Origin of the sequence: Planococcus koreensis, assembly GCF_004761975.1 — a bacterium.
Lineage (GTDB): Bacteria > Bacillota > Bacilli > Bacillales_A > Planococcaceae > Planococcus > Planococcus koreensis.
Window position 1 is genome coordinate 57,672 of sequence record NZ_RQII01000042.1, and the last position, 54,602, is coordinate 112,273.

The window sequence follows — 54,602 nt, forward strand, 5'->3', positions numbered from 1 at the left end:
GGATTGCATCGTCTAAGGAATTATTTTTGATCTTTTTCGTCTGTTTCGGTTTCTTGTTTTTTACCTTGAGAGAAACGAACTTCTTCCATCGACTCCTGGGCTTGTTCTCTGAATTCATGTTCGAGCACATTGTCTTTCAATTCATCTTTGTTCTTGTCTCTAGCCATGTAATCCCTCCTCTTTGGTGTTAGTCTTTTTATTCCCTAATCACTGCTGATAAAACTGGAAAATCTTTTTTAATTTTATCGAGTTTCGCAATCTTGCTTTTCCATCCAACAAAACGCATAGCACCAGGTAAAAGGTATATACTGAAGAAGAGGTGAAGACATCATGGCCAAACTGAAACCGACTCTGGTCCCAGACACTTTCTGGAATGCGATTGTGGACAATGATGTTTGTTTTGACGACCAATTTTTCTATGGCGTCCAAACAACAGGCATCTTTTGCCGCCCTTCATGCAAATCACGCCTCCCTAAAAGAGAAAATGTCCGCATTTTTAAAAATGCTTATGTTGCGCTCGATGAAAATTTCCGTCCCTGCAAACGCTGCCGGCCGGATGGCTTGAATCTTCCTGCTGAAGAATGGATCAATCAAGTAGCCGGGTGGATTGACGTCCATTTCACCGAGACGGTCGCTTTGGAAACTTTAGCGGAAACGTTCCACGGCAGCCCGTATCATTTGCAGCGGCTGTTTACACAGTTCAAGGGCCAATCGCCTTTGGCTTACGCCCAGCAGAAACGGCTTGAGAAAGCACTTCAGCTTTTGCAGGCCAGCGATTTGCCGATTGCAGAAATCGCTGGCTCTGCTGGATTCGGCAGCACCGCTTACTTCATTACCTTTTTCAAGAACAGTACGGGGCTGACACCTGCCCGGTACCGAAAATCATTTCACTTAACAGGAAGGGGCATGCCCAATGGACAAGCTGATTGAATGGTCAGTGCTTGAAAACCGCCACTGGACACTTTATATCGCCAAAACTCTCTACGGGCTTTGCTACGTCGGGTCGCCAGGTGAATCTTTTGAACATTTCAGCGCCTATTTAAAAAAACGCTTCGCCGGCAGCCGCTTAGAAGAGAACAGACAAGCATTGGAACCCTACCGCAAGCAATTGCTCGACTGCCTAAGCGGCGCCGAATCTTCCTTCACCTTGCCAATTGATGCCAAAGGCACACCTTTTCAGCGCGACGTCTGGCAGGCATTGCAGCAAATCCCGTTCGGACGGACCGTTCCATATTCCGAAATCGCCGCGCTCGTGGGCAGACCAACTGCCATACGGGCTGTCGGTACAGCAATCGGCGCGAATCCCGTGCTCATTGCCGTACCATGCCACCGGGTCATCGGCAAAAACGGCGCCATTTCAGGATACCGCGGAGGTTTAGAACTAAAACGATTTTTGCTTGAACTTGAAGCCGGAAAAAACCCCTCAAATCCTTTGATTTGAGGGGTTTCCATTGGAGGCAAACCAGATCATTTCTTCTCAGCGAGCATGCCATTCAAGATAAAGTCGGTATGCATACATGCAAGCTCTGCAACCGATAGCGTACCTGAAGGATTGAACCATTGATAGCTCCAATTGGTGACACCGAGTATTGCGAAAGTCGCGATTCTTGGCTCCAGCCCTGCGCGGAATTCACCGCTTTGAACCCCGTCTTTGACTACCGTCTCGATCTTGTCGCGGAACTCGGCGCGTTTGTGCCTGATTACAGCTGCATTCTCTGGAGTCAAATGCCGGATTTCACGGTAATAGACTTTCCCTATTTCACCTTGCTCCTCGATATCCCGGATAAGCAATTCCACAATCTTCACCAATTTGTCTTTCGCATTTTGCCCGCTTTCCAGAATCTGATTCTGCCTTGTCAGCAAATCGTCGATATAAGATGCCTGGATATGCATCAACAGTTCTTCTTTGCTTTTAAAATGATAATAGAATGACCCCTTTGTCACTCCGACCCTATCTACAATGTCCTGGATAGACGTTGCACTGAACCCTTTTTCCACAAAGAGGCCGATACTTGCCTGAATCAGTTCCGCTTTCATCACACCACGCCGCCTTTCTCCGAATCCTGCCGAATTTCATCCCATTACCTATCGTGGTACCCTATTAGGCAATAAAAAAACCGCCTGCAATCAGGCGATTTCAGTTTGAAATATAAATGACTGGATGCTTAGCGAAAAATTTTTTGCGCACTGCGGCGGACTCGACCCATTCTTCAATTTCTCTGCGATTATCATCTATGAAAACTTCCACCGCTTCCTGATCCCAGGCCTCGTCGCCTGATGGGAAATCCACAAACTCTTCGGACAGGATCTCTATCATTTCTTCTCTTTCGATGGCGAAAGAAAAATCGTCGATCCGGAATGCGTATGAACTGGAATTTGGCACAAGAAGCGCCAGGTAGACTGCATTGTACAAAAAGTTTTTCTCCATGGCCTTATTGTCATCAAACCAATACGCCAAGATGTCACCTTGCGACAGCGAACCTTTTTTAGTGCCATATGTAATCCGGACCTTCTCACCTTCCAAATTCAATTCCTTTAGCGTTTCAGCACCCGGCAATTCCTGAACAATGCCCAAGACCCTTGAGTTATCCCCTACATAAGTTGCGCTTAATTCCGCCAACTCATTCTCATTCACCGTTTCAATTGTGGTAATTTCAGTTCCAGCTTCAGCTGAACACGCTGTCAGCATGAATAACGCAAGTATCGCTGCCCCTTTCGCCCATTGCATTTCCCGCCCCCCCCTGTCGCCCACTCTCTTACTTTAACTATACGTGCGACTTCCAGAAAAGTTCCAAAAAAACTCAGCGAATTCGGCAAAATGAAAATTCCTTAACGATTTTTTTGCATAATAGCAACTGTGCAACGGGAAACGCAAATCAATTTTTCTTCTTCGTCTACGATTTTAATGTCCCATACCATTGTACTCCGCCCTTTATGGAGCGGGGTCCCTATTGCTGTTACGATTCCAGAAGCTTTCCCCCGAATGTGGTTGGCGTTTATTTCCAGCCCTACAGCAATTTCACTTTCTTGATCGATTAAATTCCACGTACCGACACTTGCTACTGATTCCGCCAGTACGACAGATGCGCCGCCATGAAGCAGGCCGAATGGTTGATGCGTTGACGCATTTACCGGCATTGTGGCAATGACGCGTTCTGCAGAAGTCTCTGTGAATTCTATTCCCAGTGTGCCGATGATCGTCTGTTCATAAGGTTTCAATTCCATCCTTAACACCCTTCCTTTTTTTGGTTATTTTTAAAATACCATACCGTTGATCCTTTTTGCAGAAATGATTACGGCCAATTAAAAATCCATTTTTTAATAATATGATAAAAATAAGGACTTTTTAATCATTTTTTATTTCTTTATGCATATTTAATCAGTCCACCTAGATGACCATTTTGAAGATTTCTGATTTATTTTCTACTATATTTAAAAATTAAACTCAAAGACAGCTAAATTTGTATTTTTTTTACTCTAAACCCCTATTATCTATTTGTAACACAATTGTAATATTAAATCATATTGCCTATTCTTTCTTATAAATATACAATTAACTAAACTATCAGACACTCGTATATTTTACTATTTTCTGAAACTAAGATGATGGAATGGGGAGAATTAATGAAGAAAATCGCTTTTTCAGTGCTTGCTACAGGTTCTTTAGCCTTATTTTTAGGTGTTACAGATGCAGATGCCAGCTCTTACACAATTAAACCTGGAGACAGCCTTTGGAAAATCGCATCTTCCAACAAGGTATCCGTAGCGGATTTGAAAAAATGGAACGGCTTAAGTTCTGATGCCATCTACGCTAATCAAGTGTTGAAATTAGCGCCTGCAACAACGGCTACTGTTTCAAAAAGCCCGGCCACAGCCCAGAAGCCCCAAACAGCATCGAGTTCCGAATACATAGTGAAATCCGGGGACACACTTTCCCGAATCGCAACTCTACATAAAACGAAAGTCAGCGACATCCAGAAATTAAATGGCCTTACTACACATTTGATTTTCCCGGGACAAAAACTGAAAGTAGCTGGCGCAGCTGCAACGTCTGCTAAACCTGCAGCTCCGGCTCTTGCAATTGCACCAGCTCCAGTTGCTTCTTCATCAACTTATAAAGTTGTTAAAGGTGATACGTTGTCAGGCATTGCAAGCCGCCATAAAGTTTCAGTCGCACAGCTGAAGAGCTGGAACAGCCTTTCTTCAAACACAATCCGGATCGGCCAAGTGCTTAAACTCCAAACGGCTGCTGCTGCAGTCAAGCCGACACCATCTGCACCTGCAGTTTCTGCACCTGTAGCGGCTCCGTCTGCATCAGCCGGAACATACACAGTCGTTAAAGGCGACACATTGACAGGCATTGCGATTCGCCACGGTATTTCCGTAACACAGATCATGAACTGGAACAGCTTGACTTCGAGCACCATCCGTGTCGGCCAAAAGCTGAAAGTCCAAAATACAGTAGTCGCTACCCAACCAACACCAAAACCGGTTTCAAACCCTGCACCGGCTCCTTCAGGCACTGCTGGGAACCTGATTTCAATCGCGACTTCCCAATTAGGCACGCCTTATGTATGGGGCGGCGCCGCAGTTGGCGGTTTTGATTGCAGCGGCTATATCTATTACGTATTCAACCAAGCGGGCATTAAAATTCCGCGCACCAACACCACTGGCTACGATGCACGGTCATATGACGTCAGCAACCCACAAGTCGGTGATTTGGTATTCTTTGCAAATACGTATAAGCCGGGAATTTCGCATATGGGCATATACCTTGGCAATAACAACTTTATCCACGCTGGCGGGGACCGCGTCCAAATCACCAGCCTGAGCGATTCCTATTGGGGCAAAAAATTCGACGGCTTCAAACGTTTCTATTAAACTGCATTAAAAATCCGGTACTGCTTCGCTGAAGCAGTACCGGATTTTTTCGGTTTATCGAGAAGGCATTCCCGCTATAATGTGGATCAGGTACTTTCAATTACGACAGCAATGCCTTGGCCGCCGCCAATGCACAAGCTCGCTACCGCGTATTTCGCTCCGCGGCGCTTGAGTTCGTAGGCAGCCGACAGCAGGATGCGGGTACCGCTTGTGCCCACCGGATGCCCGAGTGCCACCGCGCCTCCGTTGACATTGACTTTATCACGGGAAAGTCCAAGCTCTTTTTCGACCGCCAAATATTGGGCGGCAAAGGCTTCGTTGATTTCGAACAAATCGATGTCCTCAAGAGACAAGGCGGCACGTTCAAGCGCTTGCTTGATGGCTGGAACCGGACCGATGCCCATGATCGTCGGATCGACTCCCGCTACCCCCCACGAAACGATGCGCGCAATCGGCTCCAAACCGTGGCGGTCGACAGCTGCTTGTCCGGCAATAACGACTGAAGCTGCTCCATCGTTGATGCCTGAGGCATTGCCGGCTGTCACGGTGCCGTCTTTTTTAAATGCCGGACGCAGCTTCCCAAGCACCTCTGTGCTCGCTTCCGGCTTGATGTGTTCATCTTTATCAACCACAACAGTTCCTTTGCGGGTCTTCACTTCGACTCCGACGATTTCTTTTGCAAATACACCATTCTCCGTTGCACGTGCAGCCCGCTGGTGTGATTCAACGGCGAAAGCATCTTGTTCTTCGCGGGAAATCGAGTATTGCTCTGCCAATTTTTCGGCCGTCATTCCCATGCCTGCGCCGGTATATTGGTCTGTCAGCGTGGCCGTCAGCATATCTTCGAATTGCATATTGCCCATTTTCGGACCATTAAATCGCTGGTTGAAGTTCGCATAAGGCGACATCGACATATTTTCTGCGCCTCCGGCCAGGACCATATCAGCCTCGCCGAGCAGAATATTTTGAGCCGCTGTTACGACAGCTTGTGCACCTGAACCGCATAGGCGGTTGAGCGTCAATGCCGGAACTTCTTTCGGAACCCCTGCTTTTAAGCCGATATGGCGCGCCAAGTAAGCGGCGTTGACGCTTGAATGGATGACATTGCCATATACGACGTGGTCGATATCTTCCGCTCTTACATTCGAGCGCTTCAACGCTTCCACTGCTGTCGCGGTTCCCAGTTCCGTGGCGCCGACATTGGCGAATGATCCGCCAAACCCTCCGAATGCTGTTCGCGCCCCATTTACCAAATATACATTTTCCATTTTTTCATTTCCCCTTCCGAATACACTTATTTTGCTTGTTCCGCCGGTTTGCGCAGCGTATGTTTCAGTACTTTTCCTGAAGCGTTTCTTGGCAATTCATCCATGAATTCCACTTCCAGCGGCACTTTGTATTTCGCCAACTGGGTGCCGCAATAGGCTTTGACTTCTTCTTCGCTGATGACCTGTCCCGCCTTTACGACGGCATACGCTTTCGGCACTTCGCCATAAACTTCATGCGGCACGCCGACAACCGCCGCCTCCAGCAGCTGCGGAATCTGGTAAAGCACTTCTTCCACTTCCACGGGATACACGTTCTCCCCGCCGCGGATGATCATGTCTTTCTTGCGGTCCACTATATACAATAAACCCTCTTCATCGAATTTCCCTAAATCCCCGCTGTAAAGCCAGCCATTTTTTATGGCTTGGCGCGTCGCTTCTTCGTTGCGCAGATAGCCTTTCATCACTTGCGGGCCTTTCACCGTTATTTCACCCACTTGCCCCGCTGGCAGTGATTCTCCGAACTCGTCCACCACCCGTATTTCTGTCAGTGGCAGCGCTTCACCCACCGAACCGATTTTTTCCAATGCCAAATGATCTTTCAGCGATGAAGCGGCGGGCGCATTTTCTGTTTGTCCGTAGCAATTCTGTACAGCCACTTTCGGAAACGCCTCTTTCAGCTGCTTCACCAGCTCATAAGGCATCGGTGCTGCGCCATAACAGAACAAGCGCAGCGAAGACAAGTCTCTGCTTTTAATATCCGGACGGTTCAAAAGAATGCTGTACATCGCCGGCACCCCGAAGAACATGGTCGGCTGCTCCGACTCCAATGTCTGCAAAGTTTGATCCGGCGAAAATGCTTCTTCGATGACGAGCGAGCCGCCTTTTGCCGTAACCGGTGCTGCGAACACGTGGCTTGCCGCGCAGTGGAACAAAGGCGTTGAAATCAGCATGCGGTCATTAACGGTGACGGACAGCGCCTCCGCCCAGATGTCTGCTGTTGCGCCAAGATTGGCATTGGTCAGCATGACGCCTTTCGGTTTCCCGGTAGTGCCCGATGTGTACATGACCACCGCTGTATCATCGCCAGCCAGTTTGACAGGTTTGAATTCCGGCTGCCCTTCCGCCATTAAACGTTCGAACGCTCCGTCTGTACCGATTTTCAGCACATCTTGAAATTTGTGTTCTGTCTTTTTGATCACTTCTTCTATTTTCTCTTCGTAGATCAGCGCTTTTGCCTGCGAGTTCGAAAAGATATACTCCACTTCGGGTGCAGCCAGTTTTGTGTTGATCGGCATGGCGGTAAACCCTCCCAGCTGAATGCCGAAATAGCATACCAGGAACAAATCGGAATTCAGCGCATACAAAGCGATGATGTCATCTTTTCCGTAGCCTTTTTGCTGGAAATAAGCGGCCACGCTCTTGGCTTTCCTGTAAAACTCACGATACGTCATTTCTCTGCCTTGAAAAGAGGTATAGACTTTATCCGGCTGCGTTTTTGCGTATTCAGCAATGCTTTCTGTCATAAACATGCGCGACATCCCCTTTGGAATCGAATGGCCGCCTGGCTTTTTGATGGCGGGTAAACCGGCTGTAAGTGCTTACAAAATACAGTTTTCAGAAAACTCTTTCTATCCTTTATCTTATCGGCTTTTATTTTGGATTGCAATGGATTGATTGTCTTCGAGTTTAAAATTCAAACCTCAGTTTAAAATATTGTTTTAATCTTTCGCATACCCCTTCTTTATTTATAATGATTATCATTAAGAATTGATTTTAATGTGGAAACTGTTATCATTGGTAAGGTAGTGTTTTATACAAATACAGAGAACGAGGTGTTCGATTCATGAGTCAAGACAAACAAGGTCTAACCACTAACTGGGGAGCCCCAGTCGGAGACAACCAAAACTCGCAGACGGCCGGACAACGCGGGCCTGTCCTATTGCAAGATGTCCATCTTCTTGAAAAATTAGCCCATTTTAACCGCGAGCGTGTTCCTGAGCGTGTCGTCCATGCTAAAGGTGCAGGCGCCCACGGTTATTTTGAAGTGACAAATGACGTAACGAAATATACGAAAGCCGCTTTCTTGTCGGAAGTCGGCAAAAAGACGGACATGTTCGCACGCTTTTCCACAGTTGCCGGCGAAACCGGTTCTGCTGACACAGTGCGCGATCCGCGTGGATTCTCATTGAAGTTCTATACGGAGGAAGGAAACTACGATCTAGTCGGAAACAACACGCCGATTTTCTTCATTCGCGATGCCATTAAATTCCCGGATTTCATCCACACGCAAAAACGCCATCCACAAACCCATCTTAAAAACCCGGACGCAGTGTGGGACTTCTGGTCGCTATCACCGGAATCGCTGCACCAAGTCACGTATTTGATGGGCGACCGCGGCATTCCTGCGACGCTCCGCCATATGCACGGATTCGGCAGCCACACGTTCAAATGGACAAACGCTGAAGGCGAATCGGTATGGGTGAAATACCATATGCTGACGGAACAAGGTATTCAAAACATCACGCAAGACGTAGCAGACAAAATTGCCGGCGAAAATCCGGACTATCATACGGAAGACTTGTTCAACGCAATCGATCAAGGCGACTTCCCGGCTTGGAAGATGTATGTTCAAATCATGCCATTGGAAGAAGCGGATACATACCGCTTCGATCCGTTCGATGTCACGAAAACGTGGTCGCATAAAGATTATCCGTTGATCGAAGTCGGCCGCATGGTCTTGGACCGCAACCCGGAAAACTATTTTGCGGAAGTGGAACAGGCGACATTCTCACCTGGTACATTGGTTCCCGGAATCGATGTCTCGCCTGATAAAATGCTGCAAGGCCGTTTGTTCGCTTACCACGATGCGCACCGCTACCGTGTAGGCGCAAACCACCAGATGCTGCCGATCAACGCACCGAAAAACCAAGTCAATAATTATCAGCGCGATGGCCAGATGAACTTCGGCAAAAATGGCGGAGCTTCTGTCTATTACGAGCCGAACAGCTTTAGCGGCCCCCAGGAAACAGCTGCTGCTAAACCTGCTCCGCTTGCTGTTGAAGGATTCACGGATTCCGTTGCTTACCTGCAAGACGATTTCTATACACAACCTGGCGATCTTTACCGCCTGCAAAGCCCGGAAGAACAAGACCGGTTGGTTGCGACGTTCGTCGGCAATCTAAGCGCAGTCACGTTAGAGGAAATCAAAATCCGCCAAATTAGCCACCTTTACAAAGCGGATGCTGAATTCGGCAAACGCGTCGCTGAGGGATTGGGCCTCGAAGTCCCGGCTTTTTCTGAAACGCTATAATCAATTAGCTGAACCATTCTCAATTAGCTGCCGCTTCTCTCAGAAGCGGCAGTTTTTCTATGCAAAAAGGAAGCGGCTCTTTATAGGCCACTTCCTTTTTCAATCATGCTGTTTTAATTCAGTTGCAATAGCTTGCGCCACTTCTTTGCCGTTTTGAATGCATGCGCCGATGCCGACCCCATAATAAGAGGAGCCCGCCAAATGAACATTCGGCACCACAGCGGCCATCTTCATTTCCAATGCATCGACCGCTGCTTTATGCGCCATATGGTAATTGGGCATAAGCCCTTTCCAGTCGGTCACTTCGACCGTTGTCGGCTGCGCTTCGATCTGCAAGCTTTTTCGAATATCGGACAAGGCCACTTTCACCAATTCCTCTTCAGACAAGGCTGTCAAACCCTCGTAAGCCGGATTCGAACTCTTATAAAAGAGCCTCACAAGCAATTGGCCGCGTGAAGTATGACTCCATTTCCGGCTGGTCCACGTGCAGGCATTGCATAAAACATCGCTGCCTTCCGATACGATAAAACCGGTGCCGTCTTTCGGCAAGTTTTCATCCGCAATATCAAATCCCAGGTAGACGCTGATCAGCGAGGAATTCGTCAATTTCTGGAATTCCTCATCCAGCTCCTCGAGGCCCAACACTTGCTGCGCCACTTGATGCGGTGTTGCGAAGACGACAAAATTGGCCCCAATGACGTGTCCACCCGCCAGCTCGATGACGTAGCCGTCGCCTTGTTTGACAATAGTAGAGACCGGATCCTCTTTCACGATTGTCGTAGTATGAAGCGTTTCTTCAAGCCGGTCGATCAACACGGCCATTCCTTTATCAAATGAAATGAATTTCTTGTTTGCCGCCCCTTGGAAATGGGCTTTATTGGCCTCGAAGCCCTTGATGATGCTGCCGTAATCATTTTTGTAATCCACCAGATAAGGCAAAGTCGTGGCCAGCGTCAAATCGTCCAGGCTGCCGGAATAAACGCCAGACAACACAGGCCCGATCTGCTTCTCCACCAGTTCCTCGCCTAGAAACGCCTTTAGAAATTCCCCGAGTGAACTATTGCGTGTGAACGTTTCGTTTGTGCTTTCAAAGTCTTTCAGCGCTTCCAGCTTCCCTTGTTCCGACACAAGCGTCGAGCTGAACAACGCTTCTTTGTCCATCGGAATCCCGAAGACACTGTCTGCTGGAATTGCGTGTAATTTGTTATTGGCGTATAGGTATGAAATGCCGGTGCCATTGTAAACGACTCTTTCCTGCAGCCCCAATTCTCCTACAAGCTCCAGAACGCTTGCATGGCGGGCGACGATTGAATCCGCTCCGGTTTCCATGATGAACTCGCCATTGTCCACTGTGCGGATTTTCCCGCCCAGCTGCGCCTCCCCTTCAATCAGCACAAGATCCAATTCAAGGTTCTGGTCTTGCTTCAGCTTTTCCAAATAATGCGCGGCTGATAATCCTGTAATGCCGCCTCCGATGATTGCCACTGTCGCCATATCCAATCCACTCCCTGCTATGGTTACTATTCTATCAACAAATCTCTTTTGCCGCAGAACATAATTTGTCTTTTTTGACACGCTTTTATTGCGTTTCCTCCTGCACACTGGTTTGATTAAGATAGAAACATTTAAGTCGACAGAGGAGGACGCGCGCATGATGAACCCTATAGATCAAAACATTATCGGACGCCGGTCAATAAAGAAATTCAAGCCGGATCCGATTGATACCGAAGAAATCATTGATTTGCTGAATGTCGCCAGATGGGCCCCGAACCATACGCTCAATGAACCTTGGCGTTTTCAATTATACACTGGAGCGGGCAAAGAGAAATTCGTTCAGGCTTTCTTGGATGCCATGACCCAAAAGGATGGCACCATTCCGCAGACAGCACTCAACAAAGCACAGTATTTCCGCTCGATTCCGGTGCACGTCGTGGCCATCATGCCAGTAGATCCCCGGCAGCGCCGCTGGGATGAAGATTTCGGCGCAATTTCTTCATTGCTGCAAAATTTTCAGCTTGCGGCGTGGGAACGCGGGATCGGCATGATTTGGCGCTCGAACGACTGGATCTACAATCCGGTCTTCCGCAACGCAATCGGGATTGCGCCAGCTGAAAAAATAGTCGCCACGATGATGATCGGCTACCCGCAGCACGTGCCGGAACAAGGCCAACGCACCGACATCCGCAACAAACTGACGATTATAGACAAATAAAAGAAGGCGTTCAGACGCCTTCTCAGATTAGAGACTAAAGAGGTTTTGGAATGCATTTTCCGATGCCTCTTTTTCCATATAAAAAAGGCTGTAGCCGCCTCGCATCGATTGAGTTTGTCTACAGCCTGAAAGAGCTCTACGAGTCCTTTTTGCGTTGAATTCACTTTTCCATAACCGCAAAATAATTATCTTCATTGTCCGCAAAGTTGAACACTTTGCCTGAAGGCATATCTACAATTCCCCCGACTGTAATGTTCTTCTCTGTAAACTCTTTGAACAGCTTTTCTACATCTTCCGTGAAAAACATCAAAGAAGGCGTACCTAAGTTTAATCCCTGCGACATTTTTTCGACTGTTTCTTTGTCATGCAGAACGATGCTCGTTTCAGCACCCTCAGATGGAGCAATTTCAATCCATCTCATTCCTTGGCTTTTCTCATCGGCGACTACCGCAAACCCTAATTTTTTTGACCAAAAATCCACCGCTTCATCTTGATTGTTGACGTATAACATAACCTGGCCAACTTTACTGATCATTTTTTCAGCTCCTTATTAAGATGATGGAATCGCATTTATTCTATCTTAATTTATATTTCAGAACATTTAAATAGTCTTTGGCTTTTTTTGTTTTTTGACACCTCCTTACTTATCATAAAAAACAAAAAGACCGTCAGCAATGGCTGATGGTCTTTGGTTCATTCCAAACTCTTCATTGCCCCGACTGCTCCGGAAAATTCACCATTCTCCAGAAATAGCGGAATCGAGCCCCTTAAAATCGTGTAGCTTTCCACCACTTGTTTGAGCAGCGCATTTTCAATAAATGAAGAACCGATATAAATAATAGTTGAACTGCTGCATTGGCGCGCTGCCTGGACACTGACCGTGCTGACGGTTTCTCCGACAAGTCCAATGACAGTTGCCAGCAATTCTTCAACAGACAATTCACTGGATATCGAAAAAAGGTCCTGGCCGAAATTGCTCGCTGTCAATTCGCCTGATATCGGCGGCTCTTTGCCTTCGTAAATATGCTTCACTTTTAAATCGATGCGCTCTCTGGACCCATTGCTTGCCAGTCTCACAATTTCATCGAAATCAGTCAAGCCTGTCAGCAAATGGCTCAGACCGATCAATGTACCGCCGCCGATGCCTGTCCCGCCCAGCCGTTCCTGGGTATTGTTCTGAATGCAATGGATAGAAGTCCCGGTGCCTACATTGGTCACCAAATAAGCGTCATCACTGCGCCCCATCTTTTCAAGAAGATACTGCACCCCTAAATGCGTCGCTTCGAATTCAACCATTTCGGCCGTTTCTTTTGTTAAGAAAGAACGGAGAACACCGGATTTTCCGCCAGTTACGCAAATAGCCGCTTGGTCCAGCCCATTTATCCAATCAGCTACCTGTTCCATTTCCGCAATCGGGTATTTTGCAAAGTGAATTTCCCCCGCTTCTGCGTAAGCCACTTTGATCAACGTCCCGCCTGCATCAATTCCAACTATCATTATTGCACCTGCTCCTTCTGGAAATTCCAGCTAATATGAGTTATATCTCAAGAAATTTTACCACAATAATGGTATTCGCGAAATTTTTTTGCCGGAAAACGATGGAAGACGCGCGTTCGAAAGAAAGTGGGCACTTATACACAACAAAACCGCCTGTCCATTGAAGGACAAGCGGCGTCTTTAGATGGGAATGATTATAGCTGTCTGAAGCCGCCTGTGTTTGCGCGGACATTGACTTCGGAGAATTTCTTCTCGTTGGCTTCTTTCGACAACAATGTGCCGACGACTCCACCCAGGAATCCAAGCGGGATGGAAACGATGGCGGGATTGGTCAGCGGGAAGAGCGGTGTGCCAGTAATAATGGCAACCCCAGCTTCCGGGTTCATGACGCTCGGGCCGATTGACACCAGAACAAGCGCAGATACCAGTCCAGTAAGAATCGCTGAAATCGCTCCAGTCGTATTGAATTTCTTCCAGAAAATCGTGTAAACGATAACCGGTAAATTGGCGCTGGCTGCGATACAGAATGCCAGCGACACAAGGAATGCCACGTTCAGGCTTTGGGCAAAAATTGCCAGAATGATGGAGAATACGGATACTCCGACCGACGCGTAGCGAGCTGCAAGCATCTGCTGCCGTTCTGTTGCTTGGCCTTTTTTGATGATCTGGCCGTAAATATCATGGGCGAATGCTGATGCCCCGGTCAGCACCAGGCCTGCCACAACGGCAAGGATTGTGGCAAAGGCTACTGCCGAAATGAACGACATTAGGATATCGCCGCCTAAAGCTTGTGCAAGAAGCGGTGCCGCCATATTGCCGGCAGGGTTGGTACTGATGATCGTTTCAGAGCCGACAAATGCCGCAGCGCCAAAACCAAGGAAAATGGTCATAACATAGAAAATGCCGACTATCCACGTTGCCCACATAACAGAGCTTCGTGCCGTTTTTGCATCACGCACTGTGAAGAAGCGCATGAGGATGTGAGGCAGTCCAGCTGTACCAAGGACAAGTGCCAGCATGAGCGAAATGGTATCCAACGGAATTTTGTATTTCACACCGGGATTAAGGAACGCTTCTCCATGCGGTGTCGCCGTTTTCACTTGTGCGAACATTTCCAGGATGCTGAAGTCGAAACGCTGCAAAACCAGGAACGACAAGATGACAGTACCGATCATCAGCAGCACCGCTTTAATGATCTGCACCCAGCTTGTCGCGGTCATGCCGCCAAACAGGACGTAGATCGTCATCATAAAGCCGACCAGCAAGACAGCCCATAAATAATCGATGCCGAATAATAATTGGATCAACGCACCGGCACCGACGAGCTGGGCAATCATATAGAAGATGACAATCGTGATAGAGCTGAGCGCCGCAGCACCACGCACTTTCTTCGCGTTAAAACGCGCGTTGATCATGTCCGCCAGTGTGTATTTCCCCAAATTGCGCAGGGGTTCCGCTACGACGAACAAAACCACGAGGTAGGCCACTAAATAACCGATCGAAAACAGGAATCCATCAAAGCCGAATAATGCAATCGATCCGGCGATTCCTAAGAATGACGCCGCAGACAGATAATCCCCGGCAATTGCCAGACCGTTTTGCCAACCGGTCAATCCGCCTCCAGCGGTGTAGAAATCACTCGCTGAATTGGTGCGTTTCGCTGCATAATACGTTATGACGAGAGTCATCGCAACGATGACTAAAAAAATGATAATGACAGTTGCGTTCATCGGTTTTCCTCCTCGTCATAATTGAATTCTTTTAATGTATCATGCGCCATTTCATCAAATTTCGATGCGCGTTTCATGTAAACGGTTACGAGAATCCACGTCATTGCGAAAAGGCCGAAGGCGAATACCCACACCCATGAAATATCGCCGATGAAAGGCGCGCTTAGCCAGTCGGTATAGGAAATGACGAGGTTGAATAATAGATACAAGCCTAAAAATAAGACTGTGGTCGAAATCAAAAACGCCTTTTTCTTCTTCATCAATTCCCGGAAACTGGCCGATGCTTCGATTGCTTCAAAATCCGGGATATGGCCCGCTTCTCGTTTATTCGTTGCTATTTTCGCCTTGTCCTGGCCCGTTGCAGGAACCGAAACATTATTTCCCGTTGCCGTTTTCGCCATACTCAACACCCCTTTTTATTTATATTTTCTGAACATACAAACTATTAAAGCACTTAACTTTTACCAAGTCAATGCGTTAAATGGTATAGATGGCATTAAATACCATTCCAATTAATGGAATATAATATGCAAAAAAGCCCGGCTGTTGTGGCCAGCAACCGGGCTCTGATTCATGCTTTTGCTTCTCCTCAATTTCCACGCTGGTTTTCTTGGCCGAACGAGGAATTGAACAGCTTGAACAATTGTTCAAATTTGCTCAGGATATCCAGTGCCAGCAGACCGTTTCCTTCCGCTGTCTTCGGATAGCCGAGCGGCACTGTGCGGCGCACGAGCTGCGCGTATAATTCCGCTTCCGTCAGCTCACGCGCAAATTCCATTTCTGCAATGTTCTTGATCAAGACCAAAGCGCCAGAAATATGGGGTGTTGCCATCGAAGTCCCGGACAATGTCGCATATTGGCTGCCGGGATAAGCAGAGTAGATATTGATGCCCGGTGCAACAATGTCGATTTCGTTGTTCGTATTGCTGAACGGTGCTATTTTCCGGCTAAAGTCGACTGCCCCCACTTGAATGACTTCGCCATATGCGCCCGGATAAGCGAATTCATCGGTCGAGTGGCTGTCGTCCCCTTCATTGCCGGCAGCACAAACAATGGGAATGCCATTGTCGACCGCTCTCTTCACGGCATCGTGTAGTTCAGCCACATTATCAGGGCCGCCTAGCGACATCGAGATAACCGTCGTTTTTTCGCCATTCGGCCCGCGCCAATCAATCGCGTAATGGATACCGTTAATAATGCCCTCATAATCACCGGACCCTTCCCCGTTCAGCACTTTAAGGATCAGCAACTGTGTTCCCGGGGCAACACCCACGATTTTCCCATTCGGGCGCAACGAGGCCGCCACTGTTCCAGCTACATGTGTGCCGTGGCCATTATTATCAGAAAAGTCATTGGCATCGCTATTGAAGTCAGCAGTGAAGTTCCGTCCGCTGATGATTCTGCCCTGAAGATCCGGATGATCCGGTTGGCATCCAGTGTCCAATATCGCTACAACCGTGCCTTTGCCGTGCTGAGCCTGTTCCCAGACCGCAGGTGCTTGGATCATCCGCACACCTTCCGGAATTTGCGGGGCTGCTGCCTCGATTGCTTCCACCCGAAAAGGGATTAAATGAATATCATGCATAAAAGCGCCTCCTTATCATTCATTCTAATTCCGTCTGCTGTCCGCTGCTGCTAATTGGCCTTTCTCCTGCTATTAGTTCTGTTCTATTTTCCCTTGAAATTCCCTTTTTATTTCCCGGGAAACATTTCTTCAGTCTTTTGCACGATGCATAAATAAGCTGCAGAAGAGGTTTTTTAGACACGCTGCAAGAATTGTATAGGAAGAGGAGGTTTTAAAATGAATGGAAATTGGCTGATTTACGGGGCATATGGCTATACAGGCGAGCTGATTGTACAGGAAGCGGTGCGCCGGGGGCTGCATCCGGTAATTGCCGGGCGCAATGCTGAGAAACTGGCAGTATTGGCTGCACAATTCCAATTGGAAACACGAACCTTCCCTTTGGATGGCCGGGCGCATGAACATTTGCAGAACATCGATCTCGTGCTGCATTGCGCAGGGCCTTTCAGCGAAACGAGCAAACCGATGATTGAAGCTTGTCTGGCCTCAGGCGCTCATTACTTGGATATTACCGGGGAAATCCCCGTCTTTGAACATACACACGCACAACACGAACGGGCAATTGCTGCTGGCGTCGTCCTTTGTTCCGGGGTTGGCTTCGATGTCATCCCGACAGACTGCACCGCCTTGAAATTGAAAGAAATCCTGCCGGACGCCACGCAGCTGGCACTGGGCTTCGACTCGGATTCCGGCATATCTCCAGGCACCTATAAAACCGCGGTCCGGGGTCTTGGCTCTGGCAGCGCTGTGCGCCGGAACGGAAGGCTTACGACAGTGCCACTCGGCAGCCAGCATCGCCGGATCGACTTCGGAAGGGGCACCAAGTCTGCCATCGGGATTCCGTGGGGCGATGTCGCCACCGCCTTTTATACAACCGGAATCCCGGATATTTCGACATGGATTCCGATGCCGCGGGCAGCCGTTTTCGGCGCACGCCTGTCAAATGCCTTGCGCCCAGTACTTGCTTCAGATCCGGTGCAGCAAAAACTCAGCACTTGGGTGGAGCAAAACGTCAGCGGCCCCGACGAAACGCTGCGCAAAAATTCGCCCGCCTTCATATGGGGCGAAGCATCGAATGCAGACGGCCTCCGGAAATCCGTGCGCATCCAAGTAGCGAATGTTTACGACCTGACCGTCTACTGCGCTTTGGAAACGGTGGGACGCCTATTGAATGGCAGCTTTCCTGCTGGCAGCTCGACGCCGGCCCGCCTATTCGGCTCACAGCTGATAGAAGCTCTTCCCGGTTCCGGGAAATTTGAGATTGACACGTTCTATCCTTCTTCCACCAATAAAAGCTGATGTGCACAAAAAACAGACCCTAAGCATGCCCAAGTTTATGGGCACGCCTATGGTCTGTTCGTCTTTGTCTGATCAGCTTTTTAAAATCTGCATTCTTTTATTGAATAAAGTCGGATAAGACAGGAAACCAAGCATGATGCTTGTCACGGATGCAGTCGTCAACAATAAGAACATGATCAACAGCTGGAATTGGACCGCTTGGATCGGGTCTGCCCCTGCAATGATTTGTCCGCTCATCATCCCGGGCAGCTGAACAAGCCCGACAGTCTTTTGGCTTTCAATCGTCGGGATCATGCTGGCTTTGATCGACCGGATCAGCTGCCTATGGATCGCCTGTTTCGGCGTTCCGCCAAGCGACAGGATCAATTCGGTCTGGTCTTGGTGCGATTCCACTTCCGCTGTAAAGCGGTTAAGGAAAAGAATCGACAGTACCATTGAGTTCCCGATGACCATGCCGCTGATCGGGATGATGTATTGCGCCGTAGGCGGGGTGATGTTAAAGCCGATAAGGATCCCTTGCGTCAACACTTCCACAAACACTAACGTAACGGCAACCTTAAGTGTAATGCCTTGGATTGATGCCCCTTTTTTCTGCGCGTTATGGGTGGCTGCAACGACCATTAGCGTGACCATCAGAAAAACATAGATCAAGCTGCTGGAATCGAAGACGAATTTCAAGACATAGCCGACGGCCAGCAATTGGATAATTGAACGCACCGTGGCGACTACCGTATCTTTTTCCAAACCCAGTTTAAAGGTTTTTGACAAAATGAGCGGAATCAGCACGAAAATCAGCGTTAAAGATAAGGTGAAATAACTCATTTCGCTTCCCCCTTCACAAAACGCCTAACTTCGTCATTATGCGGGTCGTTCAGCAATTCACTTTCCCCGGTTTCAATGACCTCGCCATCCATCATCACCCAAGTATAATCGCCGATCTCGAGTGCTTGTTGGAGGTTATGCGTAATCCAGATGATGGTGGTGCCGTATTTTTCATTTATTTTCACGATCAATTCCTCTATTTCCTTTAACGAGGTACGGTCCAATGAGGAGGTGATTTCATCCAGCAACAGCACTTTAGGTTTGTTGACAAGCGTTCGCGCAATCGATACTTTCTGGCGTTGTCCGCCAGACAGGTCTTTCACATTGCGGTTCAGCAAATCTTTTGCCAGGCCGACATCTTCGAGCAACGCTTCCGCTTCTCCAACGGGCAATTTCTGGTTCTGCAATTCCAATGGCAGATTCAAATTATCGTAAACAGTACCGCTGACCATCGGCGCACTTTGCAGCGCAATGCCCACCATGCGCCGCAAATCCACCGGATTGAACTGGTTGACCGCTTCACCTTTGATGTACAATTCTCCTTCATCAGGTGACAGTAGGCCATTGCATAATTTCAGCAAAGTCGTCTTTCCGGCACCGGAAGGCCCGACCAGCGTCGTTATTTTCCCTTCAGGAAATGAACCGGTTATGCCTTTCAAAATGCGGAAATCCCCAATACTGAAGCCGACATGGTTAAAATGGATAGCCGGCTGGTAATCGATTGTCATGCAAATCACTTCCTTTTCAAAATGAAGCGGCACACAAATTGATGTGTACCGCCGCGTTGTGCCTACAATTTTCGTTCAGCGAATTCATCGTCCATTTTCAGGAAGTATTCGCCGCCTTCTTCAATTTGCTTCATGCGGGTGATGAGATCCCGGAAGGTTTTTTCTTCCTCCGTCTGCTCTTCGATGAACCAATCCAAAAACGATAACGTTGCGTGTTCCTGAAGTTCGCCTGCCAATGTCACAAGCGCATAAATATTGCTCGTCACGTCTTTTTCCTGCGCTAAGGAACTTTCCAATACGTCCAGTGCTCTTTCGAAATGATTCTTAGGTTCATTCAATGCTTGAAGCACCGGCTTTTCGTCCATCGCCGCTAAGTAATGGTAGAACTTCATCGCATGTTGATGCTCTTCCTGTGATTGAACTAAATAGAAATTGGCGAATCCGTGGTACCCTTTTTTCGAAAAGTAAGCAGCCATGGCCGTATATGCGTGAGCGGCCTGTAATTCATTATTGAATTGATCGTTTAACGCCAAAGTCAATTTTGCTGGTAACATGTGTATTCCTCCTCTTTCTTATTTATAATCATTCTAATATAGATAATATAACACATCGCTTTCGTGCCTGCCAAGTAATTGAGAATTTATTAATTTAATTGAGAATGAAAATCATTTAAACAGTTATTTATTTGAATTATTAACGATAATAATTATCATTTGTAGAAAAACGGAATAAAAAAGGAGCTTATAACTTACTTTTAGTAAGTAGTTAGAGTATAATAACCATTAGATGTATAGAAGCGTATTTTAAGGGGGAAATCCGATGACGTCAATGAAACTCGAACCGGCAGTATTGTCGGTATTAAAAGATAAAATCCAATTGATCAAAATGGACGAAGAAGCGATTTACTTGGTAGGCCCGATCCGCTTGCCGGTCAGCCTCAATGGCGCCACCGTTGAATTCCAGTGGTACAGCTGGCTGAAGCACGATGAAGTGACAGAGGATTATGGCAGCATCATTGAAAAATTATCTTCTTCCAACTTGGCTGAATACCAGCAGTCGAGCGTGCTTGTTTACGGTGATTTTAAAAACAGCGAAGATGCGTTGATCCGCATGCATTCGATTTGCCACACCGGCGATATTTTCGGCAGCAAGCGCTGCGACTGCGGCTTCCAGCTGAAGCAGTCGATGCAGCAGATCACCGACCACGGTTCAGGCGCCTTGTTTTACCTGGCGAACCATGAAGGGCGCGGCATCGGCCTATTCAGCAAGGCGATGGCGTATGTCCTGCAGGAGAATGGCTATGACACAGTCGAAGCGAATGAAAGCTTGGGCTTTGTCGACGATTCCCGGAATTACGAAGACGCCATTGCCGTATTAAAGCAATTGCGCACAAAACCGGTTACGTTGATGACCAATAACCCGAAAAAACTGACGGCACTTGAAAACTCCGATCTGGCGATTGCCGGAAGAGTGGCTCTTTGGGGCGACAAATCGGAATACAACGAAAAGTACCTGCAGACAAAAATCAGCCGATCCGGCCATTTGGAAGAATTGGAGGACGAAGCACATGCCGCAAGATGATTTTTACATGGCGCTTGCCATCAATAATGCCAAATCGATGAAAGGCCAGACAGAGCCGAATCCGCTCGTCGGATCGGTCATCGTCAACGGCGGCCGCGTTGTCGGCATCGGCGCCCACTTAAAAGCAGGGGAACCGCATGCCGAAATCCACGCCCTGCGCATGGCCGGCGATGCCGCACGCGGCGGCACCATCTATGTCACATTGGAACCTTGTTCGCATCACGGCCGCACCGGACCATGTGCGGAAGCGATCGTAAACGCCGGATTGAAAAAAGTGGTGATTGCCACGCTGGATCCGAATCCTTTGGTTTCGGGCAACGGTGTGGCGATACTCGAACGAGCAGGAATCGACGTTAAGGTCGGCGTATGCGAAGAAGAAGCGCGCCAAATGAATGAAGTGTTCAATCTTTTCATCACCGAAAAACGGCCCTTTATCACATTAAAGGCGGCTTCGACTTTAGATGGCAAAATCGCTACCCGCTCGCTCGATTCAAAATGGATCACTTCAGAAGAAGCGCGCCTGGATGTCCATCAGCTGCGGAGCGAAAACCAAGCGATCCTTGTCGGTGTCGGAACTGTCGTCGAAGATGATCCTGAACTGACGGCACGCATACCGGATGGCCGCAACCCGCTCCGGATTGTCCTGGATTCGTCGCTGAGGATTTCCCTCGACTCGAAAATTGTGGCAGACGGCCTTGCTGAGACCTGGATTTTTACTGCCCAAAAAGTGGATTCCGAGAAAAAAGCTGCATTGGAACAGCTTGGAATTTCCGTCTTCGAAACGAGCGGCTTGAAACAAGTCGATGTCCGCGATGTTGTCCGCATCTTAGGAGAAAAATCCATTTCTTCGTTGTTCATTGAAGGCGGCGGCACGGTCAATGCGGCTTTTCTTGAAGCAGGCTTGGTGGACAAAACGGTCTTTTACTTTGCACCGAAACTGATCGGCGGCAAACAGGCGCCTACTTTCATCGAGGGCATGGGTTATGACTTGATGAAAGACGCCGTCGAGTTGGAACGCGGTGAATTTGTTAAAATCGGCAAAGACTTTAAGTTCACAGGCTACCCTGTCAAAAAGGAGCAAAACTCATGAAATTCGGATTTGATATCGACGATACATTGATCAATTTGCGGGAATACGCATTTGGGCTTTACCAGGAAAAGCTTGGCCGGAAAGTCGACGCATCCCATTTCCACGAACTTGACCGTGTGGAAATCCATACGCTCTTCGGCATGACCGATGAAGAAGGCCATCATATGTGGAATAGTGTGCTGGAGGAATTGTATTATACGGAATGCCCGATTTACCCGGGAGCAGTTGAATTGCTTCAAAAACTGGAACGCCAAGGGCACGAAATCTATTACTTGACCGCCCGCCCTGGAAAACATGCAGAACGCACAAAAACGTGGATGAAGCAGCAGGGCTTTCCGGTTGCAGACAGCCGTTTTTATTGCGGCATGAAAGATGCTGAGAAAGTCCACATCATCGAAAAGCTCGAACTCGATTATTATTTTGACGACAAGCCTGCGGTTGTGGAACATTTAACACGCGGCTCGCTGACCGTAGTGATGAAAGATCAATCCTATAATCGCCACTTGGCACATCCCCGCATTGCGCATTGGGATGAGCTGGAGCCTCTCCTGTCAAAAAACCGAAACTGAAAACAAAAATCCCTCGCCTGATTTCTTCCAGGCGAGGGATTTTCAAATTTTATCTTCCTCGCTTAAGCCGCTGCTGCCGAAAGCATCGTCCAGCGTATCGTAGCGCGCAATTTCACATACTTTGTTATTTTTTATCTCCATATACGTATAGATGACCACTTCGCCGCGTTCGTCATCCCACGTGCCTACCTGCTCATAAATCACTTTATCCCTTTTTGCGTAACGGTTTCGGGTGACCAAGTGGATATGCGAGTTTTCCACCCATTGCTTCAATGTGTCGTGCCCTACCGCACTGCCTGCCGGACCGATCATTTCGATATTGTGGTCAGAAACCGCCAATACGCCATCGACATCCTTGGCATTTACCCGTTCGACCCACTTGTCAGCCGTCTCAATGATGTTCTGCATGCCTTGTCTCCTCCATCCCGTTTTTTCGCACTATTTTCTGAATTTTAACATAAATTCGTGTTTTCAGCAGTAAATTAATGAGCAAAAAGAAAAAGCCGCAGATTTCTCCAGGCTCTAATAATGCGTATTCTTCAATTTTTTAAAGGTTTTCACAAAATGGCCCGGATCTTCGTGGACTCTATATGTGATGACCCCTCTATGGGTATGCAGATACAGCAGATTCGCATCTTGCGAAAAGGATTTATAGGAAACATCCCAGACGTTCGGCAATTTGAAGACCGACGCCGAAGCGACCACTTCATCTTCAAACAATTGAAGATGGTATTCCCGCTGGATGATCCGCATCTCCCCCGCTTCGATAAACCGTTCCGTATCGATGTAAACGATTGATGACAATAACCCCGGCATGCCGATCCGCCTCCTCGGGTGTTCGTTTTATAAATTTTAACGCACCTGTCCTGCGCCATGCAATCAAATCGGGTCATCCGTGCGAATCAGACGTCATCCTCTTCATGGAACTCAGTGTCGAAATATTCATTGGTCAAGTCGCCATTTATGCCGATGGCAGCGGCGCTTCCTTCACCGGCCGCAATGATGAGCTGCGAAGGGACGATCAGAGACGCGTCGCCCGCGGAATAGACGTTCCAGACGTTAGTGCGGCCATAGCCGTCCGTCAGGATGCCGCCGTGGGCATTCAAGCGGCAGCCGAGCTTTTTGGCAAAAGGCGTAGCATGGCTCCAGCGCGGCGTGACAAATCCGCCGCGCCGGTCAATCAAGGTGCCGTCTTCAAGCCGCACGCTGCGCAATTGCCCTTCTTCACCTTCAAGGCCATCGATCACGTCTTCGTAGACGACGATCCCTTTCGCCTCCAGCTTGTCGCGGTCTTCCAGCTCCAAGCGCCCTTCCCCGTCTGTAAACACCACCAAGTCCCTGCTCCATGTAAAGACTTTTTTCGCCAGTTCAAATACATTCTTATCCGCGATGACCGCAAGCGGCTGATCCCGAAGTTCCCAGCCGTCGCAATACGGGCAGCTGAACAAGCTGGTGCCATAATAATTTTCAATATCCGGTATATTGGGCAGCTCTTCTTTCAGTCCCGTTGCGAGCAGGACTTTGATGCTGTGGTAAACTTCCCCTTTTGCCGTCTTCAATACATAATGGGTATCGGTCACATGTTCGATATCGGCAATCCGGTCTTTCTTCAACTCGACACAATCGTATTTGGCGACTTCTTCATACGCCAGCCGCTTGAATTCCGATGGCTGGATGCCGTCCCGGGTGATAAAGCCGTGGGATGCACGGGTCACCAGGTTCCGGCCATGATTGTCATCGAAAATCAATGTCTTCCTCCGCGATCTTCCCAGCACCAAAGCAGCGTTCAAGCCCGCGGGCCCGCCGCCGATTATTACACAATCGTATCGCATGTCAGCCATCCTCCATAACTTGCTTTATCCCATAAATTTTCCCGCTATGGAGGGCCCGTAAACGTCGTCCAGCCGAAAAACAGCGCTGAACCCAAATGGATTCAGCGCTGCCGATTTATGCCTGTTTGGCCAATAAGCCATTCAATACTTCAATGAAGAATTCGTTTTCTTCCGGCGTGCCGACCGAAACGCGGATAAATTCCGGCAAGCCCCATGTTTTGCCGTAGCGGACAATGACGCCTTGCGCCATGAGGGCTTTATAGATTTCCTCGCCGTTCGGGCCGACTTCCACCAAAACGAAGTTCGCTTCGCTTTCCGTATACTTCAAACCCAGTTCTTTAAACGTTTTATAGAAGAGCTCGCGCCCTGCTTTATTGGCTTCACGAGATGCTTTTACGTGTTCCGTATCCGTGATTGCAGCTGTAGCGGCTGTTTGCGCTAATGCATTGACGTTAAATGGCTCTTTCACTTTCAGCACCGATTGGATGATTTCTTCCGGTGCGATGCCGAAGCCCACGCGCAGTCCCGCAATGCCGTAAATTTTCGAGAACGTCTGCAGCACGATGACCGGGTATCCGGCTTTGGCGAATTCAACACCTTCTGTGTATTCCGGCACATCAGCGAAGTGGCTGTAAGCCCCGTCAATAACAACCAGGATATCATTCACCGAGTTGAGCACTTTTTCGATATCCGCTTTGGCCATGATTGTGCCCGTCGGATTGTTCGGCGTACAGATATAAATGATTTTGGTTTTATTCGTAACAGCAGCTAAAATGGCATCCACGTCAAACTCAAAGTTCTCTGCGAATGGCACCGGCACCACTTTTGCCCCCATGATGTGCGCCCCAAAATCGTACTCACTGAATGAAGGCGACGGCACGATGATTTCGTCCCCTTGTTCCAAAAACGCTTCCGAAACGAGCGTGATCAATTCGTCTGCACCGTTTGTCGGAATGATTTGCGACGTTGTTACACCGTATTGTTCGGCAATGGCTGTTTTTAAAGCCGTCGCATCAGCATCGGGGTAACGGTTCAATTCCGACAAGCTCTTTTTGATCGCTTCTACTGCCTTCGGAGAAGGGCCAAGCGGATTTTCATTTGATGCCAATTTAATGACGCGGTCCAAGCCCAATTCTTTCTGTACTTCCCAAATTGGTTTGCCCGGCGAATAAGGCTGGATTGTATCCAAAGTTTTACGCGGTAAGATGTTTTTTCTGATTTCCATATGAGCGCCTCCCGATGATGGTTTCCATTGTTTGAATGTTTATTTAAATACAATTATAACTATACCAGTCATTGGGCTTTTGCGGCACCTGAAATTACTTCCATGCCATTCAAGAAGCTACGGCAGCACTTGCCTGCGAGGGCGCTTATTGACTAAGTAGATGCTGAGAATGATTAAACATAGCCCCACTGCGAGTGTATTGGTAACTTCTTCATCCATAAATACAGCACCAGCCAGGACGGCAATAAGCGGCACCAAAAATGTGAAGGCCGCCACCTTGCTGGCCTCTCCATTATTCATCAAGTGAAAATAGATGACAAAGGCAATCGGCACACCCAATGTCGCACCGAACCCGAGGCCGATGAAATAAGGCAGGTTCCACATGATTTCCGAACCATCCTCAAAAAAGCTTCCTATAGCGAGCAGCACTGCACCGCCAATCAGAAATTGCATGGACACCATCCACATCGAATCAACCCGTGTGCCCACCTTTTTCACATAGATGACGCCGAGCGCCCAACTGAGCGCCGCCGCCAGCGCCATGATGATGCCGATCATTGATATAGCGCCAGTTAAGCTGTCCGCGCTAATTGCCAATATGCCGAAAAAGCCGACCAGAAGTCCAGAAAATTTCAAGATGGTCATGTTTTCCCCCAGCCAGAGCCAAGCAAAAATACCGATCAGGACTGGCTGGCAGTAGACCACGACCGAAAACAGTCCTCCCGGCAAGTATTCCAGCCCTGCGGTTTGCAATCCGTAGAAGAGCACCGCATTGAACAAAGCGGAAATGCAATAGGCCGGCCAATTTTCCCGCCACTTAATGCGTTTCCATGCAGGCAGCAAGACAATAGCCAAAAGCAGTCCGCCTAAAAACGAGCGTGCTCCAGCAAATAAAATCGGTGGGGTGTAGTCGAGCGCCATTTTGTAGATCGACCAGCTGACACCCCAAATGAGCACCAGAAAAACCAATAAAAAGGTGGCGCGGTTGAAATATCTGCTCACTTCACTATCTCCAATCAACTGATTTCTAACGCTGTTTCCATTATACAGAATGTGCCGTCCCTCTTGGCGGCAATGCCGAACTATTTGTAACCTGCTGTGAAATATGGTTAACTGTAACGAGACAAAGTGAAGAGGAGTTTTTCCTATATGATCAAGAAAATGAAATTCGTATTTGCGCCCCTGCTGCTAGCAGCCGTGCTTGGCGCATGTTCAGATAATGAAGAAGCTGCACCGAAAGAAGATACAGCAAAAGCATCAGAAGAGCAGGCAGCTGCGGGAGAAGAGACAAAGCTTGACCTGCCAGCAGAAGAAGATGTTGTGGTTGTGGTCAACGACGAAGAAGTGTTGGGCAATGTCTATAATAGCGTGGCGCGCCAGCTAGAAACTTCAATGGCGACGCAAGGCACTGACGTGAAAGAAGAAGAAAATGCCAAAATGGTGAAAGATCAAGCCATCGATGTCATTGTCGGCAATAAACTGATTTTGCAGGATGCTGCAGATAAAGGGCATAAAGCAGATGATGCCGTAGTCAAAGAACGCCTTGAAGAGCTTAAGGGACAATTTGAAAGCGAAGACGCCATGAATGAGGCACTTAAAGAAAGCGGCTATTCGATGGAAGATATCGAACAACAGCTCAGCGAACAGATTACGTATGAAGCATATGTTGCCGAAGAATTGAAAACTGAAGAAATCACGGATGAGGAATTGAAAGCGGCCTACGACCAATTCAAATCGACATCAGAACAGGAAGCTCCGCCTTTCGAAGAAATGGAGCCAATGATTCGCCAGTCGCTTGAACAGGAAAAATCTCAGGAAGCTGTTGCTAAACGCATTGATGAATTGAAAAAAGATGCAAAAATTGATGTGAAAATCTAATGATCAAGCCCCCCGGCCAAATTGGCCGGGGGGCTTTTCATTGTGTTTTTATAGTTTTTCTTGGCAGAACGCAAGAACTTCTTGCTCTTCGTCTTCTTCAAGAGCGAATTCCAAAATTTCTTTGGAAAGTTTATCCACAAAATTATAATGTGCAATACGCGCGCCATTGTCGTCAACCGCTAAGATTACACGCAGCTCAAGGCCGCCAGCCGTATACAGTTCGTCGTCTTCATCCACTTCAACATCTACCAAAAATTCATACCGGTTTCCCACCATAATGCCGGTCGGATCTTGTATTGCATGAAAACTAAAATTTGAAAATTCCATTCTAAACACCTCCATTTCCTTATTTTAGCCTGTCTGCAGTTTTTTGGATAGCATAAGCCGAAAAAACGGGATGCCGCTTTTCACCATTCCCTCACAAAATGTCCGTTTACCTTAAGTTCTCAAGGGAATACTCATAAAAGACATAGTTTACAGAAGGAGTGGAAATAAACATGAAAGTATTGGTAATTGGAGCAAATGGCCAAGTAGGCCGCCACATTGTAAAAGAATTATCTGATTCTTCGCATGACGCCATTGCGCTTGTCCGAAAAGAAGAGCAAGCTGCGCATCTTAAAGAACTGGGAGCTGCGGATGTAGTCATCGGCGACCTGGAAAAAGATTTCAGCTCGGCATTCGACAACGCGGACGCAGTCATTTTTGCAGCAGGGTCCGGCCCTTCGACAGGTGCGGATAAAACCCTCACAATCGATTTATGGGGCGCTGCCAAAGCAGCAAAATACGCAGAAGATAAAGGCGTGAAGCGCTTTGTTCAGCTCGGCTCAATGGGTTCGGCAGATCCGGATTCAGGCGGCGAGGAAATGAAGCCCTATCTGGTGGCTAAACGCACCGCAGACGACCTTCTTCAGGCAACCAGCCTGGATTACACGATCGTCCGCCCAGGCGCGTTATCCGATGAAAATAAAACAGCGCACATTGAAGTGTCCGCTGACGGATTCACGTCAATCGGCGATCGCTCGATTCCGCGTGCCGACGTCGCGCACATCCTTGTGGAAGTACTGGATCGCCCAAACACCTACCGCAAAACATTTGAAGTGCTCCAAGGCAGCAACGAAGCTGGCGCAGAACTCGATTCCCTCTAAACATCAGCCGGCACAGGCGCAGAAAACAGCCAATGGATTTCTGCGCCTTTTTGTGGTATTATAGGCATTACGATAATAGAGGACGTGATAAATATGATTAATATTCAACCACCAAAAGCGGATGTGACAATCACACAACGCAAACAGGAAATCATCGGCGACGAGGCTGTCGTCAAACCGCTTTACGGGTTTATCGACCTGCATGAGATTCCGCGCGACAAAGGCGGCATCATCCAGTTCTTTAACCACAGCGGCGATTTATTGTTTGTCGGCAAAGCCCGCAAACTTCGCCAACGTGTTAAAAAGCATTTTGAAGACAGCGTGTCACCATTGAAAAACCATCGCGATGAAGTTTACCGCATCACGGTATCCATCGTTGAAGACCCAATGGAGCGCGACATCTACGAAACATATTTGATCAACACGCAAAAAGCGAAATACAACGTTGATAAAGTGTTTTATCAAGAACAATAGCCTGTTTCAAACCCCAGCATCGATTTGATGCTGGGGTTTGTTTTTTTTATAGGCCAAACCTTTTTCAGTCCGCCAGCCGCTTCTCGAAATAATGCTGGCTGTGCCCTTCCGGATGGTCATGCAGCACACCGAACTCCCGGAATCCTTGTTTTATATAGAATTCAGGCGCCTGAAAACTGAACGTATCGACTACCAATAGCCGGTACTGGCGCTCACGGGAATATTGCTCGATTGCCCGCATCAATTGTTCGGCAATCCGCTGGCCGCGGCATTGCGGGTCCACCCACAAGAAATCGATGTGCATATGGCCCCAATACGCCGTCCCCGTGACGCCTCCCAGGATCTCACCCCCGCTTCCGCGGACAACAAACCCGATTGGCCCGCCAAGTGCACGCGCATTTTCGCCCAGCTTCTGCATATTATGCTCAATTACTTTCGAGCGGATAAAGTCCCGTTCCTCTTGCCCATTCGACTGGATGATTTCCATTTTCAATTCCCCCTGAAAGCCGTTTATAGATTCCCTTCCATTATATCGCTGATTAATGTTTTAAGCTTTATTTCATTAGGGAATGGTAACTTATCAAAGAGCTTTTTGGGAGGAACCCGTTATGTCATCTCATGCAAAAGAAACCCCTTCTGCCTGGTGCAGAAGCGAATATGATCCGCTGCGCCTCGTGCTGCTTTGCCCGCCTAAATACATGGAAATCAAGGAAATCATCAACGATGTTCAAAAGCGCTACCAGCAGGAGAACATAGATGTCGCAACAGCGATGCTCCAGCACCGCCAGTTTGTTGCGGCGCTGCAGAAAAATGGAGTGGAAACTGTGATGCTCGAGCCTTCCGACCATTTTCCCGAACAAGTTTTCACACGCGACATCGGGTTTACGATAGAAGATACTGTGTTCATCGGCGACATGGCCGCGTCTATCCGCCAAGGCGAAGAAGAAGAATTGCAGAAATGGCTGGCCAAGCGCCAGATCCGTTTCCAATCTCTCGGCAGCCACCGGGTAGAAGGCGGCGATGTTCTCATCGACCAAGATACGATTTTTGTCGGCATCAGCAGCCGCACGTCAGAAAAGACGATTCAGGAGCTTGAACAAAAGCTTCCTTCGTTCCAAGTCATTCCTGTCCATTTCGACGAACGTTATTTGCATTTGGATTGTGTCTTCAATATCTTGTCGCCGACTGAGGCGTTGATTTTTCCGGAAGCGCTGAGCAGCGAGACCGTTTCCATGCTTGCCGAACGATACACCTTGATCCCTGTCAACCGCGAAGAACAATTTGCGCTTGGCACGAATGTTTTGTCGATTGGCAGCCGGCGTGTTTTCAGCCAGCCGCAGAACCGCGAAGTAAACGCCCAATTGCGGCAGCACGGCTTCCACGTTATCGAAAATGATTTTTCCGAAATCATCAAATCTGGCGGTGCGTTTCGCTGCTGTACCATGCCTGTCATCCGAAAATAAATAAAAGGTGATCCGGGAAGAAAATTCCCGGATCGCCTTTTTGTTTTATTGGATAGCGGTTTTTTCTGCAATCTTTGCCAAAAACGCTTTTACTAAGTCTGCACCAGCTGGTGTGCCGATTGACTCCGGATGAAATTGAAATCCGTAAACCGGATGGCTCCTATGCTTGATGGCCATGATACAGCCATCATCAAGCGCGGCTGCTTGGACCTCGAGGCAGTCCGGCACTGTCTCTGCCTGCAAAGCCAGCGAATGATAGCGCATCACAGGGAGAGGCTCCGGAAGACCGCTGAAGAGGCCTCTTCCGTTATGTTCAATGTCGGACACTTTTCCGTGCCTGATTGCTGGAGCCTCAGCGACTTCCCCGCCAAAAGCGGCTCCGATCAGCTGATGCCCCAGGCATACTCCGAGAATCGGAATCGATTTATAGGCTTCCCGGATAAGCTGGATCGATTCCGGCAGTGCGTCCGGGTGTCCCGGCCCAGGTGACAAGATAATCGCGTCCGGTTGTTTGGCGATGATTTCTTCGGTGCTGAGCACGCCGTAGCGTATAACCTCGACCGCTTGGCCCGCTTCAGCGACCGCCTGGTAAATGTTATAGGTAAATGAGTCAAAATGATCGATCAACAGAATCATCCGAACACCTCCGTCAAGGATCGCGCTTTATGAAGCGTTTCTTCGTATTCCGATTGCGGATCGGAATCATGGACAATGCCGGCGCCCGCCTGGACATGGACGTTTTCATCCTTGACGACGAATGTGCGGATTGCGAGCGCGACATCCAAATTTCCGTTGAAGCCGATGTAGCCGACCGCTCCGCCGTAAACGCCTCTGCGTTCCTTTTCAAATTGCTGGATCAATTGCATCGCCCGGACTTTCGGAGCTCCCGATACCGTGCCCGCAGGCAGGCAGGAGACGAGTGCATCAAGCGGATGCATTGCGTTGTTCAGCTCCCCGGTGACTTCTGAAACAAGGTGCATGACGTGCTGATATCGCTCAATTGCCATGTATTTCGGAATCTTCACCGAGCCGACTGCCGCCACTTTGCCCACATCATTGCGGCTGAGGTCGACAAGCATCCGGTGCTCTGCCTGCTCTTTTTCGTCATTGGCCAGCTCGTCAGCAAGCGCTGCGTCTTCCACTTCCGTACGGCCGCGTTTGCGCGTCCCTGCAATCGGGTTCGTAATCATATGGCCGCCTCGGACCGTCAGCAAGCTTTCCGGCGAGGCACCGACGACTGCATAGCCGTCGAAATCAATAAAGAATTGGTAAGGAGACGGGTTCTGCTTGCGCAGCTTGCGGTATAGCTGGAAGGCATTTCCCGCATACGCCGCAGACAAGCGCTGCGACAGCACCACTTGAAAGATATCCCCTTTGCGGATATGCATCTTCGCCTGCTCTACCTGCTTACGAAATGCTTCGGCACTAATTTTCGAACTGAAAGCCAACGGCGGCTGATGCATTTCCGCTTCTTCCGTTTCCGGCTCGCGCAGCTGCGCTTCAATCTCTTCGACTTTACCTTCAAATGAAATGATCGTGGCATCATGCTTTACATGGTCGAAAACGATGATCGTTTCATAAAGCTGGAGATGGATATCGGGCATCTGCAAGCTATTCTCGACAGCCGCCTCGACCGGTTCGTAGACGCCGATTGCGTCGTAGCCGATATAGCCGAGCGCGCCTCCCGTAAACGGCAGCCCCTCGACAGCGGCTTCCCGCACCGGCATCAGGCTTTTCAACAGTTCCAGCGGCTTCCCGGCGTGCAAGGTTTCCTTGCCAGACCTGAAATCTACTTCCCTCAATGTCTCCCCTTCCCCAATATAAGCTTTGGAAGGGTTTGCCCCAATAAATGAATATCGGCCTGTAGCCGTTGTTTTCAGCGAACTTTCCAGCAGGCATTTGCGCGGCCCTTCTAAACGGTTGAACACCGCAATCGGCGTCAATGAATCTCCTTCGATCTTTTTCATTTTCATCTCTGCTCATCTCCTCTGCTTGTCAATCTTCTTCGCGGCTAAAACAAAAAAGCCCTCAGCAAGGGATATCCCTTCTGAGGGCGGATTAACCGCGGTGCCACCTCATGTCAAAGCTGAACCAGCTTTTCCTCTGCCCCCAGTAACGCGGGGGAAACGGGCCTCCCTACTCCAACTTCAAGGGGCCACTCATAAGTCCATTCACATGCGCGCCCCGCCAGTTTCCACCTGACACTGGCTCTCTTTGAGAGGCTTTCACATGCTACTCTTCTTATTCGGCGATTTACTCAACTATGCTCAACTCAGCTGTACTCCGGCGATGCCGCTTCCGGCACCTTCTGCCTTAATCCGTACAAAAAGGTTGACCTCATCTTATGAAATCCAGCCGCTTTTGTCAACTGAAAGCAAAATAATATGATAATTCTGTTTCTGCAAGCCGTTTTAAGGTAATCTAATAATAAGCGAGTCCATTAACTAAATGAGGGGGCAACAAGAAGATGAAAAAACATTGGTTTTTAGCAACCGCATTTTTAACTTTACTGCTGATCCTATCCGGATGTGCCGGAGAAAGCGGCGGGGATGGGGCCGAAAGCGGCGGAGACTCTGGCGATAAGACGAAAATCAGCTTTATTCATTGGCGCGGCGAAGATAAAGCGGTCCTTGATGAAATCATTACTGAATTTGAAAGCGCTAATCCGGATATCACGGTGGAAATGAACATTTATCCATCCGATCAATACCAAGGCACTGCCCAGCGGATGCTGGCGGACGGCGCCACAGGAGATGTCTTCACATCATTCCCTGGAGCCCAGTTCGAATCGATTCAAAGCGCCGGCCTGTTTGAAGATTTAAGCGGCGAAGAGTTCATTGCTAACTTTGACGAAAACCTTATTTCAGTCGGACAAAAAGACGGCAAGCAATACGCGGTCCCTTACCAGCTCGTTTTCAATATGCCGGTCTATAACAAAGGCATGTTCGATGAGCTCGGCTTGGAAGCTCCGAAAAGCTGGACTGAGTTCCAGGAGATGGCTGATACCTTGCTTGAAAACGGCATCACGCCGATTGCTTTCCCCGGTGCGGACATCGGTCCGAACCAGTTCATGAACAGCATGATGATGAACAATGCCCCTGATGAAGAGATTTTCGCCAAATTGCAAAGCGGCGAAGAGTCACTGACCAATGAATGGTGGGTCAAAACGCTGGAAGACTTCAAATTATTGGCTGACAAAGGCTATATCCAGGAAAATGCCTTAGGCACCAACGCGGATGCTGCCATGTCGATGGTAGCCAATGAAGAAGCTGCCATGATTGCGACCGGCTCTTACCATATGGCTTCCCTCTTAAAACTGAACCCTGACTTGCAATTGGATTTGCTAGCGCCTATTACAGTAGAAGAAAGCGAAATGGTCTACGAAGGCATCAACACTGCGACTTTCATGCTTGCAGTCAACAGCAAGTCTGAGAAAAAAGAACAAGCGAAGAAATTCATCGAGTTCCTGAGCCAGCCTGAGATTGCCTCTAAATACGCAAACGAAACTGGCCAGCATTTGACGGTTACTGACGTCACGTACGAATCAGAAGCTTTGAAAAATACCGCTTATTGGATCGACGAAAAGAAAACACGATTCCAGCCGCGCTTTTTGATCACCAACGCGCAAATCGAAGCAGCTGTACTCAGCTCGATTGAAAATGTCCTGGGCGGAGAAGAACCTGCAGCTGCAGCCGAAGCTGCCCAAAAATCGTAGACGAAAACAGGGAATGAGATTATGAGAACACCTAAATCCATCTATCTATTTTTCTTGCCTGGCCTCCTCTTATACAGCGTCTTTTTCCTGTATCCGACGGTCAGCGCGTTATTCTATTCTTTCACCAATTGGGACGGCTTCAGCGATGCCTTCCAGTTTGTCGGCATCGACAATTATCAGCGCGCGTTCACAGCGGATTCGATTTTCCGGAAAACCATCGGCAATAACTTGAAATTCATGTTTGTCGTCGTTATTTTCCAGACACTCGTTGCATTGGCGTTCGCCTTAATCATGTTGAAAAATACAAAGACCACCATTTTCCTGCGGGCGTTGTATTTTTTCCCGACGATCTTGTCATCGGTGTCCGTGGCATTCATCTGGGCGTTCATCTACGACCCTTCCCTTGGAATCCTAAACCGTGGCCTGTCGGTGATCGGCCTCGATTTTCTGGCGCAAAACTGGCTCGGGAATGCCAATATCGCCATCTACTCGCTGGCAATTACACAGGTCTGGTTCCACGCGGGCCAGATGCTGATCATTTTCGTTGCCGGCTTGCAGGCAATCCCACAGGAAATGTATGAAGTGGCAAAAATCGAGGGAGCCAGCAAATGGCAGACGTTCCGCAAAGTCACTTGGCCGCTGCTGGCGCCTTCCGCAACCATCGTCGTTGCCTATACGACCATCCAATCATTCAAAGCGTTTGACTTGGTGTTTGCGATGACCGGCGGCGGACCGAATTATTCGACGGAAATTATCGCGACTTATATCTACAGCGTTGCATTTGAAGGCTATCAATTTGGCTACGCCAGCGCCATTTCCGTTATTTTCATGATCATCATCGCCTTTATCACGTTTCTGCAATTCAAAGCATTGCGATCGGATCGGGTCTCTTATTAATGAAAGGAGGAAAACAGTGTGCTTTTCCGAAGGTTTTCCCTCATTGTCTATGCTTTGTTAATTTTGATACCGTTGTTGGTCGTAATGCTGACGTCAGTCAAAACACTTCAGGAAACATTCGCCAACCCGCTCGCCTTTCCTGAAGGCGGCATCAAGTTTGATAATTACATTGCGATTTTCCAAGAACAGACGATGGCAGGCTATTTCCTGAACAGCACGATTGTGACACTTTTCTCTGTCACGCTGACCTTGCTTTTCGCTTCGATGATCGCTTATGGCATCACCCGGCTCAATAGCTGGATCGGCAACGCCTTATTCGTCTTGTTCACGCTGGGCATGATGGTGCCTGCGCAAGTCATCATGGTGCCGCTGTATTCACTGATGCTCGATTTCGGATTGACGAACAGCCTGGTGGGGTTGATTTTAGTCAACATCTCATCCACGCTGCCGATAGCGGTATTCATCCTCACCGGCTTCATGAAAACTTTGCCGAAGGAATTATTTGAAGCTGCCACCATCGACGGCGCCGGCAATTGGCAGATGTTCGCGAAAGTCGCCATTCCGCTATCGCTGCCGTCTTTGTCAGCCACAGCCATCTTCCTGTTCGTGATGCATTGGAACGACCTGTTGTATCCCTTGCTGTTCATTACGGACAATGCGTATAAAACCTTGCCTCTTGCATTGCTTGAGTTCCAAGGCCAGTATTCGACAAACTACCCGATGCTGTTCACCGGCGTCATCATCGCCTCTGCACCGATGGTCATCGCCTACGTCTTCCTGCAGCGTTTCTTCGTTGCCGGCATGACAGCTGGAGCAGTAAAAGGCTAATCCAAGATGAGAATAGAAAAAGACAATGCCTGGTGCAAATTCGCACCAGGCATTGTCTTTTTTTTCGCTTCTTACCAGAAAGCAGGTTTCGCCACCATCAGCCACAGCATCAATCCCAGCAAAAGAACGTAAAGCCAAATGGAGCGGTTCAACTCGCGCAGCAATACCCCGCGGTCAGCGCCTGGCTCCTCGAATTTCCGCAGCACCGGTTTAAATGCCCGTGCCAGAAAGAAAATGGAACCGGCCATCACAGCGAGCGTCAAAGCAATCCAGGAATCTGTCCATGCCCAACTGCTTTGCCAGATGAGCAAGGCGCCGGTAGCCACCAGCACATGCCCGGCATGTTTGACGAGGCGGACAGCTGATCTGAAAGTAGCAATCTGCGAGCTTAGGACAAGCTCTTCCGCGCCGTCCATCCGCTTCACCAGCGGAAGCAGCACAAAGAACGGGCCAATCGACAAAATCGCACTGAATATGTGGAGATATAAAACTACGGTATACATATTATCTATTTCTGCAGCTCTCTAAATTCATGGACCCATACGCCCATTTCAGGAAGCCATGGCATCCCCGGATGAAATTTCAAAATCGATTGCTTGTAATCTTCAACGCTATCAAAACCTTCCTGGCGCGCTTTCTCCTCGTTCAAATCGCCCAGCGTTTCCGCATAAACCCGTTCCACGGTGAATTCGCGCCCTTTGAGCACCATCACTTCTCCGATATCGGCGTAGCGGCCATTGCGCCGCGTAGCTGTTTTGGAGCCCGCCAGCACTTTTTGCACATCTTTTTCATTTGTTACCAAGCGTTCAATGCTGCAGGTTTTTGGCGGCAACCCGCCTTTTGTATGATCAGACATCTTTTAATCCACCTTCCATTCGTTCTGTTTTCATTATATACGTTCTAGCCCAGCAACAGTCATTACCACACAAAACATCCCATATTTCAAACTGCAAAATGCAAAAGCAATAAAAAAGCCGCCGGTTTCCCCGGCAGCTTGCCAGCTGGAACTTCCAGCCCTTTCACTTTTTTTAATAGGCAAAAATATGCTTGCCAATTCTTTTGATGGTCGGACGTGAATAAATCCACGAATCTGTAACACCCGCAGGATTGTAATAATATGTCGCGCCGCCAGACGGATCGGATCCCAACATCGCAGCCCGCGCCGCTTTATAAGCCGTTGAGTTCGGGTTCATCCGGTATTGACCATCGCTTACTGCCGTAAACGCGTTGCGCTGAAAAATGACATTGTATGTAGAGTTCGGGAACTTGCTTGAAGACACCCGGTTCAAAATAACAGCTGCCACAGCCACTTGGCCGTTATAGCTTTCCCCACGTGCTTCCCCGTAGACTGTACGCGCCAACATTTCCACTTCTTTCAACTCACTGCGTGTCATCGGACCGGTAAAGCCGGTTGCCGGAACGCCAAAATCACGTTGAAAACGAATAACCGCGTCTTTAGTAATAGAACCGTAGTACCCGGTCGGATTCGTATTGAAATACCCAAGTTTCTTGAGCTGGCTTTGCAAGGCAGATACTTCCTTGCCGCTCACTCCCGTATGCAAATCCGGTGCATGTGCTTCTGCTTCTGTTTGAGAAAAACTTAAAAAGAATACGGTCAATAGTCCAAATACAAGCTTCTTGAAGATCTTCATGTTTTCTCTCCCTTCCATTTAGGGAATAGTTAGACAATCCCTTCCATTCAGTATAAAGATTGACAGTAAAGGAAGAAACCCGACAGACCTACTTGATTTCAAACATATGGAACGTTCTAAAGTCGTATGATTTCTTGTTGAGGGACAATTTTCTACCATTTTCGCAATATTTATATGAGAAAAGCCTTAAGTCCAGCTTTATTAAAAAGGAATCGCTTTGCTTTAAAGCGAATACCTTATGACACACAAATGTTCCAAGGAGGTAATGCCATGTTCATTTCACAGCCTTTTGATGAATTTCTTGAAGTGAGATACGAACGGATCACCGACACGAGCGTTAAAGTGACGTTGCCCATAAAGCCGATTTTTACTGCCAGTTCCGGATTCATACGCGGCGGCATTATTTCTACGCTCGCCGACGCCGCGCTCCGCAACGCTATTTCGCCCGATGAACACGGCCGTCCGAAAGTCGCTGCCGTCGATGTGAATGTAACGTTTTTAAAGAAATCGAAATCCACGACGCTGATTGCACGTGCATTTGCCGTAAAAGAAGGCGCGAATCTCACCCACGCGGACTGCATCATCCACGACGAGCACGATCAAGTGATTGCCAAAGCGAAAGCGATTTTGTTCAATCATTAAAAAAATCCGAAAGCACGATGCTTTCGGATTTTCAGCTTATTGAGAAAGGTAAATCCTTTTTCTGATGGAACCGATATTCCGAAAAACAGCTACGCTTGCCGCGGGCGAGCGCCAAGCCTCCTCAGTCGCTTCACTCCTTGCGGGGTCTCGGCTGTCTCGCTTTCCCGCAGGCGTCTCCGCTGTTTTGCTCCATATCTGAATAACACGAAAGAAAATGCAGAAAGTGTATCTTTCATGTGCTTCAGTAAAAGAAATAATTCGTTATTAAGAAATATCTTTGAATGAAGCGGAAGGCGGCGACTCCAGCGGGCAAAGCCTGAGCTGAAGACCCCACAGGAGCGCTAGCGACGAGGAGGCTGAAGCCAGGCCCGCGGAAAGCGTCCGCCTGAAGCGAAATGCAAAACAACTATCTAAGTTTCTCGACAGTCTGAAAATCATGCATCATTTCCTGACAAGGTGCAGTTGGGCGAACTGGCCGATTTGTTTGGCGCTCAACAACGTGAACTCCGTCTCCATGTCCATCGGCCGGAACAGCGGAATGCCGTCGCCGATCAGCACTGGGGCATACGAGATGATCAGTTCATCGATGAGCCGCTCTTTCAGAAAAGCGTGCAGCAATTGGCTTCCGCCAATGACCCAGATGCCTTTTCCAGGTTCTTTCCGAAGACGCTCCACAAAGGCTGGAATCGCTTCATCGGTAAAAGTGGCATGCTCATCAGAATCAGGAGCCGATTTGGAAAATACATATGATTTTTTATCGGTGTATGGATAGTTTCCGTTCTCATGCTCCATCACCCACTCATACGTACGGCGCCCCATAACAACAGTATCGATTGTTTCCATATACTCTCCATACCCAGCGTCCCCATCCATTTCCACTTTGAACAGCCAGTCCAGCGAATCACTTTTTGTCGCAATATAACCGTCCAGGCTTGCCGCAATGTAACAGCTGACTTTCCGTTTGCTTGTCATCCCGTTGCCTCCTTATTTTTTTCAATCTCAATCGCTTGCTTCTATTTTGACGCTTTCCCTTTTTATAATCAATGGCTTCCACCCTGGTCTTTTGGTAAAGTGTAAGAAATCCACTCGGAGGAGGCTCTCACATGAAAAAGATTGTCATTTTATCGGATACGCACATTCCCGTCCGTGCCAAAAAGCTGCCGCAGGCACTGGTCGCTGAATGTGAAACAGCGGATTTCATCATTCATGCCGGCGATTGGCAGACGATGGATGTTTTTCATGAATTGTCGGCTTATGCCAACACAGACGGCGTCACGGGCAACGTTGACCCCTGGGACATCCTTGACCGCTTCGGCAAGAAGAAGATTTTCGAGATTGATGGTTTAAAAATCGGTGTCATCCACGGCGACGGCATCCGCAATACGACGGAACAGCGGGCGTTTGAGGCATTTGCTGACGACAATGTCGACATCATCGTCTTCGGCCATTCCCATATCCCAGTTATGCGCGATGCAGGCGGCGTGACGCTTTTCAATCCTGGTTCCCCTACGGATAAGCGGCACCAGCCCCAATACTCGTTCGGCCTGCTGGAAATCGGCGACTCCTGGCAGCTTCGCCATGTATTTTTTGATAAAGAGCAATAAGAAAAGTGGACTGGGCTTCGCCCAATCCACTTTTCTTATTTGCTTTCTCTTTTCAGCACAAAACCGAGTTTGCTTAAAGCCATTTCGAGGTTCGCTTCAATCATTTCCCCTTTTAAAGCTGCAGCAAAATGTGGCACTTTTAACGCCATAAATGGCTGGATGCCCGTAATAACCGGAGCGACGCCAATGATTTTCAACGCACTGACAAGCATCAGTAAATACTTGCCCACTTCCGAATTGAGTTGTGTGACGCCAGAAACATCGATGATCAAATAATCCATTTCTGCGCCGCATTTCTCCAGCACATCCTCAATGATCGCCTGCGCACGCCGTGGCGTGATATGGCCGATTATTGGCAGGATGGAAACGCCTTTCGCCACAGGCACAAGCGGAGAAGAAAGCGACTGGATTTGTTCATTTGCTTTTTCGAGCTCCAATACATACGTCAAAAGTGCTGACATCATTTCAAAAGATTGTTGATGTTCTTCTGTAAAGTCGAAGGGCTGGTTATCTAATCCGCAAATCGTGCCATAGATGTCGCCATTTTCATAATAAACCGGAATCCCCATGAAAGAACCGTTATTGAATTGCGAGGCGATCTTGAGCTTTCCAGCAACTTCGCTTTTCGAGATATCGCCAATCTTCAATGGCTCATCGCCATAATTGACACTCAGACTGCAAAAAGTCTGTTCAAAAGGCGTAGAGCTTCCTTCTTGCACCAATTCTTCCCTGGTGTTGACCGCCTTGATGATTTTATTGGTAACGCCGTCGTTTTTCGCAATGAATAAGGTATTGATGTTCATCTGCTTGCTGAGCATATGCAAGATGTGTTCAGCAGCCTCGTCAAAATTTTGGAAGCTCCTCAGCTTTCTCATATCTTTCAAAGACATTTTTTCTTCCTCCTTCATGAGGCCGGCATGCATATACCGTTTTAGATTCTTTTTTAAACATACTATTTGTTTCTGGGATTTGCAAATTGATGCAGGATGCTTCAGGCGGCCAAAGAAAAGGTTCAGGAGTTTCCACAAGCGGGTATAGCCTAACATACCCTTTTAAAGGAGCTGAAGCGAATGAATGCGAAAGAAGATAGCTTGGAAATCGACTTGCTGCACCAGACAGATACAATCATCGAGTTTAAATGGACCCATACCGGCGACACATGCAAAGTGAAAAGAGATGCCGAAACCATCTACACGGGCACGGGAAATTCTTTTCAGGACACCGGCTTGGAGCCGGGGGAACTTTACACATACACAATCGAACGGCTCGATGCTGCTGGAACCGCCAAAGAACGGATTAAAATGCGGACTTCTACCGAAAATCGCTCTGAGGACTGCAACAACCTCCTCGAGCGGGCCGCAGTTACCGCCATTGTTTCCAAAGCAAAAATTTCATTGGCCTGGAGCGCTATCGAAGGGCTTCAGGAATTCGAAATTTATCGGGATGGGGAATTGATTGGCACTGTCGAAAAAAGCCAATTCTCCGATTACAGTGCTTCGAAAGACATTGGGCACACGTATCAAGTAAACGCCAAACGCCCTCTTGAAAAATCGGAATCCACATTCAGCGGCGAAAAATCGCTGGCTGCCCGCGTTTTCGGCTTGCTCAATATTAAGTCTTCGCAAGAGGAAGCAGCTATGGAAAAGTTCGGAATAACCTTTGAGTTAACTTCTGCCGACTATCTCTTATCAGGTTCACCGACAACCGATGTGGAAGACCAGAACCTGAAATGGGATTTCCGCTATAGCACCTTTTTGCCAGATGATTATTTGCTAAACCCCAACCTCCTGTCATTCAACCGCTATTTTTCAGGCGACGATCGGGGATTTGATGCCGACTCTTCCCATTACCGGACGCAAGTGAATTTCAACATCGACTTGAAAGAAAGCGACGTTGCGCTCAAATTCACGAAAGATGTCGGCATCAGCATCGCCTATGATTGGCGCAAGAAATTCCGGAAAGCAGATGTGGCTTCTGCTGAGGATGTCTATTTGGAGACAGTGGAAGAAGACGAACGCAACGTCACATTGCAATTGCACCATAGTGTCGGCAACCCGCTGACTCCATCCCCCAATATTGACTATGACGTTGCGGCAAGGTTTTACCGCGATGGCCATTACGACATTGCCGGGATGCACGATCAGGCGCCGAACCACGAAGTTTATCTGCGCAATAGCGGCGATAGCAACTGGAAGGAAATTCATCAGGCGGAAAGCAAAGGCCTTGCATGGATGTCCGACACTATTGCCAGCCAGTATTGGCGCATATTGAATTTTCATTGAACCTAATTGTATATGGCATAAAAAAAGAGCCGAAGCGCAATGCGCCTCGGCTCTTTGTCATTTATCCAAGAATCGTTTGCGGATATGCGGCGGCGGCAGCATGCAGCTGTCAAGCTTGCCGAATACTTTATAACGGTTTTTGGCAATCACATCGTACGCTGCGTCTCCAATGAAACGCGGGAACGGCTTCAAGTAATAAGCGAGTTTCCACAGGCCCGTCAAATGATTGGAAATCATTAATGCGCCTTCCGATTTCACATAAGCCTGTCCGTCTTTAATGAGCACCAAGCTATCTACATCAGCTGGTACTTCATGCTTTCTGCTCAGCTCTTTGCCGATATCGCTCTGCAATGAGGCGAATTGATAATAGCCTGCAGGATCATGATTTATGATGAATTGAACGCTGGAGTCGCAGAAATTGCAATCTCCATCGAATAAAATAATCGCATGTTCCATTATTTTTCCTCCTTCATTAAAAACCCACATACATGGCCGGAACGTTTTTTCCGATTCCAGCCTATATAGCTATTAAATAACCTCTTTTGCCCCTGCTCAAACACTATTCCCTTGCCACAGTCCCTTGATTGAAGAATAGTCTCCAGCCTGACGCCCTCTTTTTCCAGACCGAACTGCGCAGTGTTTCTCGCCCACTCCGTTCGTTGACAATCTTATACGTCGTCAACACTGCCTCCGGTCCGAGCTCATGCAGCTGGAAATCGGAGATTGTCAATGGATCCATAGACAATGCATGGTCACCCTCGATATCGGCCCGGTAGATCATGTATCCGGAACTGCCGATTTCAAAAAATTCTTCATCCAGCACCGCCCCGATTTTCTCTTTGGAACTTCGCACTTCAGGCTTCAGGTGGCTGCATTCAAGACGGTAAATCTGCTGTTTTAATTCTTCCATTTGGACACTCCCTTTAACGGCATTTCCTTAACTTTAGGCAACTGCCTGCCGCCAGTCAAGAAGACGCTAAAAAGAACATCCCCGCTTCTGCAAGCGGGGATCGGTTTATTGTTTTTTCTCGTCGTCGTAGAATTCGTCCATGTGCTTGCCCGGCTGGTCTTGCGGGCCGTCGGAAGAACCGAAATCTTCAACATCCTCGAAGCTGTCATCGTAATCGCGCAGCCGGCTGTCGTCTTTTTTTGCTGGCCGGGAAGTTGAACTGCCTATTGCATCTTCTTCTGGCGGCCGTGTCGTCATATCCAAATTATGCTGGGCATGGTCGATGCACGTCAATGCCGTCGGCAAAGCTTCAAGCCGCTCAAACGGAATGTCCTTTCCGCATACAGCGCATTTTCCGTAAGTACCTGTTTGTATTGCAGCAAGTGCGTCGTATGTTTCGTCCAGTTCTTCTTGCTTGAACTGATTGATCGCCATTCCGCGTTCCTGGTCGAACAAGTCCGTTGCATTGTCTGCCGGGTGGTTATCGTAATTGGAAAGCTCGGTGCGCTCGAATTCTTCTTTATGTTCGATGCGCCCCTCAAGTTTATTTTTTTGTTCTATCAATATGGCCTGCATTTGTTTTAACTGTTCGTCTGTCATCATTATTCCTCCTCAAAAAGCTGCTTGTTCTGTATATTGCCTTTTTCAGCAAAATCAAACCTGGCGGAGGTTTTCGCACCGACAATTCATGATTTCAAGCTGCCGGCTGAAAAATGGATTTGACAGCATTCTGAAAGTCTTTTACTATGAGTGAAGCTATTGAAAATTCATAAGCCGGCAACGGGAGAGGTTCATAGCATTTCACCCTCTATAAAAAACTATGGATCGACGAATTCAGCCGTCTACAGACGCAACCGGCTTTTTCTTGTTCCTTATTTTATAGGCCTCTCTCAAGCCCACACACTTGAAGGAGGCCTTTTCACATGGCAGGACGCAACGAAGAGACATTGGATCACCTAGCACTTCTCGGCAATCAAAACACGAAATACAAATTCGAGTATGACCCGAACATCCTTGAAGCAATCGATAATCTGCATACCCGCGATTATTTCGTGAAATTCAATTGCCCGGAATTCACATCGCTATGCCCACAGACCGGACAGCCTGATTTTGCGACCATTTACTTGAGCTTTATCCCTGATAAAAAATTGGTGGAGAGCAAATCGCTGAAACTGTATTTATTCAGCTTCCGCAACCATGGCGACTTCCATGAAGATGTCGTCAACATCATCATGAACGACTTGATCAAACTGCTCGATCCACGCTATATTGAAGTTTGGGGCAAGTTCACACCGCGCGGCGGCTTGTCGATCGATCCTTATACGAATTACGGAAAACCGGGAACGAAATACGAAGAAATGGCTTCCTACCGCATGATGAACCACGACATGAATCCGGAAACAATCACCAATAGATAATAAAAATCGCCAGCATGGGCTCCATGCTGGCGATTTTTTGTGTATATATCCAATTAAAGGTTACTCCGCTTTTCATCAAATTTTTTGTGGAGTCTTTTTTGCCGGCTTTTTGGTGCCGACTTTTGCAGGCACCAAGAGAAAGTCAGCCACAATCGGCAAATGATCCGATACATCGGTATGCATGATCGCGCTTTGAATCACTTCAAGCTGGGAACAAGAGAAAATATAATCGATTCGCGTCGCCGGTTTAAAGATTTCCCCGGTTTCTTCATTTGTATAAGGGGCGGGATACGTATACGCATCCCCTCTCTTCATCTTCAAAAAAGCGTCCGAATAATGGCTGTGAAGTTTTTGGATATGGGGATGCTGCGGCGGCGCATTAAAATCGCCAAGTACAATGCGCGGCAATTGGCGCCTGCCCGAAATATTCAGCAACTCCCCAATATTGACTTTAAGTTCTTCTTCTTTTAAAGCGAGGTGCGTATTAAAGACATGGATATGCTTGCCTTTCACTTCCACGACCGCTTCCAGGATTCCGCGCTGCTCGTTTGTGCCAAAATCACTTTTGACAGGTGTCAGGGAATGATTTTCCGCGTATTTGATCGGGTATTTGCTAAGAATGGCATTGCCGTATTGGCGGCGCGGCTGGTCGGCGGCTGCCGGTTCGATGTCCAAGTTTGCTCCGAATGCAGCATGCATCCCAAGCCTTTCGCTGAGCCAGTCCACTTGGTCCATAAACGAACTGCGGTCCGAGAAGAACCGGTCCACTTCCTGCAATCCAATAACGTGGGCGCATGAGTCTTCTATGACCGAAGCTGTTTTTTCCAAATCCACAATGCCGTCCATACCCAAGCCATGAGCAATATTGAAGGACATGACTTTCACCGAAATATTCGCTTCCATTCTTCCTGCGTGCATACAAACATCTCCTTTAGAATCAGGCAATTCACCGGCAAGCACCCGAGTTAAAGTTATTGTAGCAGGTGATTGTTGCGTATTAATATCGCACATGTTAAGGATTGTAAAGAAAGTGTAAAAGGCAGCTCCGGGAAAAACCGGAACTGCCTTTTGCGTTTGGTTATTGGTGAAATCCGACGTATACATGAATGGCATCGCGCAGAAATTTGGCTGCTCCCGAGCGGACCTTCTCGTAATAGGCTGAAAAACGCGGATCATCGACGTACATCTGCGCAAGTCCGGCATGTGCTTCTTTGCTGTAAGAGGGCCAAGTGAAGTCCAGCCATTCTTTATGCAATGCAGCCGCTTCTTGCGCTGCTGGCCCTGAAGCATTGCCTGCTTCCATGGCTTCCTCGAGTTTGGCCAGCAGCCTCTTTTCCGTCGCCATGAATTCTTCGTACTGCGCCTCACTCATATTGAACATTTTGGCATTCGACTGGTCAACGATATCATCGCCGTAAGCCTCCCGCACTTCCTTGCCGTAGCGCTGCTCATTGTCCTCAATCAGTTCTTTCTTGAAGCCTTCGAATTTTTCGCTGTCGCTCATGCTAATCGTCCCTTCCTTTGCGGATATTGTCCCCTCCACAGTATGGATCAGGCGGTCGAGCTGCGCGCGCCGCTCAAGGAGCTGGCAGCGGTGCGCCTGCAAAGCTGCGGTCCCATCGAATGACGGATTGTTGACGATTTCTTTGATGCTTCCGAGATCCATCCCGAGTGCACGGTAAAAAAGGATTTGCTGAAGCTTATCCACTTCCCTGCCGCCATAGATCCGGTAGCCCGCGGAGTTTTTCCGCGCAGGCTCAAGCAATCCGATTTCATCGTAATACCGCAATGTCCTCGTACTGACACCCGCTATATGCGCAAGTTTTTGGATTGTGTACTCCATCTGCCCACCTCCTGATGGATCAACTTTACACCTTGACGCAACGGCAAGGTCAAGCCGCAAGTTCAAGTTAATTGCTGTTCTGCAAATTCTTTATAGAGCGCATGCGATGCAGCCAATTCCTCGTGTGTGCCCGTTCCGGTAACACGCCCTTTTTCAATAAAGACAATCTTGTCAGCGTCGACAATCGTCGACAATCGATGGGCAATGACAAATGTCGTGCGCCCTTCCATCAAACGGCTGAGCGCTTGCTGGACAATGCCTTCTGACTGGCTGTCAAGGCTCGCTGTAGCTTCATCCATCATGAGGATTTTAGGATCCCGTAAAAAGGCGCGCGCGATGGCGACCCGTTGGCGCTGGCCGCCTGATAATTTAACCCCTCTTTCGCCGACTTCTGTGTCGAGTCCATCCGGGAATTCCATGATAAAGCCTTCCGCATAAGCCATGCGGGAAACACGCCATAACTCTTCATCAGGAATCTTTTCCGCTTCAGGCAGGCCGTAAGTCAGGTTCGCCCTTATCGTGCCACCCATCATGGCGCTTTCCTGCGAAACGTAGCCGATTTGGCTGCGCCACGATGCCAGCGAAATGCTGCTGATTCCAACACCGCCGATGGTGATTTCACCGGCAGCCGGTTCATAATAGCGTTCAAGCAAACTGAACACCGTCGTTTTGCCGCCTCCGCTTGGCCCTGCAAAAGCGATCATCTCGCCCGGCTGCGCTTCAAAAGAAATATCCGCGAGCACCGCTTCTCCTGTTTCATAAGAAAAACTGATGTTTTCGGCACGCAAGGTTTTTCCGGCGATGTCCATATTGCTGCCTTCCTGCGCTTCTTCTAGCGGCACTTCCAAGATGCCGATGATGCGTTCTGTCGCACCTTTCGCTTTTTGCAATTCCGTAAAGAACCGCGCGAACGTCGCAAGCGGCACAATGATTTGGAACAAATACAGCAGGAACGCGACAAGCGATCCCGTCGACATGGACCCTTCTGCTACACGGATTCCGCCGTAGCCCAAAATCATGACAATGACCAGCATGACTGCCAAGTACATGAGCGGCGCAATCCATGCATATATTTTCGCTTCTTTCATGCCGATTGCGTACAAGGCGGCAATCCCCTGCAAGCCTCTCTTTTCTTCAACTTGTTCAGCGGTCGATGATTTCATTAACCGGATTTCACTTAAAGTTTGCTGGACATGGCCGGTGAATTGCGCCGTTTCATCTTGCAGGCTGCGTGAAATCTTCGCCATGCGCCGGCCAAGTGGAATCATGATCGCCACTGTCATCGGCACTGATACCATCATCAATAACGTCATTTTCCAGTCCAGTACGGCTAAGATAACGACTGCGCCGATAATGGAAATGATGCCCGTGACAAATTGCGGAAAATGGTCGGTAATCAGATTTCGCACAATGCCGGTATCATTGACCACACGGCTCACTGTCTCGCCGCTCGATTGCTGGTCAAAATAGCTGACGCGCAAACGGATCAAATGGACCCACATGCGCTCCCGCAATCCGGCAACGATGCGCTGGCCCACTTTGCTCAATAAATAAATCGAGACGCCGTTAATAATGGCCTGCAGGATAAATGCCGCCCCGATGCCGATCATCAGCGGCACACTCAGTGAATCGAGCGAGAAACCGTCCACCAAATCTCTGGTCAATAACGGTACGGCCAAGCCGACCAGCGTCGTCACCAAACTGGCGGCCAGCCCAAACGCCAACGCCCCTTTCGGAATCTTCAGCGACAGCAACAAGGATAAAAACGGCTTTAAGCCGATTGTTTTCTCTTTTTCTTTCATCAATTAAAACTCCATTCCATCCTTTTAATCCTCACTAATTCTTCCTTATTAAGCAACTGTGATTTTCCGGTCTTTCGGCAACGCCATTCCCGCCAAGCCCATAATCGGCAAAAAGGACACAACGACCATCGTTTCATAAATCCCGATGGCATCCATCAAGACGCCAATCGCTACGCCGCCGATCGCTCCCATGCCGAAAGCCAGTCCGACCGTCAGCCCAGACATTGTCCCGATCTTGCTGGGCACCAATTCTTGCGCGTAAACGACTGTTACCGAGAAGCTCAGCATAATGAAAAACCCGATAAATGCCAGCAGCACAACAACGAACCCTACCGATACATAAGGCAAAACAAGTGCAAGCGGGATCGGCACTAACAGCGATAAGACAATGACATTCTTGCGCCCGATACGGTCCGCCAATGGCCCTCCAAAAAAGGTCCCTGCCGCTCCCAATGCCAGGAACAGAAATATGTAAAGTTGGCCCTTCTGAATCGTCAATCCGTATTCTTCTATCAAATGGAAAATATAAAAGCTTGTGATGTTTGTGACATAGAACGAACGCGCGAAAATGATGATAAGCAGTAGCGCCAATGCAACGCCAACCTGCTTTTTTGACAGCTCTGGCAATGACGACAACAGCGCTTTCCTGCCATTGCCTGCCCGTTGACGCGCCAGTTCCGCTTTGTACCATATCGAAATGCGCGACAGAATGAAAATCCCGAGCGCCGCCACAAAAAGGAACAACGCCGCTCCTTGCTGGCCAAGCGGTACCAGGATAAATGCACTGATTAACGGTGCCAGCGCCTGCCCCGAGTTGCCGCCTACCTGGTAAATCGATTGCGACAAGCCGCGGCGATGCCCCGCCGCCATGAACGACACGCGGGATCCTTCCGGGTGAAACACTGCAGACCCTAAGCCGAGGAACATCACGGACACCACAATCATCCAATATTCCGGCGCGAACGCCAGCCCCGCCATGCCCAGGAACGAACTTGCCATACCGAACGGCAGCGCGAAAGGCATCGGTTTTTTATCGCTGATAAACCCGACGACCGGCTGCAGCACGGACGCGACCATATTGAGCGCAAACGCAATCAGCCCAAGCTGCGTGAAGGTCAGGCCAAGGTCCGCCTCCAGAATCGGAAACATCGCCGGAATGACCGCCTGCAGCGAATCATTTAAAAGATGGCACGCCCCCATCGCGAACATGACAGGGTATACCGGATTCCCCATCACGGGGGATGTCGCTATTTTAGCCATCAGCCTGCCTCCTCTCCGAAATCCTAATCACTTCCATTATAGAATATTTCCCCGCCCCAAGACATTTCCAGCAATGGGCTTTCTTGACTCAATCGAAAAAAACACCCGCAGACTCGTGTCTGCAGGTGTTTTAAACAGCCTTTGCTTGCTGCCAGTTTTCAAGGCGTCTGTCCAGCATGAAATTTCCGAACGGGATGAAAGCGACTGCCACTGCAGCCACGGAAAAACGGAACGGCCATTTGAAGATAAACGTCATATAGGCGATCATCACGCAGTAAATCGTGAACAACCCACCATGGACCGCCCCGACCACACTGACAGCCTCCGGAAACCCGAAGAAATATTTTAACGGCATGGCCAGGAACAATAAAATCAACAACGAACTTCCTTCAAGCAAACCCATGAAGCGGAATTTGCCCAATGCATTTTTAATCATCTTTTCCCCTCGCTATCTATTTTTTCATTATAGAAGGGATGGAGGGGTGGAAACAAGCAAGAGAACAATAAATGGCGCTTTTTAGCCATTAGCCCTTCAAGATTCCGCCACATTTTTCCGTTTGCCCAGTTTTACGAATAAGACTTTCAAGTAATCGCCTTCTTTGAATTCTTTGCGGACCCGGAAGTCTTTCGGCAAGGTGAATTCTTCAACGATCTTATAAGACATGTCTTCTTCTTTGAATGCTTTTTCGATAAAGCCTTTGAATTTCTGCATGCCGAACGACGCGCTATTCGTCGACGCCACGATGACACCCTTGTCTTCAGTGATGGCGATGGCTTCCCGCATCAGGTGCGTATAGTCTTTCGATGTGCTGAACGTGTATTTTTTCGAACGCGCAAAGCTTGGCGGGTCCAGGACAACCAAGTCGAATTTCATTTCTTTGCGTTTGGCGTATTTAAAGTAATTGAAGACGTCCATCACCAGGATGTCCTGGCTTTCGTAATCGATGCCGTTGACGCTGAATTGCTCAATGGTTTTGCTGTTGCTGCGCTTCGCCAAATCGACGCTCGTCGTCTTCATGGCACCGCCGAGTGCAGCTGCTACCGAGAATGCACCTGTGTAAGAGAACGTATTCAGCACCGTCTTGCCTTTGGCGTAGCGTTCTTTGATGGCGTTGCGGACATCGCGCTGGTCCAGGAAGATGCCGGTCATCGCGCCATCGTTCAAATAGATAGCGAAATTAATGCCGTTTTCTTTGACGATCAGCGGGAATTCGCCGCGTTCGCCTGCTACGAAATCATCTTCTTCGATGTATTGCCCTTTCGCATCAAAGCGTTTTTTCTGGTAAACCCCTTTGCAGTCTGCTACGTTCTGCAGCGCTGCAATCACTTCGTCTTTGAACGAATAAACGCCTTCACTGTACCAGCTCACAAGGTAAAATCCGCCATAATAGTCAATCGATAACCCGCCGAAGCCATCGCCTTCGCCGTTGAATACGCGGAAAGCTGTCGTGTTGGGGTCATCGTAAAAAGTTTTGCGTTCCGCGATTGCCGCGGCCAGCGTCCGTTCAATAAACCCTTGGCCGATCGCTTCGTCCTTATTGCGCGTCAATACCCATCCATAGCCTTTGTTCTGCTTGCCGTAATAGCCTTTTGCCAGGAATTTATCGTGCTTATCCGTCAAATTGACGATGGTGCCTTCTGTTTCAAGCACATCCGCATTTTCAAGCGCTTCTTTTGCAATCAACGGATAGCCTCTTTGGAATTCCGCTTTCGCTTTATCGTTCACTCTTACCGTAACTTCTTGTCTCATCGTCACTCATCCTATCTCTTAAAATCTGATTGTCTTATCCTCAGTGTATTACAATAGCGCGGCTAATCATACCTCCGCATGGAATGCCCTTACACAACGCCTCTGACAACTAGCGATATATTGCATAAAGAATATTTAACATTTCCACAAATTGGTGTATACTTTTAGTATTAACAGCAAGAGAAAGGGTGCACCTGCAATGCCGATTCCAGTAAATCACGCAAAACCGGTCCGTATGACCGCGAAAGAAAACGCGTATAACCAATTACAGCAATGGATTATAGATGGCACATTACAGCCTGATGAAAAGTTGGTTGATACGGAACTTGCACAAGCGCTGAATTTAAGCAGGACCCCTATCCGCGAAGCGCTGCAATTATTGGAGGTTCAGGGATTCGTGGAAATGTTCCCTGGTAAGGCTACCCGTGTGACACGGGTGGAAAAGGAAGATCTTAAAACCTTGCTTCCGCCGCTCTCTGCATTACAGGCCTTGGCTGCCGAATTAGCAATCCCCCGCCTAGACAGCGAATTAATCGATCTGCTCACTGAGACAAATCAGCGTTTTGCTGATGCCATAAAAGCCCGGGATAATTTCTCGGCATTGAAAATCGACCAGGAATTCCATCAACACATCGTCAATGCTGCTGGCAATCCGTATGTCGACACCATCCTTGGCCGTCTGCAAGCTCATGTCCGCAGACAATTTTTCCATCATTCATTGATTTTGACCCAGCAATCGGTCGAAGAACACAGCGAAATCATCGCGGCATTAAAAGAACAGGACGCTGAAAAAGTGTGCCTGCTGATGAAAGCCAATTGGAACCGCACAGTCGATGAGCTGTCGTTATAAGTTACCGATGCCATTGAAAAAAGCTGTCCCCTGCGCGCTAAGCGCTGGAGACAGCTTTTTTGATATGGAAGCCGGCCCGATTTTTCGGATCAGCCTATATCCGGGCAATTATGCTTCGTTGCGTGCCGTTTGGACATTGACGCCTTTCCGGCTGCGCGCGATGACAGAGAATACAGCAATGGCTGCCAGTGCTGGAATGAGCCAACCAAGCCCATCATTGTAGAGTGGCAGCGATGCAGCATAGAAATCGATGATTGATTGCAGCCAATCAGGATTGGCAATGCCAAGTGACGCAGTCAGCGTCTTCAATCCATCAATGATTGCGATAAAGAATGTTACTGCCATAGCGCCAACGTAGACGATCCGGTCATGCTTGAACACCGGCGATAGGAACGCCAAGATGATCAAGACAATCGCCAATGGATACAAGAACATCAATACAGGGATCGAATAGGCGATGATATTCGAAAGGCCTGCGTTTGCCACTACTAAAGAGAAGACAGAGAAAATGACCACATAAGCTTTATAGCTGATTCTCGGCATCAATTTATGGAAGTATTCCGCATTGGCAACGGTCAAGCCGATAGCAGTCGTCAGACAGGCAAGCGTAATGATGACCGCAAGCAAAAGCGTACCGAATGTTCCAAAATAATGGGATGATGCTCCGCTTAATACGGGGCCGCCTGTTTCAAAAAGCCCTAAAGTGTTTGTGCTGGTTGAACCCAGATAGGCGATTCCAGCATAAACAACTGCCAGAAGACCAGCAGCGACCACACCGCTCTTCAGCGTTGCGGATAAAATCCCTTTTGGGGAAGTAACGCCCAATTTACGGACAGTAGCGATGACGATAATGCCGAATACCAAAGAGGCCAAAGCATCCATCGTGTTATAGCCTTCCGTGAATCCTTTTAGGAAAGCGCCGCTTGCGTACGCTTCCTGTGGAGCCGCTGCTTTGCCCATTGGGTTTACAATTGCCATGATCAATAGCGCAGCCAGCGTAATAAGAATTGCCGGCGACAGGAATTTGCCGATGCTATCGACCAATTTCGAAGGATTCAGGGACAATAACAGCGAAAGCCCAAAGAAAACCACTGTAAACACCGGCAATCCGATCGATGCGAAGTCTCCGCCCACAAAAGGAGCAATGCCGATTTCATACGATACGGCGCCTGTTCTCGGAAGTGCAAAGAAAGGTCCGATCGTTAAATACAAAAGTGCTGTAAAGATGACGCCGAATACGGGATGTACACGGCTTGAAAGGTCTTGCAAATCACTGCTCTTCGAATAACCGATAGCTAAAATTCCAAGAAGCGGCAAGCCTACGCCTGTAATCAGAAAGCCCAGAATGGCCCATGCGACTTCAGAGCCTGCAGCTTGTCCAAGTTGTGCCGGGAAAATCAAGTTCCCTGCACCAAAAAACAATGCGAACAACATCATTCCAATTACAGCATACGCGCTAAACGATAACTTTTTATCCATTTCACTTTTTCCTCCTAAGCAATAAGCTTTTCATTTTTCTATGACAAAAGAATTTTAAAATAATATTTCGGCACACTAATCTTCGTATGCAATATATCGCATAAAGTCATAATACAATATCTAAAGAAAAATGCAACATAATTTACTTTAAATTTTCAAAAAAACAGTTAATTTTGTAAACTTGTTGATGGAACTCATTTTTTCGGAATAGCTTTTCTCAAAAAAAGGAAATCTTGCAGGAATTTAGAAATCGCCGCAAAAAAACCCGGGCGCAAATGCCCGGGTGTCCACATCTTATAAAAACCTTAGCCAAATCATGTCACATTGCCGCTAAGGTACACTTCTTCGAATGGCTGAACGATGACAAAGCCTTCTCCTGTAAATTCCATCTGAATCGACTCCCCGCTTCCGCGCCCAAGAAATGTCCGCAGCGAAACATCGGTGCGGAACTCAGGCGTCAAATTGCCTGACCAGGCAACAGTAGCGTTCGGATCGGTCAGCACCGGCTCGCCCGGACGCACAAGCAGCGTCAATGGCTCATAATGGGAAGTGATCGCCACCCGCCCTTTGCCCTTCAATGTCACATTGAACAAGCCGCCGGCCATGACGCCAGCCATTTTCCGCATCATCTTGATTTCCCACTGAATGCCCGGTTCGAAAGCCAGCAAATCATTGCCATTGACCGTAATGGCTTCATCGTTCAATTCGAAAATCGTGATTTTCTTTCCTTTATCCGCCAGATACAGCCGGCCGCGGCCGACTGCTTTCATCAGCGACGTCCCTTCACCGGTCAATGCTTTTTTGAACATCGTGCCGACGCCGTGCTCAAGAACACCTTCACGCTCGAACTTGATTTGTCCGGTATAAGAAATCATCGAACCTGCTTTTGCCCACACCATATCTGCTAAATTCACTTCCAAGATGCGTGGTGTTTCCAGCTCGAAATAATCGTTTTCCCGTTCGTCTTGCTTGGTCAGCCGGATAAATTCATCAATCGTATAATTCGCCATGTGCCATTTCCCCTTTCCGTCTATAGTATCTATCT

61 protein-coding genes and 1 other annotated feature are annotated in these 54,602 nt (G+C 48.4%); of the genes, 21 read left to right on the forward strand and 40 right to left on the reverse strand.

What is annotated here, in order from left to right; translation table 11 throughout:
• Positions 1-20 precede the first annotated feature (20 nt).
• Positions 21-167 (reverse strand): hypothetical protein, encoded by a 147-nt coding sequence (locus EGV91_RS17130; protein WP_158290601.1) that lies wholly within the window; start codon positions 165-167, stop codon positions 21-23.
• Between the two features lie 163 nt (positions 168-330).
• Here EGV91_RS17130 and EGV91_RS10190 point away from each other — a divergent pair, with 163 nt between their 5' ends.
• Both EGV91_RS10190 and EGV91_RS10195 read left to right on the forward strand, forming a co-directional pair.
• Complete coding sequence (locus tag EGV91_RS10190; protein WP_135503371.1) at positions 331-930, forward strand: bifunctional transcriptional activator/DNA repair enzyme AdaA; 600 nt, start codon at positions 331-333, stop codon at positions 928-930.
• A complete protein-coding gene (locus EGV91_RS10195) occupies positions 914-1,441 on the forward strand; it encodes a methylated-DNA--[protein]-cysteine S-methyltransferase (RefSeq protein WP_135503373.1) in 528 nt (175 codons plus the stop codon). Before EGV91_RS10190 ends, EGV91_RS10195 begins: the two co-directional genes overlap by 17 nt.
• A gap of 26 nt (positions 1,442-1,467) precedes the next feature.
• Here the strand turns inward: EGV91_RS10195 and EGV91_RS10200 are convergent, their stop codons facing one another.
• From EGV91_RS10200 to EGV91_RS10210, 3 genes are all read right to left on the reverse strand, one after another.
• The gene (locus EGV91_RS10200) at positions 1,468-2,037 is read right to left on the reverse strand and encodes a TetR/AcrR family transcriptional regulator (RefSeq protein ID WP_135503515.1); all 570 of its coding nucleotides are present in this window, start codon (positions 2,035-2,037) and stop codon (positions 1,468-1,470) included.
• A 100-nt stretch (positions 2,038-2,137) separates the two neighbouring features.
• Positions 2,138-2,728, reverse strand: coding sequence for a DUF4825 domain-containing protein (locus EGV91_RS10205; protein WP_135503375.1), 591 nt, complete (start codon positions 2,726-2,728; stop codon positions 2,138-2,140).
• 101 nt (positions 2,729-2,829) lie between these two features.
• Entirely contained in the window at positions 2,830-3,225 is a 396-nt protein-coding gene (locus tag EGV91_RS10210; RefSeq protein ID WP_135503378.1) for a hotdog fold thioesterase, read from the reverse strand.
• Between the two features lie 399 nt (positions 3,226-3,624).
• Here EGV91_RS10210 and EGV91_RS10215 point away from each other — a divergent pair, with 399 nt between their 5' ends.
• Positions 3,625-4,881, forward strand: a complete 1,257-nt coding sequence (locus tag EGV91_RS10215; protein ID WP_135503380.1) for a C40 family peptidase — start codon at positions 3,625-3,627, stop codon at positions 4,879-4,881.
• 86 nt (positions 4,882-4,967) lie between these two features.
• Here the strand turns inward: EGV91_RS10215 and EGV91_RS10220 are convergent, their stop codons facing one another.
• Positions 4,968-6,149: an acetyl-CoA C-acetyltransferase gene (locus EGV91_RS10220; protein ID WP_135503382.1), complete on the reverse strand. Its 1,182-nt coding sequence runs from the start codon at positions 6,147-6,149 to the stop codon at positions 4,968-4,970.
• 26 nt (positions 6,150-6,175) lie between these two features.
• Positions 6,176-7,678: a class I adenylate-forming enzyme family protein gene (locus tag EGV91_RS10225; RefSeq protein WP_135503384.1), complete on the reverse strand. Its 1,503-nt coding sequence runs from the start codon at positions 7,676-7,678 to the stop codon at positions 6,176-6,178.
• A gap of 314 nt (positions 7,679-7,992) precedes the next feature.
• Between EGV91_RS10225 and katA the strand changes: the two genes are divergently transcribed.
• Positions 7,993-9,459 carry a catalase KatA gene (gene katA, locus EGV91_RS10230; protein ID WP_135503386.1) on the forward strand — a complete coding sequence of 489 codons (1,467 nt, stop codon included), beginning with the start codon at positions 7,993-7,995 and terminating at the stop codon, positions 9,457-9,459.
• A 99-nt stretch (positions 9,460-9,558) separates the two neighbouring features.
• Here katA and EGV91_RS10235 read toward each other — a convergent pair whose 3' ends face one another.
• Positions 9,559-10,953 (reverse strand): protoporphyrinogen oxidase, encoded by a 1,395-nt coding sequence (locus EGV91_RS10235; protein WP_135503388.1) that lies wholly within the window; start codon positions 10,951-10,953, stop codon positions 9,559-9,561.
• Positions 10,954-11,110: 157 nt separating this feature from the next.
• Between EGV91_RS10235 and EGV91_RS10240 the strand changes: the two genes are divergently transcribed.
• Positions 11,111-11,671, forward strand: coding sequence for a nitroreductase family protein (locus EGV91_RS10240; protein ID WP_241666169.1), 561 nt, complete (start codon positions 11,111-11,113; stop codon positions 11,669-11,671).
• Between the two features lie 160 nt (positions 11,672-11,831).
• Here EGV91_RS10240 and EGV91_RS10245 read toward each other — a convergent pair whose 3' ends face one another.
• The 5 genes from EGV91_RS10245 to EGV91_RS10265 form a co-directional block, all read right to left on the reverse strand.
• Positions 11,832-12,206 carry a VOC family protein gene (locus EGV91_RS10245; protein WP_135503390.1) on the reverse strand — a complete coding sequence of 125 codons (375 nt, stop codon included), beginning with the start codon at positions 12,204-12,206 and terminating at the stop codon, positions 11,832-11,834.
• A gap of 158 nt (positions 12,207-12,364) precedes the next feature.
• Positions 12,365-13,168 carry a type II pantothenate kinase gene (coaW, locus tag EGV91_RS10250; protein ID WP_135503392.1) on the reverse strand — a complete coding sequence of 268 codons (804 nt, stop codon included), beginning with the start codon at positions 13,166-13,168 and terminating at the stop codon, positions 12,365-12,367.
• Positions 13,169-13,362: 194 nt separating this feature from the next.
• Entirely contained in the window at positions 13,363-14,898 is a 1,536-nt protein-coding gene (locus tag EGV91_RS10255) for a solute symporter family protein (RefSeq protein ID WP_135503394.1), read from the reverse strand.
• A complete protein-coding gene (locus EGV91_RS10260; protein WP_135503396.1) occupies positions 14,895-15,299 on the reverse strand; it encodes a DUF485 domain-containing protein in 405 nt (134 codons plus the stop codon). Before EGV91_RS10260 ends, EGV91_RS10255 begins: the two co-directional genes overlap by 4 nt.
• A 188-nt stretch (positions 15,300-15,487) precedes the next feature.
• Positions 15,488-16,483 carry a S8 family peptidase gene (locus EGV91_RS10265; protein ID WP_135503398.1) on the reverse strand — a complete coding sequence of 332 codons (996 nt, stop codon included), beginning with the start codon at positions 16,481-16,483 and terminating at the stop codon, positions 15,488-15,490.
• Between the two features lie 216 nt (positions 16,484-16,699).
• Here EGV91_RS10265 and EGV91_RS10270 point away from each other — a divergent pair, with 216 nt between their 5' ends.
• Entirely contained in the window at positions 16,700-17,779 is a 1,080-nt protein-coding gene (locus EGV91_RS10270; protein WP_135503400.1) for a saccharopine dehydrogenase family protein, read from the forward strand.
• A gap of 72 nt (positions 17,780-17,851) precedes the next feature.
• Here EGV91_RS10270 and EGV91_RS10275 read toward each other — a convergent pair whose 3' ends face one another.
• The 3 genes from EGV91_RS10275 to EGV91_RS10285 all read right to left on the reverse strand — a co-directional run bounded on the left by EGV91_RS10275 (position 17,852) and on the right by EGV91_RS10285 (position 19,883).
• Entirely contained in the window at positions 17,852-18,601 is a 750-nt protein-coding gene (locus tag EGV91_RS10275) for an ABC transporter permease (protein ID WP_135503402.1), read from the reverse strand.
• On the reverse strand, positions 18,598-19,329 hold the full coding sequence (locus tag EGV91_RS10280) for an ABC transporter ATP-binding protein (protein WP_135503405.1): 732 nt from the start codon (positions 19,327-19,329) through the stop codon (positions 18,598-18,600). Before EGV91_RS10280 ends, EGV91_RS10275 begins: the two co-directional genes overlap by 4 nt.
• Before the next feature lie 62 nt (positions 19,330-19,391).
• Entirely contained in the window at positions 19,392-19,883 is a 492-nt protein-coding gene (locus EGV91_RS10285; RefSeq protein ID WP_135503407.1) for a ferritin, read from the reverse strand.
• Positions 19,884-20,148: 265 nt separating this feature from the next.
• On the opposite strand from EGV91_RS10285, the gene EGV91_RS10290 reads away from it, so the two are divergent.
• From EGV91_RS10290 to EGV91_RS10300, 3 genes are read left to right on the forward strand one after another with little or no spacing between them, the layout of a single operon-like run.
• Complete coding sequence (locus tag EGV91_RS10290; protein WP_135503409.1) at positions 20,149-20,910, forward strand: GTP cyclohydrolase II; 762 nt, start codon at positions 20,149-20,151, stop codon at positions 20,908-20,910.
• Complete coding sequence (gene ribD / locus EGV91_RS10295; protein ID WP_135503411.1) at positions 20,897-22,000, forward strand: bifunctional diaminohydroxyphosphoribosylaminopyrimidine deaminase/5-amino-6-(5-phosphoribosylamino)uracil reductase RibD; 1,104 nt, start codon at positions 20,897-20,899, stop codon at positions 21,998-22,000. Before EGV91_RS10290 ends, ribD begins: the two co-directional genes overlap by 14 nt.
• Positions 21,997-22,569 carry a 5' nucleotidase, NT5C type gene (locus tag EGV91_RS10300; protein WP_135503413.1) on the forward strand — a complete coding sequence of 191 codons (573 nt, stop codon included), beginning with the start codon at positions 21,997-21,999 and terminating at the stop codon, positions 22,567-22,569. Before ribD ends, EGV91_RS10300 begins: the two co-directional genes overlap by 4 nt.
• Positions 22,570-22,611: 42 nt before the next feature.
• Here the strand turns inward: EGV91_RS10300 and EGV91_RS10305 are convergent, their stop codons facing one another.
• From EGV91_RS10305 to EGV91_RS10325, 5 genes are all read right to left on the reverse strand, one after another.
• Entirely contained in the window at positions 22,612-22,977 is a 366-nt protein-coding gene (locus EGV91_RS10305) for a nuclear transport factor 2 family protein (RefSeq protein ID WP_135503415.1), read from the reverse strand.
• Between the two features lie 114 nt (positions 22,978-23,091).
• Positions 23,092-23,385 (reverse strand): hypothetical protein, encoded by a 294-nt coding sequence (locus EGV91_RS10310; protein ID WP_135503417.1) that lies wholly within the window; start codon positions 23,383-23,385, stop codon positions 23,092-23,094.
• An 86-nt stretch (positions 23,386-23,471) separates the two neighbouring features.
• On the reverse strand, positions 23,472-24,401 hold the full coding sequence (locus EGV91_RS10315; protein WP_135503419.1) for an NAD(P)/FAD-dependent oxidoreductase: 930 nt from the start codon (positions 24,399-24,401) through the stop codon (positions 23,472-23,474).
• A gap of 115 nt (positions 24,402-24,516) precedes the next feature.
• Positions 24,517-25,626 (reverse strand): histidinol-phosphate transaminase, encoded by a 1,110-nt coding sequence (gene hisC, locus EGV91_RS10320; RefSeq protein ID WP_135503421.1) that lies wholly within the window; start codon positions 25,624-25,626, stop codon positions 24,517-24,519.
• 117 nt (positions 25,627-25,743) lie between these two features.
• Positions 25,744-26,628, reverse strand: coding sequence for a DMT family transporter (locus tag EGV91_RS10325; protein ID WP_135503423.1), 885 nt, complete (start codon positions 26,626-26,628; stop codon positions 25,744-25,746).
• Between the two features lie 147 nt (positions 26,629-26,775).
• Between EGV91_RS10325 and EGV91_RS10330 the strand changes: the two genes are divergently transcribed.
• The gene (locus tag EGV91_RS10330) at positions 26,776-27,504 is read left to right on the forward strand and encodes a SurA N-terminal domain-containing protein (protein WP_135503425.1); all 729 of its coding nucleotides are present in this window, start codon (positions 26,776-26,778) and stop codon (positions 27,502-27,504) included.
• A gap of 48 nt (positions 27,505-27,552) precedes the next feature.
• Here the strand turns inward: EGV91_RS10330 and EGV91_RS10335 are convergent, their stop codons facing one another.
• A complete protein-coding gene (locus EGV91_RS10335) occupies positions 27,553-27,831 on the reverse strand; it encodes a DUF6509 family protein (RefSeq protein ID WP_135503427.1) in 279 nt (92 codons plus the stop codon).
• 170 nt (positions 27,832-28,001) lie between these two features.
• Here EGV91_RS10335 and EGV91_RS10340 point away from each other — a divergent pair, with 170 nt between their 5' ends.
• Both EGV91_RS10340 and EGV91_RS10345 read left to right on the forward strand, forming a co-directional pair.
• The gene (locus EGV91_RS10340; protein ID WP_135503429.1) at positions 28,002-28,649 is read left to right on the forward strand and encodes an SDR family oxidoreductase; all 648 of its coding nucleotides are present in this window, start codon (positions 28,002-28,004) and stop codon (positions 28,647-28,649) included.
• A gap of 87 nt (positions 28,650-28,736) precedes the next feature.
• On the forward strand, positions 28,737-29,123 hold the full coding sequence (locus EGV91_RS10345; RefSeq protein ID WP_241666170.1) for a nucleotide excision repair endonuclease: 387 nt from the start codon (positions 28,737-28,739) through the stop codon (positions 29,121-29,123).
• Between the two features lie 64 nt (positions 29,124-29,187).
• Here EGV91_RS10345 and EGV91_RS10350 read toward each other — a convergent pair whose 3' ends face one another.
• A complete protein-coding gene (locus tag EGV91_RS10350) occupies positions 29,188-29,610 on the reverse strand; it encodes a GNAT family N-acetyltransferase (RefSeq protein WP_135503433.1) in 423 nt (140 codons plus the stop codon).
• A 121-nt stretch (positions 29,611-29,731) separates the two neighbouring features.
• On the opposite strand from EGV91_RS10350, the gene EGV91_RS10355 reads away from it, so the two are divergent.
• Complete coding sequence (locus tag EGV91_RS10355; protein WP_135503435.1) at positions 29,732-30,586, forward strand: dimethylarginine dimethylaminohydrolase family protein; 855 nt, start codon at positions 29,732-29,734, stop codon at positions 30,584-30,586.
• 45 nt (positions 30,587-30,631) lie between these two features.
• On the opposite strand, the gene EGV91_RS10360 is transcribed toward EGV91_RS10355, so the two are convergent.
• Together EGV91_RS10360 and trpE are read right to left on the reverse strand one after the other, a co-directional pair.
• On the reverse strand, positions 30,632-31,222 hold the full coding sequence (locus tag EGV91_RS10360; RefSeq protein ID WP_135503437.1) for an anthranilate synthase component II: 591 nt from the start codon (positions 31,220-31,222) through the stop codon (positions 30,632-30,634).
• Positions 31,219-32,559 (reverse strand): anthranilate synthase component I, encoded by a 1,341-nt coding sequence (trpE, locus tag EGV91_RS10365; RefSeq protein ID WP_135503439.1) that lies wholly within the window; start codon positions 32,557-32,559, stop codon positions 31,219-31,221. The genes EGV91_RS10360 and trpE overlap by 4 nt, the downstream gene beginning before the upstream one ends.
• Before the next feature lie 73 nt (positions 32,560-32,632).
• Positions 32,633-32,844: a binding site (T-box leader), on the reverse strand.
• Between the two features lie 209 nt (positions 32,845-33,053).
• Between trpE and EGV91_RS10370 the strand changes: the two genes are divergently transcribed.
• The 3 genes from EGV91_RS10370 to EGV91_RS10380 are packed head-to-tail and all read left to right on the forward strand — an operon-like array spanning position 33,054 to position 36,026.
• Positions 33,054-34,301 (forward strand): ABC transporter substrate-binding protein, encoded by a 1,248-nt coding sequence (locus tag EGV91_RS10370; protein ID WP_135503441.1) that lies wholly within the window; start codon positions 33,054-33,056, stop codon positions 34,299-34,301.
• A gap of 21 nt (positions 34,302-34,322) precedes the next feature.
• Entirely contained in the window at positions 34,323-35,198 is an 876-nt protein-coding gene (locus EGV91_RS10375) for a carbohydrate ABC transporter permease (protein WP_135503443.1), read from the forward strand.
• Positions 35,199-35,216: 18 nt separating this feature from the next.
• Positions 35,217-36,026: a carbohydrate ABC transporter permease gene (locus tag EGV91_RS10380; RefSeq protein ID WP_135503445.1), complete on the forward strand. Its 810-nt coding sequence runs from the start codon at positions 35,217-35,219 to the stop codon at positions 36,024-36,026.
• A gap of 71 nt (positions 36,027-36,097) precedes the next feature.
• Here EGV91_RS10380 and EGV91_RS10385 read toward each other — a convergent pair whose 3' ends face one another.
• The 3 genes from EGV91_RS10385 to EGV91_RS10395 all read right to left on the reverse strand — a co-directional run bounded on the left by EGV91_RS10385 (position 36,098) and on the right by EGV91_RS10395 (position 37,678).
• On the reverse strand, positions 36,098-36,529 hold the full coding sequence (locus EGV91_RS10385; RefSeq protein WP_175580298.1) for a hypothetical protein: 432 nt from the start codon (positions 36,527-36,529) through the stop codon (positions 36,098-36,100).
• Between the two features lie 5 nt (positions 36,530-36,534).
• The gene (locus tag EGV91_RS10390) at positions 36,535-36,882 is read right to left on the reverse strand and encodes an ASCH domain-containing protein (protein WP_135503449.1); all 348 of its coding nucleotides are present in this window, start codon (positions 36,880-36,882) and stop codon (positions 36,535-36,537) included.
• 172 nt (positions 36,883-37,054) lie between these two features.
• Positions 37,055-37,678, reverse strand: a complete 624-nt coding sequence (locus EGV91_RS10395) for a cell wall hydrolase (protein WP_135503451.1) — start codon at positions 37,676-37,678, stop codon at positions 37,055-37,057.
• Positions 37,679-37,948: 270 nt separating this feature from the next.
• On the opposite strand from EGV91_RS10395, the gene EGV91_RS10400 reads away from it, so the two are divergent.
• Positions 37,949-38,320, forward strand: coding sequence for a PaaI family thioesterase (locus EGV91_RS10400; protein WP_135503453.1), 372 nt, complete (start codon positions 37,949-37,951; stop codon positions 38,318-38,320).
• Between the two features lie 441 nt (positions 38,321-38,761).
• Here EGV91_RS10400 and EGV91_RS10405 read toward each other — a convergent pair whose 3' ends face one another.
• Positions 38,762-39,292 (reverse strand): dihydrofolate reductase family protein, encoded by a 531-nt coding sequence (locus EGV91_RS10405; protein ID WP_135503455.1) that lies wholly within the window; start codon positions 39,290-39,292, stop codon positions 38,762-38,764.
• Positions 39,293-39,423: 131 nt separating this feature from the next.
• On the opposite strand from EGV91_RS10405, the gene EGV91_RS10410 reads away from it, so the two are divergent.
• The gene (locus EGV91_RS10410; protein ID WP_135503457.1) at positions 39,424-39,924 is read left to right on the forward strand and encodes a metallophosphoesterase family protein; all 501 of its coding nucleotides are present in this window, start codon (positions 39,424-39,426) and stop codon (positions 39,922-39,924) included.
• Between the two features lie 35 nt (positions 39,925-39,959).
• On the opposite strand, the gene EGV91_RS10415 is transcribed toward EGV91_RS10410, so the two are convergent.
• Positions 39,960-40,814 carry an STAS domain-containing protein gene (locus tag EGV91_RS10415; RefSeq protein ID WP_135503459.1) on the reverse strand — a complete coding sequence of 285 codons (855 nt, stop codon included), beginning with the start codon at positions 40,812-40,814 and terminating at the stop codon, positions 39,960-39,962.
• Positions 40,815-40,994: 180 nt separating this feature from the next.
• Here EGV91_RS10415 and EGV91_RS10420 point away from each other — a divergent pair, with 180 nt between their 5' ends.
• Entirely contained in the window at positions 40,995-42,206 is a 1,212-nt protein-coding gene (locus EGV91_RS10420) for a DUF3238 domain-containing protein (protein WP_135503461.1), read from the forward strand.
• Between the two features lie 57 nt (positions 42,207-42,263).
• Here EGV91_RS10420 and EGV91_RS10425 read toward each other — a convergent pair whose 3' ends face one another.
• The 3 genes from EGV91_RS10425 to EGV91_RS10435 all read right to left on the reverse strand — a co-directional run bounded on the left by EGV91_RS10425 (position 42,264) and on the right by EGV91_RS10435 (position 43,758).
• Complete coding sequence (locus EGV91_RS10425) at positions 42,264-42,662, reverse strand: thiol-disulfide oxidoreductase DCC family protein (RefSeq protein ID WP_135503463.1); 399 nt, start codon at positions 42,660-42,662, stop codon at positions 42,264-42,266.
• 103 nt (positions 42,663-42,765) lie between these two features.
• Positions 42,766-43,116, reverse strand: a complete 351-nt coding sequence (locus EGV91_RS10430; protein ID WP_135503465.1) for a nuclear transport factor 2 family protein — start codon at positions 43,114-43,116, stop codon at positions 42,766-42,768.
• Between the two features lie 105 nt (positions 43,117-43,221).
• Positions 43,222-43,758 carry a TraR/DksA C4-type zinc finger protein gene (locus EGV91_RS10435; protein WP_338325040.1) on the reverse strand — a complete coding sequence of 179 codons (537 nt, stop codon included), beginning with the start codon at positions 43,756-43,758 and terminating at the stop codon, positions 43,222-43,224.
• A 320-nt stretch (positions 43,759-44,078) separates the two neighbouring features.
• On the opposite strand from EGV91_RS10435, the gene queF reads away from it, so the two are divergent.
• Positions 44,079-44,573 carry a preQ(1) synthase gene (gene queF / locus EGV91_RS10440; protein WP_135503470.1) on the forward strand — a complete coding sequence of 165 codons (495 nt, stop codon included), beginning with the start codon at positions 44,079-44,081 and terminating at the stop codon, positions 44,571-44,573.
• Positions 44,574-44,648: 75 nt separating this feature from the next.
• On the opposite strand, the gene EGV91_RS10445 is transcribed toward queF, so the two are convergent.
• The 6 genes from EGV91_RS10445 to EGV91_RS10470 all read right to left on the reverse strand — a co-directional run bounded on the left by EGV91_RS10445 (position 44,649) and on the right by EGV91_RS10470 (position 51,228).
• A complete protein-coding gene (locus EGV91_RS10445; RefSeq protein WP_135503472.1) occupies positions 44,649-45,491 on the reverse strand; it encodes an endonuclease/exonuclease/phosphatase family protein in 843 nt (280 codons plus the stop codon).
• Between the two features lie 160 nt (positions 45,492-45,651).
• The gene (locus EGV91_RS10450) at positions 45,652-46,416 is read right to left on the reverse strand and encodes a MerR family transcriptional regulator (protein WP_135503474.1); all 765 of its coding nucleotides are present in this window, start codon (positions 46,414-46,416) and stop codon (positions 45,652-45,654) included.
• A 62-nt stretch (positions 46,417-46,478) separates the two neighbouring features.
• The gene (locus EGV91_RS10455) at positions 46,479-48,218 is read right to left on the reverse strand and encodes an ABC transporter ATP-binding protein (RefSeq protein WP_135503476.1); all 1,740 of its coding nucleotides are present in this window, start codon (positions 48,216-48,218) and stop codon (positions 46,479-46,481) included.
• A 48-nt stretch (positions 48,219-48,266) separates the two neighbouring features.
• On the reverse strand, positions 48,267-49,478 hold the full coding sequence (locus tag EGV91_RS10460) for an MFS transporter (RefSeq protein WP_175580299.1): 1,212 nt from the start codon (positions 49,476-49,478) through the stop codon (positions 48,267-48,269).
• 130 nt (positions 49,479-49,608) lie between these two features.
• Positions 49,609-49,914: a DUF3817 domain-containing protein gene (locus EGV91_RS10465; RefSeq protein ID WP_135503478.1), complete on the reverse strand. Its 306-nt coding sequence runs from the start codon at positions 49,912-49,914 to the stop codon at positions 49,609-49,611.
• A gap of 96 nt (positions 49,915-50,010) precedes the next feature.
• Positions 50,011-51,228 carry a class I SAM-dependent rRNA methyltransferase gene (locus EGV91_RS10470; RefSeq protein ID WP_135503480.1) on the reverse strand — a complete coding sequence of 406 codons (1,218 nt, stop codon included), beginning with the start codon at positions 51,226-51,228 and terminating at the stop codon, positions 50,011-50,013.
• A gap of 199 nt (positions 51,229-51,427) precedes the next feature.
• Here EGV91_RS10470 and EGV91_RS10475 point away from each other — a divergent pair, with 199 nt between their 5' ends.
• A complete protein-coding gene (locus EGV91_RS10475; protein WP_135503482.1) occupies positions 51,428-52,078 on the forward strand; it encodes a GntR family transcriptional regulator in 651 nt (216 codons plus the stop codon).
• Positions 52,079-52,186: 108 nt separating this feature from the next.
• Here the strand turns inward: EGV91_RS10475 and brnQ are convergent, their stop codons facing one another.
• Entirely contained in the window at positions 52,187-53,557 is a 1,371-nt protein-coding gene (gene brnQ / locus EGV91_RS10480; protein WP_135503484.1) for a branched-chain amino acid transport system II carrier protein, read from the reverse strand.
• Between the two features lie 314 nt (positions 53,558-53,871).
• Positions 53,872-54,567 carry an AIM24 family protein gene (locus EGV91_RS10485; RefSeq protein WP_135503486.1) on the reverse strand — a complete coding sequence of 232 codons (696 nt, stop codon included), beginning with the start codon at positions 54,565-54,567 and terminating at the stop codon, positions 53,872-53,874.
• Positions 54,568-54,602 lie beyond the last annotated feature (35 nt).

Excerpts from the sequence above, each read along its gene's own strand:
- EGV91_RS17130 (WP_158290601.1), bottom strand. The coding sequence starts at position 167 with ATGGCTAGAGACAAGAACAAAGATGAATTGAAAGACAATGTGCTCGAA.
- EGV91_RS10190 (WP_135503371.1), top strand. The coding sequence starts at position 331 with ATGGCCAAACTGAAACCGACTCTGGTCCCAGACACTTTCTGGAATGCG.
- EGV91_RS10195 (WP_135503373.1), top strand. The coding sequence starts at position 914 with ATGGACAAGCTGATTGAATGGTCAGTGCTTGAAAACCGCCACTGGACA.
- EGV91_RS10200 (WP_135503515.1), bottom strand. The coding sequence starts at position 2,037 with ATGAAAGCGGAACTGATTCAGGCAAGTATCGGCCTCTTTGTGGAAAAA.
- EGV91_RS10205 (WP_135503375.1), bottom strand. The coding sequence starts at position 2,728 with ATGCAATGGGCGAAAGGGGCAGCGATACTTGCGTTATTCATGCTGACA.
- EGV91_RS10210 (WP_135503378.1), bottom strand. The coding sequence starts at position 3,225 with ATGGAATTGAAACCTTATGAACAGACGATCATCGGCACACTGGGAATA.
- EGV91_RS10215 (WP_135503380.1), top strand. The coding sequence starts at position 3,625 with ATGAAGAAAATCGCTTTTTCAGTGCTTGCTACAGGTTCTTTAGCCTTA.
- EGV91_RS10220 (WP_135503382.1), bottom strand. The coding sequence starts at position 6,149 with ATGGAAAATGTATATTTGGTAAATGGGGCGCGAACAGCATTCGGAGGG.
- EGV91_RS10225 (WP_135503384.1), bottom strand. The coding sequence starts at position 7,678 with ATGTTTATGACAGAAAGCATTGCTGAATACGCAAAAACGCAGCCGGAT.
- katA (WP_135503386.1), top strand. The coding sequence starts at position 7,993 with ATGAGTCAAGACAAACAAGGTCTAACCACTAACTGGGGAGCCCCAGTC.
- EGV91_RS10235 (WP_135503388.1), bottom strand. The coding sequence starts at position 10,953 with ATGGCGACAGTGGCAATCATCGGAGGCGGCATTACAGGATTATCAGCC.
- EGV91_RS10240 (WP_241666169.1), top strand. The coding sequence starts at position 11,111 with ATGATGAACCCTATAGATCAAAACATTATCGGACGCCGGTCAATAAAG.
- EGV91_RS10245 (WP_135503390.1), bottom strand. The coding sequence starts at position 12,206 with ATGATCAGTAAAGTTGGCCAGGTTATGTTATACGTCAACAATCAAGAT.
- coaW (WP_135503392.1), bottom strand. The coding sequence starts at position 13,168 with ATGATAGTTGGAATTGATGCAGGCGGGACGTTGATCAAAGTGGCTTAC.
- EGV91_RS10255 (WP_135503394.1), bottom strand. The coding sequence starts at position 14,898 with ATGAACGCAACTGTCATTATCATTTTTTTAGTCATCGTTGCGATGACT.
- EGV91_RS10260 (WP_135503396.1), bottom strand. The coding sequence starts at position 15,299 with ATGGCGAAAACGGCAACGGGAAATAATGTTTCGGTTCCTGCAACGGGC.
- EGV91_RS10265 (WP_135503398.1), bottom strand. The coding sequence starts at position 16,483 with ATGCATGATATTCATTTAATCCCTTTTCGGGTGGAAGCAATCGAGGCA.
- EGV91_RS10270 (WP_135503400.1), top strand. The coding sequence starts at position 16,700 with ATGAATGGAAATTGGCTGATTTACGGGGCATATGGCTATACAGGCGAG.
- EGV91_RS10275 (WP_135503402.1), bottom strand. The coding sequence starts at position 18,601 with ATGAGTTATTTCACCTTATCTTTAACGCTGATTTTCGTGCTGATTCCG.
- EGV91_RS10280 (WP_135503405.1), bottom strand. The coding sequence starts at position 19,329 with ATGACAATCGATTACCAGCCGGCTATCCATTTTAACCATGTCGGCTTC.
- EGV91_RS10285 (WP_135503407.1), bottom strand. The coding sequence starts at position 19,883 with ATGTTACCAGCAAAATTGACTTTGGCGTTAAACGATCAATTCAATAAT.
- EGV91_RS10290 (WP_135503409.1), top strand. The coding sequence starts at position 20,149 with ATGACGTCAATGAAACTCGAACCGGCAGTATTGTCGGTATTAAAAGAT.
- ribD (WP_135503411.1), top strand. The coding sequence starts at position 20,897 with ATGCCGCAAGATGATTTTTACATGGCGCTTGCCATCAATAATGCCAAA.
- EGV91_RS10300 (WP_135503413.1), top strand. The coding sequence starts at position 21,997 with ATGAAATTCGGATTTGATATCGACGATACATTGATCAATTTGCGGGAA.
- EGV91_RS10305 (WP_135503415.1), bottom strand. The coding sequence starts at position 22,977 with ATGCAGAACATCATTGAGACGGCTGACAAGTGGGTCGAACGGGTAAAT.
- EGV91_RS10310 (WP_135503417.1), bottom strand. The coding sequence starts at position 23,385 with ATGCCGGGGTTATTGTCATCAATCGTTTACATCGATACGGAACGGTTT.
- EGV91_RS10315 (WP_135503419.1), bottom strand. The coding sequence starts at position 24,401 with ATGCGATACGATTGTGTAATAATCGGCGGCGGGCCCGCGGGCTTGAAC.
- hisC (WP_135503421.1), bottom strand. The coding sequence starts at position 25,626 with ATGGAAATCAGAAAAAACATCTTACCGCGTAAAACTTTGGATACAATC.
- EGV91_RS10330 (WP_135503425.1), top strand. The coding sequence starts at position 26,776 with ATGATCAAGAAAATGAAATTCGTATTTGCGCCCCTGCTGCTAGCAGCC.
- EGV91_RS10335 (WP_135503427.1), bottom strand. The coding sequence starts at position 27,831 with ATGGAATTTTCAAATTTTAGTTTTCATGCAATACAAGATCCGACCGGC.
- EGV91_RS10340 (WP_135503429.1), top strand. The coding sequence starts at position 28,002 with ATGAAAGTATTGGTAATTGGAGCAAATGGCCAAGTAGGCCGCCACATT.
- EGV91_RS10350 (WP_135503433.1), bottom strand. The coding sequence starts at position 29,610 with ATGGAAATCATCCAGTCGAATGGGCAAGAGGAACGGGACTTTATCCGC.
- EGV91_RS10355 (WP_135503435.1), top strand. The coding sequence starts at position 29,732 with ATGTCATCTCATGCAAAAGAAACCCCTTCTGCCTGGTGCAGAAGCGAA.
- EGV91_RS10360 (WP_135503437.1), bottom strand. The coding sequence starts at position 31,222 with ATGATTCTGTTGATCGATCATTTTGACTCATTTACCTATAACATTTAC.
- trpE (WP_135503439.1), bottom strand. The coding sequence starts at position 32,559 with ATGAAAATGAAAAAGATCGAAGGAGATTCATTGACGCCGATTGCGGTG.
- EGV91_RS10370 (WP_135503441.1), top strand. The coding sequence starts at position 33,054 with ATGAAAAAACATTGGTTTTTAGCAACCGCATTTTTAACTTTACTGCTG.
- EGV91_RS10375 (WP_135503443.1), top strand. The coding sequence starts at position 34,323 with ATGAGAACACCTAAATCCATCTATCTATTTTTCTTGCCTGGCCTCCTC.
- EGV91_RS10385 (WP_175580298.1), bottom strand. The coding sequence starts at position 36,529 with ATGTATACCGTAGTTTTATATCTCCACATATTCAGTGCGATTTTGTCG.
- EGV91_RS10390 (WP_135503449.1), bottom strand. The coding sequence starts at position 36,882 with ATGTCTGATCATACAAAAGGCGGGTTGCCGCCAAAAACCTGCAGCATT.
- EGV91_RS10395 (WP_135503451.1), bottom strand. The coding sequence starts at position 37,678 with ATGAAGATCTTCAAGAAGCTTGTATTTGGACTATTGACCGTATTCTTT.
- EGV91_RS10400 (WP_135503453.1), top strand. The coding sequence starts at position 37,949 with ATGTTCATTTCACAGCCTTTTGATGAATTTCTTGAAGTGAGATACGAA.
- EGV91_RS10405 (WP_135503455.1), bottom strand. The coding sequence starts at position 39,292 with ATGACAAGCAAACGGAAAGTCAGCTGTTACATTGCGGCAAGCCTGGAC.
- EGV91_RS10410 (WP_135503457.1), top strand. The coding sequence starts at position 39,424 with ATGAAAAAGATTGTCATTTTATCGGATACGCACATTCCCGTCCGTGCC.
- EGV91_RS10415 (WP_135503459.1), bottom strand. The coding sequence starts at position 40,814 with ATGTCTTTGAAAGATATGAGAAAGCTGAGGAGCTTCCAAAATTTTGAC.
- EGV91_RS10420 (WP_135503461.1), top strand. The coding sequence starts at position 40,995 with ATGAATGCGAAAGAAGATAGCTTGGAAATCGACTTGCTGCACCAGACA.
- EGV91_RS10425 (WP_135503463.1), bottom strand. The coding sequence starts at position 42,662 with ATGGAACATGCGATTATTTTATTCGATGGAGATTGCAATTTCTGCGAC.
- EGV91_RS10430 (WP_135503465.1), bottom strand. The coding sequence starts at position 43,116 with ATGGAAGAATTAAAACAGCAGATTTACCGTCTTGAATGCAGCCACCTG.
- EGV91_RS10435 (WP_338325040.1), bottom strand. The coding sequence starts at position 43,758 with ATGATGACAGACGAACAGTTAAAACAAATGCAGGCCATATTGATAGAA.
- queF (WP_135503470.1), top strand. The coding sequence starts at position 44,079 with ATGGCAGGACGCAACGAAGAGACATTGGATCACCTAGCACTTCTCGGC.
- EGV91_RS10445 (WP_135503472.1), bottom strand. The coding sequence starts at position 45,491 with ATGCACGCAGGAAGAATGGAAGCGAATATTTCGGTGAAAGTCATGTCC.
- EGV91_RS10450 (WP_135503474.1), bottom strand. The coding sequence starts at position 46,416 with ATGGAGTACACAATCCAAAAACTTGCGCATATAGCGGGTGTCAGTACG.
- EGV91_RS10455 (WP_135503476.1), bottom strand. The coding sequence starts at position 48,218 with ATGAAAGAAAAAGAGAAAACAATCGGCTTAAAGCCGTTTTTATCCTTG.
- EGV91_RS10460 (WP_175580299.1), bottom strand. The coding sequence starts at position 49,478 with ATGGCTAAAATAGCGACATCCCCCGTGATGGGGAATCCGGTATACCCT.
- EGV91_RS10465 (WP_135503478.1), bottom strand. The coding sequence starts at position 49,914 with ATGATTAAAAATGCATTGGGCAAATTCCGCTTCATGGGTTTGCTTGAA.
- EGV91_RS10470 (WP_135503480.1), bottom strand. The coding sequence starts at position 51,228 with ATGAGACAAGAAGTTACGGTAAGAGTGAACGATAAAGCGAAAGCGGAA.
- EGV91_RS10475 (WP_135503482.1), top strand. The coding sequence starts at position 51,428 with ATGCCGATTCCAGTAAATCACGCAAAACCGGTCCGTATGACCGCGAAA.
- brnQ (WP_135503484.1), bottom strand. The coding sequence starts at position 53,557 with ATGGATAAAAAGTTATCGTTTAGCGCGTATGCTGTAATTGGAATGATG.
- EGV91_RS10485 (WP_135503486.1), bottom strand. The coding sequence starts at position 54,567 with ATGGCGAATTATACGATTGATGAATTTATCCGGCTGACCAAGCAAGAC.